This window comes from Tardiphaga sp. (genome assembly GCF_028290495.1).
Taxonomy (GTDB): Bacteria; Pseudomonadota; Alphaproteobacteria; order Rhizobiales; family Xanthobacteraceae; genus Tardiphaga.
The window spans coordinates 1-57,091 of the sequence record NZ_JAQGJT010000027.1 but is presented as its reverse complement, the minus strand read 5'-3'; the positions used below and the strand labels follow the sequence as shown (position 1 = coordinate 57,091).

General features: G+C 61.9%; 54 protein-coding genes (1 of these 54 cut by a window edge). 11 read left to right on the top strand and 43 right to left on the bottom strand.

Annotated elements, in window-relative coordinates; all coding sequences use genetic code 11:
* The 7 genes from JWQ24_RS05400 to JWQ24_RS05370 all read right to left on the bottom strand — a co-directional run.
* On the bottom strand, positions 1-118 hold the start of the coding sequence (locus tag JWQ24_RS05400; protein WP_299805336.1) for a glycosyltransferase. Its footprint begins 956 nt before the window's first position; only the first 118 of its 1,074 coding nucleotides appear in the window; the start codon lies at positions 116-118; the stop codon falls past the left edge of the window.
* Between the two features lie 19 nt (positions 119-137).
* Positions 138-1,493 carry a VpsF family polysaccharide biosynthesis protein gene (locus JWQ24_RS05395; RefSeq protein WP_299805333.1) on the bottom strand — a complete coding sequence of 452 codons (1,356 nt, stop codon included), beginning with the start codon at positions 1,491-1,493 and terminating at the stop codon, positions 138-140.
* Positions 1,493-3,802 (bottom strand): polysaccharide biosynthesis tyrosine autokinase, encoded by a 2,310-nt coding sequence (locus tag JWQ24_RS05390; RefSeq protein ID WP_299805331.1) that lies wholly within the window; start codon positions 3,800-3,802, stop codon positions 1,493-1,495. The genes JWQ24_RS05395 and JWQ24_RS05390 overlap by 1 nt, the downstream gene beginning before the upstream one ends.
* On the bottom strand, positions 3,783-5,084 hold the full coding sequence (locus tag JWQ24_RS05385; protein ID WP_299805329.1) for an outer membrane beta-barrel protein: 1,302 nt from the start codon (positions 5,082-5,084) through the stop codon (positions 3,783-3,785). The genes JWQ24_RS05390 and JWQ24_RS05385 overlap by 20 nt, the downstream gene beginning before the upstream one ends.
* 400 nt (positions 5,085-5,484) lie before the next feature.
* Positions 5,485-6,057 carry a polysaccharide biosynthesis/export family protein gene (locus JWQ24_RS05380; protein ID WP_299805326.1) on the bottom strand — a complete coding sequence of 191 codons (573 nt, stop codon included), beginning with the start codon at positions 6,055-6,057 and terminating at the stop codon, positions 5,485-5,487.
* A 121-nt stretch (positions 6,058-6,178) separates the two neighbouring features.
* Positions 6,179-6,907 carry a metallophosphoesterase family protein gene (locus tag JWQ24_RS05375; protein WP_299805323.1) on the bottom strand — a complete coding sequence of 243 codons (729 nt, stop codon included), beginning with the start codon at positions 6,905-6,907 and terminating at the stop codon, positions 6,179-6,181.
* A gap of 434 nt (positions 6,908-7,341) precedes the next feature.
* Entirely contained in the window at positions 7,342-7,593 is a 252-nt protein-coding gene (locus tag JWQ24_RS05370; RefSeq protein WP_299805320.1) for a hypothetical protein, read from the bottom strand.
* A 55-nt stretch (positions 7,594-7,648) separates the two neighbouring features.
* Here JWQ24_RS05370 and JWQ24_RS05365 point away from each other — a divergent pair, with 55 nt between their 5' ends.
* The 3 genes from JWQ24_RS05365 to JWQ24_RS05355 all read left to right on the top strand — a co-directional run bounded on the left by JWQ24_RS05365 (position 7,649) and on the right by JWQ24_RS05355 (position 10,687).
* The gene (locus JWQ24_RS05365) at positions 7,649-8,401 is read left to right on the top strand and encodes a sugar transferase (protein ID WP_299805317.1); all 753 of its coding nucleotides are present in this window, start codon (positions 7,649-7,651) and stop codon (positions 8,399-8,401) included.
* Between the two features lie 103 nt (positions 8,402-8,504).
* Positions 8,505-9,296: an FkbM family methyltransferase gene (locus tag JWQ24_RS05360; RefSeq protein WP_299805314.1), complete on the top strand. Its 792-nt coding sequence runs from the start codon at positions 8,505-8,507 to the stop codon at positions 9,294-9,296.
* Positions 9,297-9,367: 71 nt separating this feature from the next.
* Positions 9,368-10,687 (top strand): UDP-glucose/GDP-mannose dehydrogenase family protein, encoded by a 1,320-nt coding sequence (locus JWQ24_RS05355; protein ID WP_299805311.1) that lies wholly within the window; start codon positions 9,368-9,370, stop codon positions 10,685-10,687.
* A 377-nt stretch (positions 10,688-11,064) separates the two neighbouring features.
* On the opposite strand, the gene JWQ24_RS05350 is transcribed toward JWQ24_RS05355, so the two are convergent.
* From JWQ24_RS05350 to JWQ24_RS05315, 8 genes are all read right to left on the bottom strand, one after another.
* Entirely contained in the window at positions 11,065-12,021 is a 957-nt protein-coding gene (locus JWQ24_RS05350) for a hypothetical protein (RefSeq protein ID WP_299805308.1), read from the bottom strand.
* Positions 12,022-12,057: 36 nt separating this feature from the next.
* Entirely contained in the window at positions 12,058-15,366 is a 3,309-nt protein-coding gene (locus JWQ24_RS05345) for a carboxyl transferase domain-containing protein (protein WP_299805305.1), read from the bottom strand.
* Between the two features lie 72 nt (positions 15,367-15,438).
* Positions 15,439-17,154 carry an AMP-binding protein gene (locus JWQ24_RS05340; protein WP_299805302.1) on the bottom strand — a complete coding sequence of 572 codons (1,716 nt, stop codon included), beginning with the start codon at positions 17,152-17,154 and terminating at the stop codon, positions 15,439-15,441.
* A 28-nt stretch (positions 17,155-17,182) separates the two neighbouring features.
* Positions 17,183-18,058 (bottom strand): ABC transporter permease, encoded by an 876-nt coding sequence (locus JWQ24_RS05335; protein WP_299805300.1) that lies wholly within the window; start codon positions 18,056-18,058, stop codon positions 17,183-17,185.
* Positions 18,055-19,011, bottom strand: coding sequence for an ABC transporter permease (locus JWQ24_RS05330; protein WP_299805298.1), 957 nt, complete (start codon positions 19,009-19,011; stop codon positions 18,055-18,057). The genes JWQ24_RS05335 and JWQ24_RS05330 overlap by 4 nt, the downstream gene beginning before the upstream one ends.
* A gap of 51 nt (positions 19,012-19,062) precedes the next feature.
* Positions 19,063-20,616 (bottom strand): ABC transporter substrate-binding protein, encoded by a 1,554-nt coding sequence (locus tag JWQ24_RS05325; protein WP_299805296.1) that lies wholly within the window; start codon positions 20,614-20,616, stop codon positions 19,063-19,065.
* Between the two features lie 19 nt (positions 20,617-20,635).
* Positions 20,636-21,676: an oligopeptide/dipeptide ABC transporter ATP-binding protein gene (locus JWQ24_RS05320; RefSeq protein ID WP_299805294.1), complete on the bottom strand. Its 1,041-nt coding sequence runs from the start codon at positions 21,674-21,676 to the stop codon at positions 20,636-20,638.
* On the bottom strand, positions 21,676-22,725 hold the full coding sequence (locus JWQ24_RS05315; protein WP_299805291.1) for an ABC transporter ATP-binding protein: 1,050 nt from the start codon (positions 22,723-22,725) through the stop codon (positions 21,676-21,678). The genes JWQ24_RS05320 and JWQ24_RS05315 overlap by 1 nt, the downstream gene beginning before the upstream one ends.
* A gap of 329 nt (positions 22,726-23,054) precedes the next feature.
* On the opposite strand from JWQ24_RS05315, the gene JWQ24_RS05310 reads away from it, so the two are divergent.
* Both JWQ24_RS05310 and JWQ24_RS05305 read left to right on the top strand, forming a co-directional pair.
* Positions 23,055-23,843, top strand: coding sequence for a GntR family transcriptional regulator (locus JWQ24_RS05310; protein WP_299805288.1), 789 nt, complete (start codon positions 23,055-23,057; stop codon positions 23,841-23,843).
* A gap of 503 nt (positions 23,844-24,346) precedes the next feature.
* Positions 24,347-24,688, top strand: coding sequence for a hypothetical protein (locus tag JWQ24_RS05305; protein WP_299805286.1), 342 nt, complete (start codon positions 24,347-24,349; stop codon positions 24,686-24,688).
* A 443-nt stretch (positions 24,689-25,131) separates the two neighbouring features.
* On the opposite strand, the gene JWQ24_RS05300 is transcribed toward JWQ24_RS05305, so the two are convergent.
* The 7 genes from JWQ24_RS05300 to JWQ24_RS05270 all read right to left on the bottom strand — a co-directional run bounded on the left by JWQ24_RS05300 (position 25,132) and on the right by JWQ24_RS05270 (position 32,583).
* The gene (locus tag JWQ24_RS05300; RefSeq protein ID WP_299805278.1) at positions 25,132-25,821 is read right to left on the bottom strand and encodes a cyclase family protein; all 690 of its coding nucleotides are present in this window, start codon (positions 25,819-25,821) and stop codon (positions 25,132-25,134) included.
* Positions 25,822-25,956: 135 nt separating this feature from the next.
* Complete coding sequence (locus JWQ24_RS05295) at positions 25,957-26,403, bottom strand: amidohydrolase family protein (protein WP_299805276.1); 447 nt, start codon at positions 26,401-26,403, stop codon at positions 25,957-25,959.
* Positions 26,404-26,409: 6 nt separating this feature from the next.
* Positions 26,410-28,614: a molybdopterin cofactor-binding domain-containing protein gene (locus tag JWQ24_RS05290; protein ID WP_299805274.1), complete on the bottom strand. Its 2,205-nt coding sequence runs from the start codon at positions 28,612-28,614 to the stop codon at positions 26,410-26,412.
* Positions 28,611-29,105 carry a (2Fe-2S)-binding protein gene (locus JWQ24_RS05285; protein WP_299805272.1) on the bottom strand — a complete coding sequence of 165 codons (495 nt, stop codon included), beginning with the start codon at positions 29,103-29,105 and terminating at the stop codon, positions 28,611-28,613. Before JWQ24_RS05285 ends, JWQ24_RS05290 begins: the two co-directional genes overlap by 4 nt.
* Complete coding sequence (locus JWQ24_RS05280) at positions 29,102-30,487, bottom strand: cytochrome c (RefSeq protein ID WP_299805270.1); 1,386 nt, start codon at positions 30,485-30,487, stop codon at positions 29,102-29,104. Before JWQ24_RS05280 ends, JWQ24_RS05285 begins: the two co-directional genes overlap by 4 nt.
* A gap of 102 nt (positions 30,488-30,589) precedes the next feature.
* Entirely contained in the window at positions 30,590-31,129 is a 540-nt protein-coding gene (locus JWQ24_RS05275) for a hypothetical protein (RefSeq protein ID WP_299805267.1), read from the bottom strand.
* Between the two features lie 11 nt (positions 31,130-31,140).
* Entirely contained in the window at positions 31,141-32,583 is a 1,443-nt protein-coding gene (locus tag JWQ24_RS05270; RefSeq protein WP_299805261.1) for a hypothetical protein, read from the bottom strand.
* A gap of 158 nt (positions 32,584-32,741) precedes the next feature.
* Between JWQ24_RS05270 and JWQ24_RS05265 the strand changes: the two genes are divergently transcribed.
* Positions 32,742-33,146: a cupin domain-containing protein gene (locus JWQ24_RS05265; protein WP_299805258.1), complete on the top strand. Its 405-nt coding sequence runs from the start codon at positions 32,742-32,744 to the stop codon at positions 33,144-33,146.
* 29 nt (positions 33,147-33,175) lie between these two features.
* On the opposite strand, the gene JWQ24_RS05260 is transcribed toward JWQ24_RS05265, so the two are convergent.
* The 6 genes from JWQ24_RS05260 to JWQ24_RS05235 form a co-directional block, all read right to left on the bottom strand.
* A complete protein-coding gene (locus JWQ24_RS05260; RefSeq protein WP_299805255.1) occupies positions 33,176-34,144 on the bottom strand; it encodes a tripartite tricarboxylate transporter substrate binding protein in 969 nt (322 codons plus the stop codon).
* Between the two features lie 2 nt (positions 34,145-34,146).
* Positions 34,147-35,223, bottom strand: coding sequence for an Ldh family oxidoreductase (locus tag JWQ24_RS05255; protein WP_299805253.1), 1,077 nt, complete (start codon positions 35,221-35,223; stop codon positions 34,147-34,149).
* 29 nt (positions 35,224-35,252) lie between these two features.
* Entirely contained in the window at positions 35,253-36,419 is a 1,167-nt protein-coding gene (locus JWQ24_RS05250) for an enolase C-terminal domain-like protein (RefSeq protein ID WP_299805251.1), read from the bottom strand.
* A 15-nt stretch (positions 36,420-36,434) separates the two neighbouring features.
* Positions 36,435-37,442, bottom strand: a complete 1,008-nt coding sequence (locus tag JWQ24_RS05245; protein ID WP_299805249.1) for a tripartite tricarboxylate transporter substrate binding protein — start codon at positions 37,440-37,442, stop codon at positions 36,435-36,437.
* A 114-nt stretch (positions 37,443-37,556) separates the two neighbouring features.
* The gene (locus JWQ24_RS05240) at positions 37,557-38,540 is read right to left on the bottom strand and encodes a cyclase family protein (protein ID WP_299805247.1); all 984 of its coding nucleotides are present in this window, start codon (positions 38,538-38,540) and stop codon (positions 37,557-37,559) included.
* A complete protein-coding gene (locus tag JWQ24_RS05235; RefSeq protein ID WP_299805245.1) occupies positions 38,537-39,256 on the bottom strand; it encodes a TetR family transcriptional regulator in 720 nt (239 codons plus the stop codon). The genes JWQ24_RS05240 and JWQ24_RS05235 overlap by 4 nt, the downstream gene beginning before the upstream one ends.
* Before the next feature lie 175 nt (positions 39,257-39,431).
* On the opposite strand from JWQ24_RS05235, the gene JWQ24_RS05230 reads away from it, so the two are divergent.
* The 4 genes from JWQ24_RS05230 to JWQ24_RS05215 all read left to right on the top strand — a co-directional run bounded on the left by JWQ24_RS05230 (position 39,432) and on the right by JWQ24_RS05215 (position 42,930).
* Entirely contained in the window at positions 39,432-40,520 is a 1,089-nt protein-coding gene (locus JWQ24_RS05230) for an amidohydrolase family protein (RefSeq protein ID WP_299805243.1), read from the top strand.
* Between the two features lie 75 nt (positions 40,521-40,595).
* Positions 40,596-41,378 (top strand): SDR family oxidoreductase, encoded by a 783-nt coding sequence (locus JWQ24_RS05225; RefSeq protein WP_299805241.1) that lies wholly within the window; start codon positions 40,596-40,598, stop codon positions 41,376-41,378.
* Between the two features lie 68 nt (positions 41,379-41,446).
* Entirely contained in the window at positions 41,447-41,692 is a 246-nt protein-coding gene (locus JWQ24_RS05220) for a hypothetical protein (RefSeq protein WP_299805237.1), read from the top strand.
* Between the two features lie 99 nt (positions 41,693-41,791).
* A protein-coding gene (locus tag JWQ24_RS05215; protein ID WP_299805234.1) for an IS3 family transposase occupies positions 41,792-42,930 on the top strand; the annotation gives its coding sequence in 2 pieces (ribosomal slippage) (positions 41,792-42,056 and positions 42,056-42,930; 1,140 coding nt in all).
* 44 nt (positions 42,931-42,974) lie between these two features.
* Here the strand turns inward: JWQ24_RS05215 and JWQ24_RS05210 are convergent.
* The 8 genes from JWQ24_RS05210 to JWQ24_RS05175 all read right to left on the bottom strand — a co-directional run bounded on the left by JWQ24_RS05210 (position 42,975) and on the right by JWQ24_RS05175 (position 49,692).
* A complete protein-coding gene (locus JWQ24_RS05210; protein WP_299805232.1) occupies positions 42,975-43,451 on the bottom strand; it encodes a CocE/NonD family hydrolase C-terminal non-catalytic domain-containing protein in 477 nt (158 codons plus the stop codon).
* Positions 43,452-43,578: 127 nt separating this feature from the next.
* Positions 43,579-44,322 (bottom strand): hypothetical protein, encoded by a 744-nt coding sequence (locus tag JWQ24_RS05205; protein WP_299805230.1) that lies wholly within the window; start codon positions 44,320-44,322, stop codon positions 43,579-43,581.
* A gap of 76 nt (positions 44,323-44,398) precedes the next feature.
* Positions 44,399-45,154: a hypothetical protein gene (locus JWQ24_RS05200; RefSeq protein WP_299805228.1), complete on the bottom strand. Its 756-nt coding sequence runs from the start codon at positions 45,152-45,154 to the stop codon at positions 44,399-44,401.
* A gap of 25 nt (positions 45,155-45,179) precedes the next feature.
* Positions 45,180-45,932 carry an ABC transporter ATP-binding protein gene (locus tag JWQ24_RS05195; RefSeq protein ID WP_299805226.1) on the bottom strand — a complete coding sequence of 251 codons (753 nt, stop codon included), beginning with the start codon at positions 45,930-45,932 and terminating at the stop codon, positions 45,180-45,182.
* Positions 45,904-46,665: an ABC transporter ATP-binding protein gene (locus JWQ24_RS05190; protein WP_299805225.1), complete on the bottom strand. Its 762-nt coding sequence runs from the start codon at positions 46,663-46,665 to the stop codon at positions 45,904-45,906. The genes JWQ24_RS05195 and JWQ24_RS05190 overlap by 29 nt, the downstream gene beginning before the upstream one ends.
* The gene (locus JWQ24_RS05185) at positions 46,658-47,593 is read right to left on the bottom strand and encodes a branched-chain amino acid ABC transporter permease (protein WP_299805223.1); all 936 of its coding nucleotides are present in this window, start codon (positions 47,591-47,593) and stop codon (positions 46,658-46,660) included. Before JWQ24_RS05185 ends, JWQ24_RS05190 begins: the two co-directional genes overlap by 8 nt.
* A complete protein-coding gene (locus tag JWQ24_RS05180) occupies positions 47,590-48,456 on the bottom strand; it encodes a branched-chain amino acid ABC transporter permease (protein ID WP_299805220.1) in 867 nt (288 codons plus the stop codon). Before JWQ24_RS05180 ends, JWQ24_RS05185 begins: the two co-directional genes overlap by 4 nt.
* A gap of 27 nt (positions 48,457-48,483) precedes the next feature.
* On the bottom strand, positions 48,484-49,692 hold the full coding sequence (locus JWQ24_RS05175) for an amino acid ABC transporter substrate-binding protein (RefSeq protein WP_299805217.1): 1,209 nt from the start codon (positions 49,690-49,692) through the stop codon (positions 48,484-48,486).
* A 157-nt stretch (positions 49,693-49,849) separates the two neighbouring features.
* On the opposite strand from JWQ24_RS05175, the gene JWQ24_RS05170 reads away from it, so the two are divergent.
* Positions 49,850-50,752 carry a LysR family transcriptional regulator gene (locus JWQ24_RS05170; protein WP_299805215.1) on the top strand — a complete coding sequence of 301 codons (903 nt, stop codon included), beginning with the start codon at positions 49,850-49,852 and terminating at the stop codon, positions 50,750-50,752.
* Between the two features lie 389 nt (positions 50,753-51,141).
* Here the strand turns inward: JWQ24_RS05170 and JWQ24_RS05165 are convergent, their stop codons facing one another.
* The 7 genes from JWQ24_RS05165 to JWQ24_RS05135 form a co-directional block, all read right to left on the bottom strand.
* Positions 51,142-52,641: a tripartite tricarboxylate transporter permease gene (locus JWQ24_RS05165; protein WP_299805366.1), complete on the bottom strand. Its 1,500-nt coding sequence runs from the start codon at positions 52,639-52,641 to the stop codon at positions 51,142-51,144.
* On the bottom strand, positions 52,641-53,090 hold the full coding sequence (locus tag JWQ24_RS05160) for a tripartite tricarboxylate transporter TctB family protein (RefSeq protein ID WP_299805212.1): 450 nt from the start codon (positions 53,088-53,090) through the stop codon (positions 52,641-52,643). The genes JWQ24_RS05165 and JWQ24_RS05160 overlap by 1 nt, the downstream gene beginning before the upstream one ends.
* A 43-nt stretch (positions 53,091-53,133) precedes the next feature.
* A complete protein-coding gene (locus JWQ24_RS05155; protein WP_299805209.1) occupies positions 53,134-54,099 on the bottom strand; it encodes a tripartite tricarboxylate transporter substrate binding protein in 966 nt (321 codons plus the stop codon).
* A gap of 45 nt (positions 54,100-54,144) precedes the next feature.
* A complete protein-coding gene (locus tag JWQ24_RS05150; RefSeq protein WP_299805208.1) occupies positions 54,145-55,569 on the bottom strand; it encodes a UbiD family decarboxylase in 1,425 nt (474 codons plus the stop codon).
* A gap of 93 nt (positions 55,570-55,662) precedes the next feature.
* Positions 55,663-56,202 carry a TIGR02444 family protein gene (locus tag JWQ24_RS05145; RefSeq protein WP_299805207.1) on the bottom strand — a complete coding sequence of 180 codons (540 nt, stop codon included), beginning with the start codon at positions 56,200-56,202 and terminating at the stop codon, positions 55,663-55,665.
* Between the two features lie 31 nt (positions 56,203-56,233).
* Positions 56,234-56,842: a UbiX family flavin prenyltransferase gene (locus tag JWQ24_RS05140; RefSeq protein ID WP_299805206.1), complete on the bottom strand. Its 609-nt coding sequence runs from the start codon at positions 56,840-56,842 to the stop codon at positions 56,234-56,236.
* A partial coding sequence (locus JWQ24_RS05135; protein WP_299805204.1) for a cupin occupies positions 56,829-57,091 on the bottom strand: 263 nt, incomplete at its 5' end. The genes JWQ24_RS05135 and JWQ24_RS05140, both read right to left, overlap by 14 nt.

Sequence of the window (57,091 nt, the reverse complement as noted above, 5' to 3'; positions counted from 1 at the left end):
AGGTGACGGGCACGACTTCGAGCGGCGTAAGTGCTGCGCGCGAGAACAGTTCCTGCGTGATGCGCTCGAGCCCGGTGACGTGGCGGCCGAGATGGGTGTGGTCGATATAAATCGTCATGCAAGCTCCTCGTCCCGGCTCAAGCCGGCATGCGGTTGTCGGCGCCGCGCCGCGGCCCGGCGGGGAACAGCAGCGTGATGAAGACGATGAACTGCGCGAGCTGGATGTTCTTCGAGGAGAAACTCACCGAACTGGCTGCGATCAGCAGGATCAAGAGCACGATCGCCCAGGCGGCCATGCTAGATCGCTTCATGATCTCGACGAAGAAGCACACCAGGCCAATCGTCAGCAGCGCGGTATGGATGACGCCGAACTGCACGATGCACGACACCCAGAAATTCTCTATGCCGTAATTCAGGCCGAGCTGTGATTGCAGCGCGTTAACGCGCACGGGGTTGGGGCCCAGGAGCAGTTCCTGCCAGTCGAAATGCAACAGCAGGTTAAAGGTCGCATAGCGCGCCAGCGTGCTGCCCTTGTCGGACGAAAACCGCAGCAGCATCTTGTCGAAGATGCCGAGATTGAGCGCCGCGAAAATGCCGGCGGCGAACACGAACAGCAGGCACAGCGCCATGATCGCAACCGGCAGCGAGGTGCGCTTGCCGCGCAGCAGCTTGAATGCCTCGACCAGCGCCAGGCAGGTCAGGATCGCCAACACGGTCATCAGCGCGGTGCGGCCGCCAAACGCCATCAGCGATCCCAGGCTAAGCGTGATCAGCGGCAGCCTGACCGCAAGCGGCGGACACAAAGCGGGCCGCAGCACGAGCGCCAGCACATAGGCGGCAACGACGCCGGAGGCCGTCAGCGGATGGCCGAGAAAGGCAGACGCGCGCCATTCGCCGAGCACCACGACGCTGCCGAGCGTCAGCGGGATCAGCCGATGGCCGGAGAAATACTCGTAATAGCCGAGCATGACGTTGAGCAGGATCGCGGCGTGCAGCGCCCATACCAGCCACCGCTTTTGCGCCGCGGAGAGCCGCCAGATCACCAGGCACAGCACCACCGGCAGCAGGAAGGTATCGATGATGATGGTGAAAGGCCGCTCCAGCACGAACATCTGCACCAGCAGGCAGATCCAGCAGAACAGATAGACCAGCACCAGGCGGGATTGCGACAGCGTGCGGTTGATCTCGCCAAACGGATCGCCGTTGCGCACCAGCAGCAGGAACGATGCGAGGAACACCGCATAGGTTGCCGGATGCAGCTTTTCGTAGAAGCCGCCGCCATTGGTCAGATAATGGATCTTCCAGTTCGTCAACATCGCCGACGACAATGCGAAGATCGAGATCACCGCCACCAGCATCAGCACGGTGACCGCGACATCGACCAGCGCCGTCAACGGCAGCGCGCTGCGCAGAGCGGGGCGCGGCGCGGCATGGCTGCGCGACAGCGGCACACGCGCGTCGGCTCGTGCGCCGGCGAGGTGGCTGGACGACATCACCGCGCGCGACCCACAGAGGCCGCCGGCACTCCGTACGGCTTCAGATAGGCTGAGCTGCGGTAGTAATCATAGAACTGCAACTGGTTCATATCGACCCGCGTCAGCACCGTGCCGAGTATCCGGTCGTGGACCGGTGTCAGCAGGTTGATCATGTGCGCGACGATCTCGCGCGGCGTCTGGTCCCAGGCCAGCGCCAACACGATGCGGTCGGCCAGTTCGGCCAGCGCGCGGCCATCGACCAGCGGCACCAGCGGCGGCGAATCGATGATGATCAGCTCGTAATGCTGGCGCAGGTGGCCGAGCAGATCGGTGATGCGATCGGAGAACATCAGCTCGGTGATGGCGTTGTCGTCCTTCACCGCCGGCGACGGCAGGATCGACAGGCCGGTGTCGCGATCGTGCAGCAGCGCCTGTTCGAGCGATACTTCGCCCATCGCCACCTGCAGCAATCCGGCGTCGGCATGCGGGCACAGCGCGCGGGTCATGCCGGGATTGCGCAGGTCGCCGTCAATCAACAGCGTCTTGATGCCGAGCGAGGCCAGCGACAGTGCGAGGTTGGCGGCCAGCGTGGTCTTGCCTTCGCCTTCGACCGCGGAGGTGACGACAATGAGCCTGATCGGCTCGGCACGCATCGTGCGCTGGATCGCGAGCCGCACCGCGCGGATGGCTTCGGCGAAGAATGTACCGGGCTTTTCGATCGCATAGCGCATCAAGGGCGGCTGCAGCGACGGTGGCAACAGCCGGGTGGTGCGCGAATCGTAATTGTCGAGGTCGCGGCGGCCGCGTTTGGCGCGACCCGCGAGTTCGCGTACGCCGATCAGCGGCAGCGCGGCCAAGCCGGGTACGCCGGAGATTTTCTCAGCCTGCTCTAGCGTCTTGATACGACCGTCGAGATAATCGACCAAAAAAGCCAGAATGGCGCCGGCGCCGAGCCCGAGCATCACCGCGAGGCCGAGGATCAGCGTTGTCTTCGGCGACGACGGCCGCAGCGGCACGCTGGCCTTGGTGACGACGCGGGAGTCCGGCATCTCCAGGCTTTCCTGCGCCGAGGCTTCCTTGTAGCGGGCCAAATAGGATTCGTAGAGCGTGCGGTTGGCTTCCGCCTCGCGCTGCAATTCGTGCAACCGGATCTGTGCCTGGCCGGATGAGGTCGAGACGCCCTGCAGCTTGTCGAAGCTCTCCTTCAGTGAGGTCTCGCGCGACAGCGCGATGTCATAGTCATGCCGCGTGCTTTGCAGGATGCGTTGGATTTCCTCGTTGATCAGCCGCTGCGTGTCCTGCAGCTGGGCGCGGGCATTGACGACAAGCGGATGGCGCGGGCCATATTTGCTGGAGAGATCGGCGCTGTTCTTGGCGATGTCGGCGTATTGCGTGCGCAACTTGGACACCATTTCCGAGGAGATCACCGCATTGATGCCGCCGGGATCGCTACCGGACTTCGTCATCTGCTGCACCTGGTCGAATTTCGCACGCGCTTCCGCGGTCTGCACGCGGGCGGCGATCAGCTTGTTGTTAAGGTCTGTGATCTGCTGGTCGTTCACCGTGACGCCCTGCGACACTGCGAGGTTGTTGGTGGCGCGATAGTTCTCGACTGCCTGTTCGGAAGCACCGACGCGCGTCCGCAATCCCTCGATCTGACCGTTCAGCCAGTTCGCTGCAATTCTGGTGGCGTCATATTTGGCGCGGACTTGCTCCTCGAAATAGCCGTCCGCGATGGCGTTGGCGATCGCGGTCGCCTTTTGCGGTTTCTCGGAATTGATGCTGATGTCGACGAGGAAGGTGGTGCCCTGCCGTGTCACCTTCATCTTGCGCTGCAGGATCTCGACGGCGCGCGAGCGCGCGGTATCCGCGGGATTCGAGTCCGGGTCCGCTTCGCTGCTGGCGAACAATTGCTTGACGGGATCGAGCAGGCCGGACTTCGGCATGAATTCCGGATCGCTGGCGAGTTTCAACTTGTCCACCACGCGCTGCAGGATCGCGACCGACTGGATCAGCAGCGTCTGGCTTTCGATGGTGGCGTCGTCGGTGCCGAAGTTCGACAGCACGGCCTGATTGGTCTCGACCACATTGGCGCGGCGCGGATCGACCAACACGGTTGAGGTCGCTGTATATAGAGTGCTGACGCTCATGACATAGGCTAAAGCCAGCGCGACCAGCACGACCGGGATGATCGCCATCGCCTTCCAGCGCCGGCGCAGGATTCGCGCCATCTCGCGCAGATCGACCGTCGGCGTCTGCCATTCGGCGACGGGGTTGGCAGTCTCTTCCGGTGCCCGGTACGACGCCTCAGAATTGCGCTGTAACATTAATCCCCACCTGATGTTTGTCGTAGCTGAAGGTCGAGACGTCGCTGTTGCGGTCGCTGTAGCGGTGATAAACGGAGATCGCGGCAAACCGGTTCAGCAGATATTTGACCCGCGCATCGGTGGTGGTGACGACGTCACGGCGATCCTGCCCGAAGAACTTGTCGACCTCATAGGTGCCCATGACAGACAGGATGACGTTGCGGCGCAGTTCGTAATCTGCACCGAGTTGCAGCGCATTGGCCTGCACACCGCTCGAACTGGTGACCGAGGTTTCGGTAACGATCTGCTCGGCATTGAAGTGCACGTCGAGCAGCTTGGTCGGCCGCCACATCAGTCGCGCGCGATAGGCCGGGCCTTCGATCACGCCGATCGAGGGATCGCTGAAATCCTGCTGCGCGTAGCCGGCGCCGACTTCGCCGGTCACCAGATTCGTCATGCCGAAGGTGACGCCGGACAACGCACGATACCCTTGCGAATCCAGCGATTGCGTTGGCGTACCGCGGATGCTGCGCTGGTTGCCCTCGACGCCGGCGAACCAGCCGAGCAACGGCGAGAACGCGTAGTCGAGTCGGCCGTGCAGCGTATAGATCTGGCCGTCGCGGCCATCTTGGTTGATGATCGAGCCATCCTGCGCGCGGGTGGAACCGTAGTCGTACGACGCGACACTGACGCCGACCGATGCCGCAAGCCGGTTGAACTCCTTGCGAACGCTGACGTCGCCCGAATACAGGTCGTACGGCGTCGGCGAAATCGCATTGGTCGGTGAACTCAACGTGCCGACGCCTTCGTTGAGATGCGAGATCTGGAAGTTGGTCAGCACCGCGAGATCGTGCGAGATGTCATACCAGGCGTTACCTTTCAGGCTGGCATTGGTCTGGTCGAGGCTGGAGTTATCGCGATAGATCGTCGATGCCGCATCCAGCTTGATGTCGATGCCGTGGCGTTCCCACAGCGTATGTGCCCGCAACGACGGCGAAATGATGGCTGCGATGTCAGACCGCTTGTCGGTGTTCGACGAAAACACATTGCTATCGTACAGCGTGCCGGAAATCAGCGACGGGTTGAACATCCAGGAGCCGTAGCGAATTCCGACGGGCTCATATCCAGGCTGCTGTCGCTGCTTCACGGGCACGTCCTCGGGCTGAACTTCGTCGCGGCTGTCGATCGGGGTGAGGTCGAGCAGCCCTGACGGTTCGAACACCTTCTGCGCATTCCAGGGGGCGGCGACGATGTCGGTGGTCGATGGAATCACCTGCGCGCTCGCACTCGATGCGAGTGCCACGACGATGGCCGTGGCAGAACCTGTCGCGATTCCAAGCCCGCGTCGGCCTAGCGAATTCGCCCGACGCTTAACCTTGCTGTCGTCATCAACAGCTTTCCCGCGTCTCGACGCACGATTCATCCATCTTCCCTGGTGAGGAAACCATCATCTCGCACGCTGTGGTCGTCACCGAAACATCACAGCGTGGTGGGTTAGGTCGCGGGGCTGGTGCAATATCGATCGTCAACGACGTGATGAAAGATTTTTGTTGAACAGAAGATCGTTCGTGACATTGCACCATCTGGTTCACGCTTCTGCGCTGCAGCAATAAGGCTACCGCAAAGCGACGACACTATGGCGGAGAACGCACATACAATCTTCGTCGCTCACGGAGACGCACGCGCAAGCGATGCCGACGATTCTAGAAGTATCGTTCGGGAATTCGGATGTTGTCGCCAGGAAACACCTTGATCGGCGCATCTAGCGGGTAGACTTCTTCCACGCTTCCTCCGGATCGGCGCAGGAACACCTTATTTTCGTTGGCGCGATAGGTGAAGCCACCGGCGCTGGCGACGGCGTCGAGGATGGTGATGCCGAGTCGGTACGGATACTCGCCGCTCTTCTTGACCTCGCCGAGAATATAATACGGGCGATACAGCGCCATCTCGATATTAACGCGGGGATCGCGCACGATTCCCTTGGCCAGCGCCGCCGATACCGACCGCTCGAGCTGTCCAGTGGTAAGGCCCGCGGCCTTGATGCGTCCCGCGAGCGGAATCGAGGCGAAGCCGCTGCTGTCGATCTCGTATTCGCCGGAGATATCGGCCTCTCCGTACACCTTGAGACGAATGCGATCGTTTGGACCGAGCGTGTACGTGCCGGACGTCCCGGTTGAAACCGTGGAGCGGGCTTGGGCCTGCGCTTCGTTGGACACCGCGATGCCGCCGAAAGCGAGTAGCAAGGCGAGGCACAGCGGGAAATATCGTTGGAACATCATGTTTTCCTGCGCGTGGTGTCGCCGTTGAGGCGGTCGTTCAAACGTGGTGAGAGGGTAATCTGAAAATCAAGGCGAAAGCATGTATCGACGCGCCGCGAATCCGGTGCGGTTGTTATCATTACAGAATCATGATGTCCGCGCCTTCGATCGCGATACAGGTGAGCACGCCGGTTCGCCACGCGCCGGTGTCGATATTGATCCGGTTGCTGCGGATGTCGGGATGCGGAACCGGCGTGTGACCGTGCACGACGAAGCAGCCATGACCCGCAGTAGAATCGAGAAAGTCGTGCCGGATCCAGTGCATGTCATTGGGCTCCTGCTGTGCGATCGGCACGCCGGGCCGAATACCGGCATGAACGAAGAAGAAGTCTCCGCAAACAAAACTGTCACGCAGACATTGCAGGAATAATTCATGCGCGCGCGGCATCTGGTCGCAGAACAGCCGATGCAGTTCAGCCGGCGTCTTCTTTGGCGTCAACGACACATCATAAGAGTCGAGCGTCGGCAGCGCGCCCAACGGCGCCCAGTCGCGCAACGTCGAAGGATCGCGCAGAAAGGCTTCCCACATCACTTCATGGTTGCCGCGCAGGCAGATCGCCTTGTTCTGCACCATCCGCATCGCCAGCAGATCGATCACGCCGCGCGAATCCGCGCCACGGTCGATGTAGTCGCCGAGATAGACCTCGACGACATCAGTAATCGGGCGACGTTGCACATCGTCGTCGATGCGCGCGATCAGATCGGCAAGCAGATCGGCGCGGCCGTGAATGTCGCCGATCGCATAGACGCGCGTCTGCGGCGGCAGCGATGCAAGGCGTGGCTGCGGAAGGGTGGGAAGACGTTGCATAAGCGCGAATGTCGAACACGGATCATCACGGCGGTCAATCGAACGGCGCTCGTGCCGCGATTTAAAAGAAAATCCGCCGCACGATGACGATAATGACGATCCAGGCGAGCAGGTTCCCCACCAATCAGGCGGCCCAACCAACGACGCCGGGAGATTCGCGCGTCTGTGACTGAATACTCCGCGTCGATCGATGAATGCTTCGCCCGCGGCTCGGTGACCGGCGATGCGATGAACGCGTCTTCAGCTATCGGTTGCGTTCCAAGAGGCGAGATCATCGGCGAGCCTGGCGCTAAGAGGCTGATTGAAATCAAACAATAAAACGGATCGCCTAGCTTTCCATGAATCAATGCCACCGAACGGTGTGCATTGGCGGCATGGTTTGCTGACAATACAAAATCTCCCATGACTCTAATCGCTGCGCGAGCCCCTTGCTATTATGCATGACTGCCTCCCGCGACGCGCAGCGCAGTTAACCGGCGTTGTCCCTTAACCGTCTCGTTGCGCTCATCAATCGCCGCGATGACGCTGCTCTGTCGTGACGCGCCGCAAACAATCGAGCCAAATGTTTCGCTGCGTCGCCGCATTTCGCTCATCAAGTTGCGAAAGGTTGCGTCTACGAAATCTTTGCTACGCATGTTTTGGCGAATCGAGAATCTGTTTCGCCGGAACTCGAGGTCGTCCGCCACGTAATCGCTACTCGCCGCCGTTCTGGCATTTCCTCTGCAAAAGAGAGCAAGCGCAATGATCGCGACAGTTACAGCGACCCGGTTCAATCAGGACAATTACACGCCCATTGTCCTGCAGCGGCGTTCGATATCGGTGCGGCCGGTCGAGTTTGTCGGCCAGCCCGGTCGCCGCAGCCAGCGCACGCGCGCTCCGGTGCGCGCCGAACCCTCCACTTCATTGGGTAAACGCGCCTTCGACACGGCGGCCGCGGGCGCAGCGCTATTGTTCTTTGCGCCGATCTGGATCGGCTTTGCCATCGCCATCAAGCTGACGTCGCCGGGACCTGTTCTGTTTGCGCAGACACGTTACGGCTACCGCAACAAGGCGTTCCGGATCTATAAATTCCGCTCAATGCGCAATGATGCCTGCGACAGCGGCGTCCAGCAGGCCGTGCAGGGCGATACGCGCGTCACGTCGATCGGCCGCATCCTGCGCAAGACCAGCCTCGACGAGATCCCGCAGCTCATCAACGTGGTCAAGGGCGACATGTCATTGGTCGGCCCGCGCCCGCACGTTCCGGGCATGCTCGCCGCGAACGTCCCCTACGAGGATCTGGTGCCGTATTACTTCCAGCGCCATTCGGCGCGGCCGGGAATCACCGGCCTGGCGCAGGTCAGCGGCTGCCGCGGCAGCACCATTGAGCCGGGCCGCGCCATCGCGCGGATCGATTACGATCTGGACTATATCGAGAAGTGGTCGCTGGGCATGGACATCAAAATCCTCGTCCAGACCGTACGCCGCGAATTCCTGTCCGGCAGCGGCTACTGAAATCATCGAGATTGGGCCGCTGACGAGCCCGTCTTGCGAGCTCGCTGTCGCACGCGTCGCGCACGCCGTTCCCTGTCGATCCCCTCTCAACACAGGTGCCTCCATGAACGCCACGCAACAGACCAAAAACTTCATCAAACAGACTTTCCCCTCGATCTGGCTGCAATGGCATTTCATGCAGCGGCCGAAGACTGCCGAGCGCGAATTGCTGTTTCTCGACAAGATCGTGCCCGCAGACACGCTGACGGTTGATGTCGGCGCGAATCGCGGCCTCTACACTCGCCAGCTCGCACGGCTCTCGAAGCAGGTGCTGGCGTTCGAGCCCGCGCCGGAAATGGCAACGCTGTTGCGGCGGACTTCGGCCGCCAATGTCACCGTTCATGAAATCGCCCTTTCGGACCACAACGGCGACGCCGAACTGTTCACGCCGACGAGCGAAGACGGCCTCGTTCACGGGTTGGCATCGCTCGAACACCAGCATGAATCCGCCGGCCAGCGCATCGTGTCCTCGCACGTGCCGACCGCGCGGCTCGATACGGTCGTCAACCAGGACGTTGCCTTCGTGAAAATAGACGTCGAAGGTCACGAGATGAGCGTACTGAACGGTGCCGTCGGCCTGATCGAGCGCTGCCAGCCCGTCTTCCTGGTCGAGGCGGAGGACCGCCATCGCCCGGGCGCGACACGCTCGGTGTTCGACTTCTTCGCCAACGAATCCTATCGCGGCTTCTACCTCAAGAACGACCGGGTCACGCCGATCAGCGAGTTTCGCTCCGAGACCATGCAGGATCCCGACGCACTGACGCCCAATGGCGGACGCAAGGAAGATCGCTGCTACGTCAACAATTTCTTTTTCTTTCCGCACGACATCGACGGCGAGACGCTGCTGAACAGCTGACGTTCTGCGTCTGTTAAACTTTTGACGGCGCGCCATTGCAGCCGACCGAAAACATCGAACAAGGATGATCAATGCGTATTGCAATGGTAGGGGCCGGCTATGTCGGGCTTGTTTCAGGGGCGTGCTTTTCCGATTTCGGGCACCATATCATTTGCGTCGATAGTGACGCCGACAAGATCACCAAGCTGAACCAGGGCGAGATCCCGATTCACGAGCCCGGCCTCGCCGCTTTGGTGGCGAGCAACATCAAGCAGGGCCGGCTGAAGTTTGTCAGCGACATGAAGTCGGCGATCGAGACGGCCGAAGTGGTATTCATCGCCGTCGGCACGCCGTCGCGCCGCGGCGACGGCCATGCCGACCTGTCCTATGTCTACGCCGCGACCCGAGAGATCGCGGCTTTCCTGCCGGAAGGCGCAGTCGTAGTGACAAAATCAACGGTGCCGGTCGGTACCGGCGACGAGGTCGAGCGAATCATTCGCGAAGAGAAGCCGGACAGTGTGTTTGCCGTAGTCTCTAATCCCGAATTTCTGCGCGAGGGCGCGGCGATCCGCGATTTCAAGCATCCGGACCGCATCGTCATCGGCACCAATGACCCTCGGGCGCGCGGTGTGATGGCGGAGGTGTACCGCCCGCTGCATCTGAATGCGTCGCCGATCCTTTACACAGATCGCCGCACCGCCGAGCTTACGAAATACGCCGCCAACGCCTTCCTGGCCACCAAGGTCGCCTTCATCAACGAGATCGCAGACCTTGCGGAGAAGGTCGGCGCCAACGTGCAGGAAGTCGCGCGAGGCATCGGCCTCGACAACCGCATCGGCCTCAAGTTTTTGCACGCCGGCCCCGGCTATGGCGGATCGTGCTTTCCGAAGGACACGCTGGCGCTGATCAAGACCGGGCAGGACAACGAGTCGCCGCTACGCATCGTCGAGACCGTGGTAGCGGTCAACGACCAGCGCAAGCGCGCGATGGCGCGCAAGGTGGCGGGCGCGTTCGGCGGCAACATCCGCGGAAAATCCATCGCTATCCTTGGCGTCACCTTCAAGCCGGACACCGACGACATGCGCGATGCCCCCTCGATTCCGCTGATCACCGCTCTGCAGGACATGGGCGCCGATGTCCGCGCCTTTGATCCCGTTGGCATGGAAGAGGCAAAGAAGGTGTTCACCGACGTTACTTTCTGCGACAGCGCCTATGAATGCGCAACGGGCGCCCATGCGCTCGTGATCGTGACCGAGTGGTCGCAGTTTCGTGCGCTCGATCTCAAGGAGCTGTCGTCGATCATGGCGTGTTCGGTCATCGTCGATCTGCGAAATGTCTATTCGCCGGAGGAAGTCCAACGCGAAGGATTTCTATATCGTGGCGTCGGTCGTCCGAGCGACGTCGCCTATTAGCGGCGCCGTCGGCACGGGCTTCGCCGGCCCGACAATATGCGCCGTGTCATGGCCGCAAAGTCATTGCAGCTCAAGGAACAACAATGCCCGCGATACCAAGCGGACTTCGTCGCTTCTGCGTGCGCCGGATTCCTCTAGCCGAGCACTAGTGGCTGTCGCAAGACTTCCAGAGACTGTCAGATGCGATTGAATTTATCCGGGCGCGCAGTGATCTGTTCCCCTTGAAGTGGCGAGCATCACGGCGGCCATCGTCTTGATAACCCCGACGCTGTTGATGCGACGAGCTACCCGGATCGCCAGGCATTACCGGGTGAACTCATCGATTAGGGTCATCAGCCGGAGCTTTCGCCCGTCGTGGGTTCCCGCCTGACGTCCTATCAATGTTTCCGAAGCAGTGCATACTCCTGATTGTAGGCGGCATATGACTCTTTCAAGGTCGCGAGGTTGAGCAGCATGGTCGCGGCCAGCGCGTCCGAGCTATCGAACGCATCGGTGCGGACCCACAGGCTTTCCGTTCGCTTGCTGCCGGACAGCGCGACGACCTTGCGGCTGACGCGATACTCTTCGCCGACAAATAGCGGCCCGTGCACCAGGCGGATTTCCTGATCGGCAAACAGACCAACGGCCGGACCCTTGACCGGCAGGCGGTCTTCCTTGGCTCCGTGCTGGAACAGCACGCTGAGCATCTCGACCGGAATGATCGCACGCCCCCAAGGGGAAGCGCTCCCGCCCTCGGACGAATAATACGGCGACGGCTCGGTGATGACCTTCAACTTGTCGGCCAGTGAGAACGGATAGAGCTTTCCCATCTGCTGATCAAAATCCATCCGGACTTTCTGCGGCGCGGTGGTCATGCCGACAGTGACGTCGCGCAAGATCACGGCATCGGTAAGCGGCTTCAACTCCGTCAGCCGGATATCGAGCGCGGACGGGGGCGGATCCTGCCCGATCGAAACGCTGCCGCGCAGCACCTCGGTGCCGTCTCGCTTCACCATCCTGATCACGCAACGGCGCCCGCCGCCGGCCGGCTTGTCCAGGATAGCCTGGACTTCCTCGCCCTCGAACACGGCATTTCGATAATGCGCCGAGATGCAACCGGTCTCGAACCACTCGCGGCCCCACAGCCGCTCGCAGAGCGGCGCGAACTGGCTGAAATGCGTCGGCCCCTCGATGGTGCCGCCCTTGAAGCCGAGCTTTTGCGCCGTGGCGTCGTCATGGATCGACGCGTGGGAATCGTAGATCTGCGCGTTGAGCATCTGACGCGGCTGCCGCCACGGGCCGACGACCGCGTCCCGGGTTTCGTCGATGGTCGTCTCGAAAGCGGCTGATGTCATGGTGTCGCTCCGTCAATGCAGATGGATCAGGTGGGGTTACCAGGTATCGATGCAGGGACGCTTGCGGCCCTCGCGCTGCGGCGGCTTCGGAACCGATCGCAGGCCGGCCATCACCCAGCGTCGCGTCTCAGCGGGATCGATGACGTTGTCGATCTCGAATACCGATGCGATCGAGGTGGCCTTGCCGTTGGCATACAGCTCGGCGACCTTCTTCTTGTAATAGGCCTCGCGCTCGACCGGATCGGCGATCGCCTCCATTTCCTTGCGGAAGCCGAGCCGGACGTAGCCTTCCAGCCCCATGCCGCCGAACTCGCCTGTCGGCCACGCCGCCGTGAAGAACGAGGCATGAAAGCCGCCGCCGATCATCGATTGCGCGCCGAGGCCGTAGCCCTTGCGCAGCACGATGCCGAACAGCGGCACCGTCAGGCTCGCGCCGGTCACGAACATGCGCGCGACGTGACGCACGATCGCCGTTTTCTCGGCCTCGGGCCCGACCATGAAGCCCGGCGTATCGCATAGCGACATAATCGGAATGTCGAACGCATCGCATAGCTGCAGGAAGCGCGCCGCCTTGTCGCCCGCATTGGCGTCAATAGCGCCGCCAAGATGTTTGGGGTTGTTCGCGATCAGACCGAACGGCTTGCCTTCAATCCGGATGAAGGCGGTGATCATGCCGATACCGAACTCGCGCCTGATTTCGAGCACGGAGCCTTCGTCGGCAATCAGATCGATCACGGCGCGGATATCGTAGACCCGCAGCCGGTTTTCCGGGATCGCGCGCCGCAGCAGCCGCTGGTCGGGCGCGCGCCAGTCGGCGACAGCGCCCTGGAAGTAAGACAGATACTTCTTCGCGACTTCGGTTGCCTCTTCCTCATCCTCGACCAAAATATCGACGACGCCGTTCGGCGATTGGAACGACACGGGGCCGACTTCAGCGGGATGATAGACGCCGAGGCCACCGCCCTCGATCATGGCCGGCCCGCCCATTCCAATTGATGCATTCTTCGTGGCGATGATCACATCGCAGCAGCCCAGCATGGCGGCATTGCCGGCAAAGCAATAGCCGGACACCACGCCGATTACCGGAACGAGCCCCGACAGTTTCGCGAACTGCACGAAGGACGGGCCGTCGAGGCCAGTCAGGCCGAGCCGGTCGGTATCGCCGGGACGTCCGCCGCCACCTTCGGCATAGAACACCAGTGGCATGCGCCACTGCTCGACCAGCGACAGCATGCGATCGATTTTCTTGTGGTTCATGTGGCCCTGGGTTCCGGCCAGAACCGTATAGTCATAGGAAATCACCATGCAGCGCGCGTCGTGCTCACCGAACTTCGCGGCGTTGACCGTGGCGGTGCCGGAGACCAGGCCATCGGCCGGCGTATTCTTGATCAGGTCATCGACAGCGCGGCGGCGGCGCTGGCCGGCGATCGCCAGGCTGCCATATTCCATGAAGGAACCCTCATCGACGAGCTGCGCGATATTTTCGCGCGCGGTACGCTGGTTGGTCTTGCGGCGGCGCTCGACGGATTGCGGGCGGTTCTTGTCGTAGGTGTTGCGTTGGCGGGCCATCATCTCGGCGAGGTCGGGACGGATGTGATCGAGATCGACCTCGGCCTCCTCGGCTTCCAGATCGCCCGCGACATCCTGCGGCTCGATGTAGAGAATCGCATTGCCCTGCATCAGCGTGTCACCATCGGCCGCCACGATCAGGACCACGCGGCCACCCTGCTGTGCGGTGACCAGATGTTCCATCTTCATCGATTCGATGATGGCGAGCTGTTGTCCGGGCCGCACCACGTCGCCTACGGCGACCGGGATCGATACCACCGTGCCCTGCAGCGGCGCGGCCACCGGCACCGCCCCCTCGGGCGCAGCCTTTGCGGCATCGGCAGAGCAAATGGCATGCGCGGGCGCGCTCATCGCGGCAAACAGCGGCGCGGCGACGGCCTGCGCGGCGCCTACCAGATCCGCAACGTTCCGATCGATGAAGCTGGTGCTGATCTGGTTGGCCTTGAAATCGGCGTGGGCCAGGATCGCCTGGATAAACGAAGTATTGGTGGCAACACCCTCGATGCGGAATTCGCGCAGCGCGCGCGTACCCTTGGCGACGACGTCCAGCCATTTCGAGGGCGTATGGACGATGACCTTGGCCAGCAGGGAATCGAACGCCGCGCTGGTCTTATAGCCGGCATAGCCGAATGTATCGACGCGCACGCCGGGACCCGACGGAGGTTCGAACACGGAGAGTGTTCCGCCCGTGGGCTGCGTCGCCCCCGTGGGGTCCATCGTCTCCATGTTGATGCGCAACTGCATGGCGAAACCGCGCGGGCTCGGCACCGACGCTTGGTCGAGGCCGAGCGACGCCAGCGTGGCGCCGCCAGCGACGGCGAGCTGCGAGCGCACAAGATCGACCGATAGCACCTCCTCGGTCACCGTGTGCTCGACCTGGAGCCGTGGATTGGCCTCGATGAAGGCGAATGCACCGTCGCCCTCGCCGGCCTCGTTATCGACCAGAAACTCGAAGGTGCCGAGGCTGTCGTACTTCGCTTCCGCGGCCAACAGTTTGGCGGCTTCGAGGATGCGGTTGCGAAGTTTGTCGGTGAGCGACGGGCTTGGCGCCACTTCCACCAGCTTCTGATGGCGGCGCTGGACGGTGCACTCGCGCTCCCAGAGGTGGCTGATATGGCCATGGCGGTCGCCGATGATCTGCACCTCGATGTGGCGCGCATTGCGGATCAGGCGCTCGACATAGACGCCGTCGCTGCCGAACGCCGCCTTGGCTTCGGATTGACAGCGCGCATAGGCCTCGTCGAGGTCCGCCGCATCGTCGACCGCGCGCATGCCACGGCCGCCGCCTCCGGCCATGGCCTTGATCATCACCGCGCCTTTGCCGCCGAGCGACGCGAAGAACGCCTTCACCTCCTCGAGCGATGATGGCCCCGTCGTACCCGCGATGATCGGCACCCCGCAGCGCGTGGCGAGCTCCTTGGCGGCGACCTTGTCACCGAACAACTGCAGCGCGGCCGGCGACGGACCGACAAAGGTGATGCCCTCCTCCGCGCAGCGGCGTGCCAGATCCGCGTTCTCACTGAGAAATCCATAGCCGGGATGCAGGGCATCGCAGCCCGTCGCCTTGGCCGCGCCAATGACGCCCTCGATGTCGAGATAGGCACGCGCACCGCGTCCGGGAATTTCTCTCGCCTCGTCGGCAATGCGCACATGCAGCGACGGCGCATCATCGGCCGGGTAGATCGCAACAGTCGCGAGACCCCCGTCGGCCGCGGCGCGCGCGATGCGAATGGCGATCTCGCCTCGATTGGCGATCAACAGTTTGCGAAAGGGCATTGAGTTCTCCGTGACAACAGGCGCGGTCCGGGGGCGGCATCCGCCGCTCCCCGGGGGCATTGCGTATTTCGATTACAGGGGCGCGCTGGCGTCGAGTTCCTGCTTCTTCACCTTGCCGGTGGCGGTCATCGGCAGCGCTTCGATGAAGCGGACTTCCGGCACCTTGTAGACGGCCATCCGTTCCGCACACCACGCCTGCAGCTCGGCCGGGGTAATGGTGCCGATCATCTCGGGCTTGAGCTGAATGAATGCGACGGGCACCTGCCCTTTGCTTGCGTCCTCACGTCCGACGACGCCGGAGCCGAGAACTTTCGGATGCTGCCCGAGCAGCGCCTCGATCTCCGGCGGAAACACGCTCATGCCCTTGACCTTCAGCATCTCCTTGCGACGGCCGAGGAAGTGCAAGAAGCCCTGCGCATCGATCGTCCCGATGTCGCCGGTGCGCAGCCAGCCGTCGATCAGCGACTCCGCGGTCGCCTGCGGCTTGTTCCAGTAGCCCTTCAGCAGCGACGGCGTGCGCACGCGGATTTCGCCGTCGCCGCCGAGCGGCACCAATTCGCCCGTCTCGAAGTCCGTGATCTTGAATTCAGCGCCCGGCACCGGCAGGCCGACGAAGATGGGCTGCGAAATCAGATCGAAATCGTCGCCCTGAAAACCCGCGGTGAATGTGTTCGAGGTGTGGGTCTCCGTCATGCCCCACGAGGCCTCCGTGAGGATCGTACCCGTCAGATCCTTCCAGCGCTTGCGATAGGTTGGATTGAGCTTCTTCACGAACGACACGACGCGCACCTGTTTCAGCGATGACAGGTCGAACTCCCCAAAGCGCGGATGATCCATCAGCTCGACGGCGCCATCGACCGGCATCGCGGTGACGTTGACCTTGTAGCGATCGATCGCCGACAGCGTCCCGATCGCATCCCAGCGCGCCAGCAGGACCAGCGTGGCGCCGGTGAACATCGGAAAGATCAGGCCGAAATTCTCGCCTGCAATCCAGAACTCCGGAAAGAACGACAGAAAGACGCTGTCTTCATTCGCCGCGACGGAGATGCCGTGATTGGCGGCGGCCGTATAGACCATGTCGCCCTGGGTATGGACGCAGCCCTTGGGCATGCCGGTGGTGCCGCCAGTATAATTCAGGGCGGCAACGTCATCGAGCGATGCCGGAGGCAGCGGCTTCGGCGCCGGCATCGCGGCCAGCGCAGGCAGTAGATCAGTCGCACCAATGACAGCAACGCGCGGCGTTCGCACCGAGTCCGGGACCGGAATGGTCGGTTCGGCCGGGATGACGTCGGCGAAGCTGGTGACGATCACCTCGCGGAGTTTGGTCTCGCCTCTGACCTGATCGACCACCGGCGCCAGTTGATCCAGCGCCACGATGATTTCGGCATCGGTGTCATTGAGTTCGTAGGAAAGCTCGAACGCGCGCGAGAGCGGGCTGACCGGCACATGGATCGCGCCAAGCTTGAGGATTCCGAAGAACACGATATGAAATTGCGGACAGTTCGGCAGGAACACGGCGACGCGATCGCCCTTGCCGACGCCCTTCTCCATTAGCAGTGCCGCAAACCGATCGCTCTGCGCATCGAGTTCGGCGTAGGTCGTGACATGGCCGTAGAAAATCACTGCGGGGTGATCAGGCCGACGCTTCGCCCAGGCGCGCAGATATTCGGTCAGCGCGATCTCGCCATGCGGATATTGCGGCTTGCGCGAGATGCCTTTGGGCCATGCCTTGTCCCAGAGGTCATGCAGGGTGGCGAGGTATTCAGCTTCCTTGGCATTTGCGGTCATGACCGTCTTCCTTGTTTGGCGAAATCAATCAATTGCGCTTCATGGTGGGGTCGAGCGCGACGCGCAGCGACTCCCCCAGCGTGTTGAACGCCAGCGCGGTGAGCAAGATGGCGATGCCTGGCGGATACATCTGCTCCGGTGCGATCTCCATGTTCTGATAGGCGCGTGCCAGCATCGCGCCCCAACTTGGATCCGGCGGCTGAATTCCAAGACCAAGAAAACTGAGGCTGGCTTCCGCAAGCAGCGCGGCTGCAAGCAATAGCGTCACTTGCACGATCACCGGCTGGATCGCGTTAGGCAGCACGTGACGCCACAGGATACGCTTGGTAGATCCGCCGAAGCAGCGCGCGGCATCAACATAAAGTTCGTTGCGCACCACCAGCGTGCGCGCGCGGACCAGCCGCGCTAGCTGCGGAGCGAACACGATGCCGACGGAAATCATGCCGTTGGTAAGACCGATGCCCAGCGCGCCGGTGACGGCGATGGCCAGCACGATGGCCGGGAACGACAGGAAGCTGTCGATGACGCGGCTGATCACGGCATCGACCCAGCCACCAAGATAGCCGGCCAGCACGCCCACCGGCACGCCGATCAGGACCGCAATGATCACCGCGAGGAAACTCGCATAGAGCGAGGCCATGCCGCCATAGATCAGGCGACTGAGCGTATCGCGGCCGAGATCGTCTGCGCCGAGCCAATGCGCAGCCGACATCTGTGCCATGGCCGCATCGAGATCCTGCGCCGCAGGCGCATAGGGCGAAATCCACGGCGCGAGCAGCGAGAGCGCCAGCAGCGCGACCAGAACCGTCAGGCTCAGCGCGCCGCGGATGTCGGTGAAGAACCAGCGGGCGAAGCTAGACAAACGCCCGGGCCGGCGCGGGAAGGTGATGGCGGTGTCGGTCATGAGGAGATCCTCGGGTCGAGGACGCTGTAGAGAATATCGGTGAGCAGATTGAGCGTGACCACGATCAGCACCATGGCAAACACCACGCCCTGAACCACCGGAAAATCCCGGTGCATGGCGGCGTTGACGATCAGCCCCCCCATGCCGGGAATCGCGAACACGGCTTCAACCACCACGGTTGCCGCCAGCATCCGGTTCGCCAGCAGGCTGACGACGGTGAGCAAATTCACACTGACGTTTTTCAAGCCGTGGCGCCACAGGATCGACGACGGCGGCAGGCCCTTGGCATGGAGTGTCCGCACCTGCTGCGAAGACAGGATTTCGACCAGCGACGAGCGCAGTTGTCGCGCCACTTCGGCGATGCCGCCGGACGCAAGCGCCAGCGCCGGCAGAATGGCGTGACTGAGCGCGGCCCACGGGTCATTCATCAGCGACGCCGCACCGGTAGCCGGAAGCCAGTTCAACTGCAGCGAAAAAAACGCCACCAGCAGCATGCCGAGCCAGAAATTCGGCACCGCGACGCCAAGCGACGCGATCGCCATGACGATTCCATCGATCCAGGAGCCGGGCTTGACCGCCGCAGCGATACCGAGCGGAATCCCGATCACCAGTGCGGTCAGCAGCGCGAGTGCGACGATTAGCAGCGTATGCGGCAGGCAACGCTGGATCGACGTCAGCACGGCCTCGTTGGAAATCAGCGAATGCGACAGATCGCCATGAGCCGCCTTCCAGAGCCAGGATCCGTATTGCAGAAAGAACGGCTGGTTCAATCCGTACAGCTCGCGGATTTCGGCGATGCGCTGATCCGATGCATTATCGCCGGCAAGCGTCACCGCAACGTCGCCCGGCACGAGCTTGAGCAGGCCGAATACGATGAAGGTCGACAAAACGACAACCGGGATCGTCTGCAGCAGGCGCCGGCCGACGATGCGGAAACGTGCGGAATTCAACATGCGAAGATTTATATCCGAGTGAGGCGCCGCGAAAATCGCGGCGCCGTTGAGTTACCCGAGAGAGATGTTCTCGAACTTCGGCTTGCCGAGCAGGTTCGGCGTGAAGCCCTTCACCTTGGCGGACAGCGCATCGAGTTCGAACTGGAACGCGAGCGGCGCCGACAGCGCGTTTTCAACGGTGAAACGCTGAATCCTGGCAAACACCTCGGCGCGCTTGGCAAGATCCTCGCTGACACGGCTCTCCTGAATGAGCTTCGACAGCTCCGGATCGCCGGTACGGCCGGCATTGTAGTAGGCGCCTTTGTCGAAGCTCAGCCCGTAGGTCATGCTGGGATCCGGACGACCGGTCCAGGCCGAAACCAGCAGGTCAAATTTCTTCTCGGTGGCGAAGAATTGCGCGCTGATCTCGGCGATGGTGCCGCGGGTAAACTTGAGGCGAATGCCGGCCTTGCCGAGCTGATCCTGAATCACCTCGCCGCGACGCACGGAATCCTGGTCCATGTAGCCGCCGATCGTCAGTTCGAGGCCGTCCTTGTAGCCGGCCTCGGCGAGCAACTCGCGCGCCTTGTCGGGATTGTGCGGATACATCCCCGCCACGTCCTTGTTGAAGGCCCAGTGCGAACTCGGCAGCGTCATTCGCGCAGGCTCGCCCAGCCCGCTGAGCGTCGCCTTGACGAAGGCATCGCGGTCGAGCGCGAAATTGATCGCCTGCCGGACCTTGAGGTTGTCGAGCGGCGAACGGCCGTAGTTGATATAAAGCTGGATGCAATACAGCGTCGGCGAACTCACCACGGTCAGGCTTTTGGCGCGCTCGATCACCGGCTTGAGCCGCGCCGGCAACTGGAACGCCATGTCGTTCTGGCCGGCGACCACCGAGCGCAGCGCCGTGGCGTTCTCCGGAATGATGTTGAATTCGATGCCGTCGAGATACGGCCGGCCCTTGCGCCAGTAGTCCTCATGGCGCGTCACCACAATGACCTCGTTGTCGTTCCAGCGCACGAACTTCCACGGCCCCGCGCCCACCGGCTTGCGATCTGTGTCGTTGCCGAGCGCCTTGATGTTGGTCGGCGACACCATCATGCCGGCACGATCCGACAGGATCGCCGGCAGCGCCGTGTCCGGGTTCTTCAGCTTCATCGTGACCTGCAGCGGACCCGTCACCTCGACCGCCTCAACACTGGACAGGTCGGGCTTGATATTGGAGCGCTGGTCCGTGCGGTTGCGATCCATGTTGAACTTCACCGCCTCCGCGTCGAGCGGCGTTCCATCGTGGAATTTGATGCCGGTCGTGATGTCGAGCACCATGGTCTTCGGATCGGGAAACGACCACTTCGCCATGCCGGGCTTCGGCTTCAGCGTCGCGTAGTCCCATTCCACCAGCGTGTCGTACATCGTCCACAAGATGCTGTGGTCCGAACCGGCGCCACCGGTTGCCGGATCGAGCGAGGACGGATTGGCGGGCGCGGCGACCTTCAATACACCGCCCTTCTTGGCGTCCTGCGCCAGCGCCGGTAATCCGAGCACGCCGGTCGCAGCGGCGCCGCCCATCAGCGCGAGAATGTCACGGCGACGCAATGTCGTGTTACCCAGGTCGATTGTTCGCATGTTGAATCTCCTCCCCATTTTATGATGCGCGTTGCGCTTTTTGATTGTTGGGCGGCGGCCCGTCGGCTGTTGCAAAGTGGCAGGCCACGCGATGTCCCGGCTTCACCTCACGCCAGGCCGGCACTTCCTCCGCACATCGCGGCTGCACCGATGGACAGCGCGTGCGGAAACGACAACCCGAAGGCGGCGCAACGGGGCTCGGAATCTCACCTTCGAGAATGATGCGACGATCGACGCGCATACTCGACGGCAGCGGGATTGGCTCAGCGGACAGCAAAGCCCGCGTATAGGGATGCAGCGGCCGCTCCACGACATCCTCGGCCGAGCCGAGTTCCATCAGCTTGCCGAGATAGGTGACAGCGATACGGTCCGAGATATGCGAGACCACAGCGATATCGTGGGTGATGAACACATAGGTCAGGCCGAATTCGCGCTGCAGATCGGCGAACAGGTTGAGCACGTCGCCGCGAATGGAAACGTCGAGTGCAGCGACGACCTCGTCGCAAACAATAACCTTTGGCCGCAGCGTCAGCACGCGCGCGATATTGACGCGCTGCTTCTGGCCACCTGACAACTGATGCGGATATCGATCGGCGGCTTCCGGGGCGAGACCGACCCGTTCCAGCACCTCGATGCCGCGACGACGGCGCGAGGCGTGATCACCGTCGCGCATGATTTCGAGTGGCTCGACCACGCTGTCGATGATCGTCATGCGCGGATTGAGCGCTGCGTTCGGATCCTGAAAGATGATCTGGTAGTCGCGGCGGTGTTTGCGGAACGCACCGGTGCCGAGCGTCGCCGGGTCGGTGCCGTCATGCAGGATTTTCCCGTGCGTCGGCAGCAGCAGCGACACCAGCGCGCGCCCGAGCGTGGTCTTGCCGGAGCCGGACTCGCCGATAACACCGAACGTCTCTCCGGCGCGAACCTCGAAATCCATTCCGTCGATGGCCTTGACCGTGTCGCGGCCATCCCGGGTCGGAAACAGGATGCGCAAGTCACGCACCGCAAGTATCCCGGGGGTATCGCTGGCAACCATGTTTTCGTGCGCGGGCGACGACATCAGTTCACCGCTCCCGGGAGTTCGATATCAGGAGCGCGCCAGCAGCGCGCCACGCGGCCATCGGCGAGGTCAAGCAATGGCTGCTCCTGCTCGCAGCCGGCAATAGCGTGCGGACAGCGTGATCGAAACCGACAACCAGCCGGCATGGCGTTAGGCGACGGCACACGGCCGGGAATCGAGGCGAGCACGCCACGGCGCTTGCTCAGCCCCGGCAGCGAACGCAACAGCCCCGACGTATAGGGATGTCGCGGCCGCATCAGCACGTCGTCCACCGGCGCATCCTCGACGACCTCGCCCGCATACATCGTGATCATGCGCGTGCAGGTCTCGGCGACGACACCCAAATCATGGGTGATGAAGATCAACGCCGTTCCCGTCCGTTCGCTCAGCGAGCGCAGCAGATCCGTGATCTGGGCCTGCACGGTAACGTCGAGCGCTGTGGTGGGCTCGTCGGCAACCAGGAGCTTCGGCTTGCAGATCAATGCCATGGCGATCATCACGCGCTGGAGCATGCCCCCCGACATCTGGTGCGGATATTCGTCGCAGCGCCGCTCCGGCGCGGGGATGCCGACTTCGCGCAGCGCTGCAATCGCGCGTTCGCGCCCTTCCGCCCGGCTGACCGGGAAATGCGTGCTGTAGGCTTCGCTGATCTGATCGCCGACGGTGAAAACCGGATCCAGCGCGCTCATCGGTTCCTGAAAGATCATCGCTATGTCGCGGCCACGCACCGCGCGCATTCGGCGCGGCGACAGCTTGGCGAGGTTGATGCCATTAAACAGGATATCGCCCTCGATCCGAGCGGATTCCGGTGGCAGCAAGCGCAGCAGCGAGAGGCCGGTGACGGTCTTGCCGCAGCCGCTCTCGCCGACCAGGCCGACGCGCTCGCCGGGGGCGATTGAAAAGCTCACATTCCGGGTGATCGGCAGCGCACCTCGTGCCGTCGCAAAGGACAGTGAGAGATTGCGCACCTCAAGCAGCGGCGCGGTCGACAGTTGCGCTGCATAGGCAGCCGCCGGCGCCTGAGTGGAAGTTTCGATGAGGCTCGTCATTGCGGTACGTCAGGCCGTTGTCGTGCGGCGCCAAAGGCGCGGCAAGCCCGGCGCAGTCGTACGCCTTGGCCCGCGCGGCCGATAACCGCCACTCCGCTCAACAAGCGGCATGCCGGTGGAACGCACGCCGGGACTGACGTCCTCTCCATCTTCATCTCCCTCGCGATCCCGATCTTGCGCCGGAAACGTCCATCACAGCCCGGCTTTTGCCGGTACCGTGACGGTGCCCGATGAAATGCCAGCTACTGTCAATTGTCAACAATAGACTTCTACGCTAGACAGGGACTACATGACGCGGCAGCAGACACATCGACGACAGGGAGGGAGTCATGGCAGCGACACTTCGCAAGCCATTGACGAGCAACGAGGACGATCAGACACGGAGGTTTGCGCCCCGCACGCTTCCCGATCAGGTGGCTGAAGAACTCGGTGCCGAGATCGTGTCCGGCCGGCGCAAGGCTGGCGAGCGACTGGTCGAACTGGATCTGGCGCGCGACTTCGGCGTCAGCCGAGGACCTATCCGCGAAGCGATCCGCATTCTCGAGCGCCGTCGTCTCGTCGATGTACGCCCGCGCCGCGGCGCCTATATCCGGCCGTTGTCGCTGAAATCGGTTGCCGACCTGTTCAATGTCCGCGCCGCGCTATCAATGCTGGCGGTGCGGACGATGGCGACATCGCCGGTCGAAAGTTACGTCGATACGCTTGCGCGCCGTTGCGATGAGTTGAAGGCGATGGTCGAGGTCAATGATCCCGTCGCCTTCGCCCATACGACGACACGCGCAGTGAAAACGATCTCGCGCGGCTCGGGAAACGAGTTGCTGGTTGAACTCCTCACCGACCTCGCCAATCAAACGGTGTGGGAAACCATCTGGAAAACGCCGCTGGACTATCAGACGCGCGACATCCGTAGCCTCAGTGCCGACCTGATGGCATCGACCTTAAAAGCTATCAGGCAGCGCAAGCCGAACGCCGCCGTGACCCATCTCAGCCAACTCCTGGAAGGCGACCGCGATCGCGCGCTGGCCACACTTTCGCTACTCCGGGGAGAAGCGTTCGACCTCAGCGCGATCTCGCCCATCGACGGACGCGAGCTCAGACTGGAAGAAGCCGGCAGGTGACACCGAGATTCGACATCGAACATTGAGATTTTTACGAAGCGGGCCGAACGTGGATTGAGGCGCGCAAGAATCGAAAGACCGACTAACTTCCGGCGACGTCCTGGATCCGCGCCCGGTAGAGGTCGCATTTGGTATCGACGCCGTGGACGATCAAGGGCTCACCGATGATGTCGCCGACCTTCATTCGCGGATTGAGCGAGCCGTAGAGGTGGAGATTCGTCAGATTTGCGTTTCCGCAATATGTTTCCGCAATATCTTGTCTCGAAATACTAGAAACCCTTCAGCTAACGTTTAATCTTGACAGAGAAACGCTCGCTGCGCCCGCTCATAATTTTGAAGAAGCGAAGAAAGGACAGGGAGGTTTTCTGAATGTGAGAACTGTAGCATTCGATTTGAGTTACAACACTCTCCAAGAGCCAACACCTGCAACGTTGGCGTTGGGACTCCTGATCAAGACTTGCTATGCTTTGAGGGATCGTTTTGCGCGAAAGCAAACCAGACCAATGAGCCCTGTATATTTCGACCTTTTTCTTTTTTGCCTATTCAATGTAGCAAAGGGCAGCGGAGCAAAAACGGCGTTGCCGACGAAAGAAGCGGTAGGCCGTCACGGATCTGGAAAAAACAAACTTTTCAGATTCGTTCGCGAGGCGCAGGTGGTGGCGGAAGAAATTGCCCGAGTTTCCTTAGATAGGACCACCATCACCTCACAGGAACGAGAAGTGACGCTCGCTTCGTTTAAGAACTACCGCTTATTAGAAGATTCACAGCTTCGCTTGAGGCCAGACAATATTCGAGCGCGGAAAGGTTGCGGGATTGGCGGAATTCGCAGCCATAGCCACCACTGACCTGGGGTCGACTCCGGGTCGGTCAAAACGGCGACGCCCCCCAAGCAAAAGCGGTAAGCCATTGTAATTGCTGGCTGGGGCGGGAGTGATGCTCGCACCGTTCTCCCGCCAAATTCCCTGCAAACAGGGAATTTTAAAGGGAAGTTCGCGAATTTAAGGTTTATCTTGCCGCGACGGCGCGAGCGCGCCCTTTGTTTTAAGCATTTTCGAGCATTTCCCTATCCCAGCTAACAGGGAAATTAACTGGAAGAACAGGGACGGCTGAATAAGCATCAGGGATTGCTCGCGACAAATCCGAAAGTCCAGAAATCGATGCTTTATCTTAGACGCGAGCTCGCGCAGCTAGCGCGATCGATTTGCGTTATTAGCGGTCATCGATCGCCTTCGCTGCTGCCAAGTGACTTTGGGCTATGGGCAGGCTCGTGCGTAACAAACTGCGCTTCTCATTTTAGATCGAACACAGCCACGGCACGTATTGGAGAGGCTGTGCCGTTACGCCATTTCATCGGCAGTCCAATGAAGGTGAATTGGCCTTCGCCCAGCAAAGCTTCAAGATTGCACAGGCTCTCGATATGAGTGATGTCGAGATCCAGGCAGGCCTTGTGGACCAGCAAGTTCACGTCGCTCATCGGGCCCGGTCGCATCGAGTCGATGCCGAAATGCACAACTCCCCGTTCGGCGAGCCATTCAGTCGCAGCAACGTTCACGCCGGAGTTATCCGTTGCATATTCTTTGCCAGGAAATGTTCGTTCGTGATATCCGATGCAGAGCAGTACAGTTCCGCCGTTAGGGACGTCAACGCCACTCTTCTCCACTGCGGATTGCAAATCTGATGGTGTAATTTCTGCCCACGGAAGGATGTGGCGCAGGTAGATGCAGATTCCTGGCACGATACATTTCGTCAACGGATATTCATTGATCGGAATTCCGCCTTTCCCAAAATGACTCGGCGCATCGATATGCGTCCCAGCATGATCCGGCATCGAAATGAACATCGATGAAAGTCCGTAAACACCTCCGGAATCGGAAAACGAATCCTCATGGCTCTTCCAGACACCGTGGATGACGGGCGGATGTCCTGGATATGTCGGGATCCGGTGATGGAGCTCGCGGCTAAGATCGACGATCTTCATGTAGTATAACCTCTGAAACGGAACTAAGACGTTTGACTTCCGAATAGCAATTCAGAATTGCGTCCTTCTGACAGAAATACTATTTAACAGGCATCCACACGCGAAGGGCGAGCTCAATGTATTGAGCGCGTGTATCTAGATCCGGTACAAACGCGCCGCCGTATTGTAGAGCACGTCGCGCTGCTCCGCTTCCGATAGCTCCTCGATCGCCTTCCTAAAGGTTCTGTATAGAGATGTATAATCGGTCCAAAGCTTCTCGATTGGGCAGTTGCTTCCGAACAGACAACGATCCGAACCGAATCCGACGGTCTCTTTGATGATTGGGACCACCGTTTCGTAGCGGTAGGAATTTTCGAATGTTCCGAGACCTGACAGCTTGACATTGACATTCCTACAGTCGGCCAGCGCCGACATGCCATCGCACCATTTCCGCCAGCCGTCCGGCGACGTGTCTTCCAGCATGCCAGCGTGTTCCAGCACGAACGTGGTATCGGGAAAGGACCGGGCGAGCCGAGCGCCATTCGCCATCTGGCTGGTAAAGACCTGGAGCTCGAACAGGAACACCCTGGAAACACGTTTCACGCGGTATCACGCATCGATTGCGTCCTTGATGCGTTTTCGCGTGAGCGGCAGGTTTCGCAGCCGTTTGCCGGTGGCGTGGGCGATAGCATTGGCGATCGACGCCGCCGCCGGTCCCTGCCCGGTTTCACCGCTGCCAAGGAAGGGCTGGCCCGGTCGGTTGATGATATGTACCTCGATCTGGTCGGGCACCGCGTTGAAGCGGAGGATCGGATAGGTCTGCCAGTCGATACTAGTGATGCGGGTGTCGTCAAATGTGACGCTCTCGTACAGCGTCCAGCTCATCGATTGCAGGATGGCGCCTTCGATCTGGTTGGCGATCCCGTCTGGATTGACCACCTGCCCGGCATCGACGGCGGCCACCGCACGGATCAGGCGGGGCCGACCGGTGTCGCGATCGACCTCGACCTCCGTCGCGATGGCACAATATGCTGCAAGGTTCTTGTAGCGTGCAAAGGCAAAGCCGTAGCCGTGGTCCTCGGACGGCTTGCGGCCGGGCTGCCAGCCGAACGCCTGCGCGGCCTTCGCTATGACGTCGCGGCCACGCGGATCGTCGAGATGCTTCAACCGAAATTCGACAGGATCAGTCGCCGCGGCCGAAGCAAGTTCGTCCATAAAACTTTCGATCGAGAACACGTTGTGATAGGCGCCGAGTGCGCGCATCGCCGAAACCCGCAGCGGCATCTTCGGGATGAAGTGATGCACCACCTTCGCATTTGGAAACGCGTAGATCGGGATCGCATTGCGATCGCCACCGCCTTCCGGCAACGGCAATGGCTTCGGGGCTGGAACGGCAAAGGGATTTTCCATGTGCTGCGCGGCGAGCAGCGAGCCGGCGCCACCCGGGCGCATCGAATGGGTATTGCTCCAGACTTCGAAGTGCCAGTCGGTGATCTTGCCTTCGGCACCGACCGAGGCTTTTAACCTGGTGAGCATCGCCGGGCCGAACGGCTCCCACGCATGTTCCTGCTCGCGCATCCATTGCAGCCGGACCGGCACGCCCGGCATCGCGCGCGCAATCAGCGCCGCGTCCGCCGCGGCGTCATCGGCGCCGTTATGGCCGTAGCAGCCAGAGCCCTCGACGTGGATCAGACGCACCTTCGCCGGCGGCATCCGCAGCATCTCGGCGATGCCTTGACGGTCGGGATAGACACCCTGGGTATGGGTCCACACCGTCATCGCGCCGTCGACCATCTGTGCGACGGCGCAGGATGGCCCGATCGAGCCGTGCGACTGATAAGGCCGCGAATAGCTTGCCTGCAGCGTGACCGGTGCCAAGCCCGGCGTTCCGTGCTGCAATATCGTGCTGTCCTGAGATCCCAATTTCAGCAGGACATTGGCGAGATCGTCCTGGTCCGGGAGACCGGCCCTCTCCTGCCACGTGGTCGCGGCCGACAGCGCCATCATCGCCTTGACTGCCTGGAATTCCTTGTCCGCCACCACCGCGAGGAAATTGCCGTCGCGGACGACTTTCACGACGCCTGGCAACTTTTCGATAGCGGCGATGTCACAGGTCATCATGCGGGCGCCGTAGCTCGGCGGCCGAACGACGCGCGCATGCTTCATGCCTGGCAGCCGGATATCTTGAACATAGGCTGCACCACCGGCGAGCTTGCCTGGAATATCGACGCGCGGCACCGGCTTGCCGATGATTGTGTAGCTTGCCGGATCCTTCAAGGGCGAGGTCGGCTGCGCCTGCACATGCAGCCCTGCACCGATCAGGTCGCCATAGCCAAGACGCGTGCCGTCAGGCGCGATCACGGCGCCGCTCTCGGTGCGAAGATTTTCGACCGGCACCCCGACGCGGCGTCCCGCTTCGTCCAGCAGCAGCGCGCGCATCTGCGCGGCGGCGTGCTGCACGGCGGTGCCGCTGTCATCCATGGAATGGCTGCCCGAGGTGTAACCTTCATTGGCGGTGCGCCCGGTATCGGCGGTGACCAAAGATAGCGACGCGAAGGGGACGTCGAGCTGCTCGGCGGCGATCTGCAGGACGGCAGTCCTCAATCCCTGCCCCAACTCTGCCTTGCCCGTGAACACGGTGATGTTGCCGCCGGCGTCGATGCTGATCCATGAATCGAGGAACGGCGCGACCCTGAGGCTGCCCGGCAGCTTCGCCGGCTGTTCCTGCGCGACCGAGGGACGCAGCGAGAAGCTGACGACGAGCGCGCCACTACCAGCCAGCATTTGACGGCGGTTGAGATCGATCGGATTCATCGCACGCTCTCCTGTCCGTCCGAGGCATCGGCGCTCTGCATCAGCTTCGCCGCGCGGTGCACGGCGCGCAGGATGCGCATGTGGGTGCCGCAGCGGCACAAATGCGATTCAAGCTCGACGCGGATCTGTTCGTCGGTCGGCCGGGCATTGCGCTGCAGCAGCGCCTGCGCGCGCATCACCATGCCAGCGATGCAGAAGCCGCATTGCGCCGCCTGCTCTTCGATGAACGCGCGCTGGATCGGCGCTGGATCGGCGATGGTGCCGAGCCCTTCCAGCGTCGTTACCTTCTTGCCTTCGAGCAGCAGTACCGGCGTCACGCAGGACAAAACCGCTTTGCCGTCGACGATCACAGTGCAGGCTCCGCATTGACCGAGCCCGCAGCCGAATTTCGCGGCATTGAGCGCAAGGTCTTCGCGCAGCACATAGAGCAGCGGCGTGTCGGGGTCGGCATTGAGACGATGATCGCGACCGTTGACCGTCAATGTGATCATGGCTTTTCTCGCTGCTGGGGGGCGGCCGGCGTATTTTTCGCACCCGCCGTGGTCTGCACGTAGGTCAGTTGGGAGCCGCGGGCGTCGCGCACAAGCCGGTCGAGGCCGTCCCACACAGGCTGGTCGGAAAACCGCGCACGCAGATATTGCAGCAGGGCGACAATCTGTCCGTCATCCATGCTGGACGCGAAACCCGGCATAATCGGGCTGCGTTCGTCCGCCGCCGGCTTCAGGCCGATCAGAATCGTGTTGGTGACGTTGCGGGCATCAGACGCGCTGACGCCCGTCGAGAGAAGAAGATTCACGCCGCCATAGGGCAACGGACGCCCGGCCTCGTGACAGCCGGCGCATGCCGCCTGATAGATGGCAGCACCCGCGGGATGCGCGGCCTGAGCCTGCGGGGCCCGGTCCGGCTGGGCGGATTTTGCAGGATCAATCCGCGCCATCGCTTCATTGCCACGCTGCTGGCGATCCGGCGTCGGTGCGCCGGCGACGCCAGCCATATAAGTCGCGATCGCGCGGACATCCTCTTCGGGGACCGATGAGAGATTGCTGACCACCTGTGCCATTGGGCCGCGCGCCACGCCGTGCTGCGGATGCGACCCGGTGCGCAGATAGGTGAACAGGGCCTCTGCCGTCCAAGGCACCGGCGACTTCGAGGTATCGTTGAGCGGATAGGCCCGCCAGTCATCGACATCGCCGCCGGCGAATTGCGCCGATGCCCGCTCGGCGCCGAGCGCGTTGCGCGGCGTATGACAGGAGCCGCAATGCGCGAGCCCTTCGACCAGATAGGCGCCCCGATTCCACTGCGCGCTCTGCTTCGGATCTGGCTTCAGCGGAGCGTTATGCAAGAACAACAATTTCCAGCCAACGATCACCGGGCGCAGGTTGAGCGGGAAAACAAGTTGATTGGCCGGCGCCGGCGCCTGCACCGGCGTGCGCGTCATCAGGTAGGCATAGAGCGCGCGGTTGTCGTCTTCCGACACTTTGGTGAAGTGGTCATAAGGAAAGGTCGGATAGAGGTGGGCCCCATCGCGGCTAACGCCGGAGCGCATCGCCCGTACGAAAGCCTGCTCCGACCATCGGCCGATCCCGGTTTCCGGGTCCGGCGTGATATTCGCGGAGAAGATTGTGCCGAACGGCGTCGGCACCTGCAGGCCACCGGCGAAGACCTTGCCGCCGCGCGCCATGTGACAGTCGTTGCAATTTCCGAGCGACGCCAGTTCGCGGCCGCGTTTGACGAGGGCGGGATCGAAGGAGTCGCGCGGCGGCGTTGCGATCGCCGAAACCGGCGGCCGCCACGCCACCGCGATCGCGCCGGCGGCGACGATGCCGACGACCACCAGCGCGCTGACGATCCTCTTCCTGATCCGGGACGCCATTTCCACTCCGATCTCTTGCCGCACCTCCCCCCGTCAGCGGAAGTGCCTTTTCATTCCGCGCATCAACGCGCAAGGGCGAGTCAGGATGCCTGCTCCGCGCTTCTATCCGCCCCGCATCGCAGACATGATCCAGCCCTTGGTCTTTTGCGACGCCAGGTGATCCAGCGCCTCGCGCTGCAGTTCCAGCGGACTGGCTCGACCTTGTACCACCGCAACCATCAGATCGCATTTCCGGGAGACGACCATGCCGACCCCCTGTCGCTGCGACCCGTCGCCAAACTGGTAGTGCCGTATCCGGCCGGTCATGTCGGCGATCCGCACCACCTCGCCGGCCTGAAGCGCGCGAAACCGCGGGCTGATCAGATCGAGGTCGGCCACGCGGTCGACCTCATCATCGTCGGCGACACCGCTGTCGCAATTACAGAAACCGATCTTGGGTCGGACATACAGTTCCATCTCGGTGCCACAGGACGCGGCCGGACAGCGGTACGCACGGCCCGGCGGCCATCCATCGCGCGGGAACGGCCAGGCAATATCCTGCCAGCCCTCCCCGCGCGCCGGCCCGGTGACATAGGCCGCAATGCCGGGAGGTGTGATCAACCCCAGCAGCACGACGCCCATCACCGTCAGCCTTCGCGCCATGGCTTCGAGGCCTATTTCAATCCCGCCGCGTCCCGCGCGGCGCCGGTCAGTTCGAGAACGTGGAGGCCGGTGTTGGCGCGATCGACAATGTAGATATAGCCGCGCTCATCGGTCTCGACATTGTTGGTCTGAATGGCAACCCGACAGCGGTCCTTGCCGTCGATGGTCACACAGCGCTTGTCGGTCGCCGCGGTAATCGAAGGGATGAAATAGCCGACCTCCTTCGGATGGTACGGATCACGAATGTCGAGCGCTCGCACGCCGGCATTGAAGAATGAAATGAAGGCCATCTTCTTGTAATAGACCGGCGCCATGCTTTCATTCGAGGAGTGCGATCCGAACCTGCCGCCACGCTCGCAGAACGATCCGCTGGCCTCCGGCACCGTGTAGCTCGAGATCATCATCGGGCGGTTCTCCACGGTGACGTCGGCAAACCAGACCATCTGTCGCGGCTCGGCGCATTCGTTGAGGATAGCCTCGTCGACGATCATCACGATATCGCGGCTCTTGCCGTCCTTGTCCTTTGCGAATTCGTCGATCGGCATCTGCAGCATTGGAAATGTCGTATGTGCGCCATTGAACGCCGACATCGACATTCTTGCAATTTCCGGAAAGCGCAGATTGTCGGGCGTCGGCTCCTTCGGCCCGTTAAGGAGCTTGTCACGATCGACGATCTGCAGGAATCCGCCTTTGTTGGTGCCGTAGCCAAAGTAGACGCGGTTGCCTTGCGGACCTGCCGAAATCGGGCCATGGGCTTCGGTAGGAATCGCGCCGGTGGCGCCGGGCTCCTGACCGGGCAGACCGAAGTCACGGATCTTGACGGGATGCGCGGGATCGCTGAGGTCGTAGACCTGCGTCATGCGCCGTGTCCGCCAATCGGGCGCACCCGAGACCAGAAAGGCAATGCCGGTATCGCATTCCCACCAATTCTTGTGAGTATCTTTCAGGCCATCGATTCGCGTGATCAGGACCGGATTGGCGGGATCGGCGACATTCCAGATCTCATGCGCTTCGCTACCGAAGGTGCGGAGCATGTAGACCGCCGCCTTGTCCCCTTTCGGCAGCGCCTTGCCGTCGCAGACACGCACCATCTGCGCGCCGCCGCCCTCGTATTTGCCTTCCTGTCCCGGGATGTGTCGCAGATATTTTGGCTGCGCGGGGTCGGCGACATCCACAATCGACGTGCCGTTCGGCTCGGCCTTACCGGTCTGCGGATTGACCGGAGCAGGTATCTCGTCGCTGCCGCCGTGATGACCGATATAGGCGATCCAGCGATCGCCCTGGTGGTGGATGGTCGGCTGATACGCGCTACGCGCCTGCAGGTCGTTCATCCCCACGAGTTTCATGTTGGACGCCTCCGGCGGCGCGCCTATTACCTGTTGCTGCGCGTGGAGCGGCGCTAGGCCGAAGATGGCCGTCAAAAAAATGGCGGCGAGTGGCCGGACGATTTTCATTTTTCTTCTCCGTTATATCGTCGGATGTCGTGGACGGTTCGTTGTGGTGGACATCAAAACGTCCCGCAGGGTAGTTTCGAACACTGCAATGAGATCCTCATTGCGGAAGGCGGCTCGATCGTATGACCGGCCATCCGTGAACAGAATAGGAAACGCCGATGACCAGGCCTGAAGGCCGCGTTCTGCGACCTAGCGAAATCAAACCGCACGAGCGCGGCGGCGGCGCCCGCACCACGCCGCTGGTAACGCGCGGCATCGGCTCGACCAGCATGCTCAACGGCATCACCGAATTCGGTCCCGGCGCCGCGATTCCGTTGCACACGCATAACTGCGAGGAGAGCGTGCTGGTGCTCGAGGGCAATGCCATCGCCGAACTCGACGGCGTCCAGCATCGCATGGGCGCCGCCGACACGACATGGGTTCCCGCCGACGTCCCGCATCGCTTCATCAACGCGTCCGACACCCGGCCGCTGCGGATTTTCTGGACCTACGCTTCGGTCGATGCGACGCGCACCATCGTCGCCACCGGAGAGACACGCTCCGTCGATTCCGAGCGGACCTAATCCGCCAAGGCGCATTTGAAATTTCGGGCTCATTTGCCGGCAATCCCCAACTCGCCAATGAGCTTGGCGTATTTGGCCAGTTGATTGCGCGTCAGCACACGCAATTCTTCGGCCGAACTGCCGCGCACGACCAGGCCCTGTTCGTCGAGCCTGCGACGCGTTTCAGGATCGGCCAGAGCCTTGCGCACCTCGGCGTTCAATCGCGCGACAATGTCCTTCGGCGTGCCGGCTGGCGCCAAAATCGCGAACCAGGAATTGAACAGAAAACCCGGCAGTCCGGACTCGGAGATCGTAGGCACGTCGGGATATTGCGCCAGTCGCTTTTCCGTGGTCACACCGATCAGCTTGACCTGACCGCCCGCGACGAGCCCCGTCACGGTGCCCAGCCCTTGGAAGGCCACGGGGATCTGCCCGGCGACCACGTCGGACGCGGCCTGTGTCGCCCCGCGATACGGGACGTGGGTCAGCGAAATGCCCGCATTGGCCGCGAACATCGCCATCGCCAGATGCTGCGGACTGCCGATACCGCCCGAGCCATAGTCGATTTTTCCGGGGGCCGCCTTCGCCGCCGCGATCAGATCGTCCGCCGTCTTGAAGCCGGACTTCTCGTTGGCGATCAGTCCCCACTCCACCGTCGCAACCAGCGAGACCGGCTCGAAATCCTTGACGATGTCCCACCGCAAACCGGATTGTAGCGCCGGCACCATAGTCATGATGCTGTCGTTGAAGCCGCCGATCGTGTAGCCATCCGGCGCCGCGCGCGCGACCTGTTCAGCGCCGATCGTACCGGATGCGCCGGGCTGGTTCAGGATCACGAAGTGCTGACCCATGTTCTCCGACATCTTCTGGGTCACAATGCGCGCCGCGACATCGACGGCGCTCGCGGCCGCCAGCGGAATGATCATCTTGATCGGCCGGTCGGGATACGGCGTTTCGGCAACGGCCGAACCGGCAGCGATACAAACCGCGAGCACGGAGATCAACGAGCAAGAGCGCATACTTAAATCTCCTGGATGAGGCACGCGATGCCGAGTTCGGCGGCTAGTTTGTCCAAGCCCCGCATCAGCGCCGGCGCGATCGGAATGCCGTCGCGGCGGCGACGCTCCCGGGTCTCATGGCTGCGCTCGCCGGGAACGTAGATGCGATCGACGCCGGGCATCCGGCTGCTGTTGCGCAGGTCGCCGATCAGCCTGTCGACGCTCGATTTGAAGACATCGACATCGCCGAACGCCGCCACGTTGATGACGGCGATGGCCTGTCCGGTATTGGTCACGCTGTCGTCATCGCGGTTGAAGTCGATCACGTCACGGCCCATCGCGGCGCCGCCCAACGTTCCCGCCAGCAGGCCGATGATCAGCGCCAAGCCATAGCCTTTGTAGCCCGCCTCCATGCCGCCGAGCGGCAGCAGCATGCCCTCGTCGGCGCGCTTCGGATCGGTAAGCGGTTGGCCGTTGCGATCGATCATCCAGCCTTCCGGCATGGTCTCGCCGCGCAGCGCTTTGGTCTTGACCTTGCCGTAGGCTGCCACGGTCGTCGCCATGTCGAGGACGATCGCGCGCTCCTTTCCCGCTGGAACGGCCGCAGCGACCGGATTGGTCGACAGCAGCATGTCGAGACCGCCCCAGGGCGGCAGGTGGTTGGCGTTGCCGACGGCGAAGTACAGACCGATCATGTCGTGCGCCAACGGCATGCTGGCATACAGCGATGCCGGCCCGGCGTGATTGCTGAACTGCGAGTTGACCCACGCGATGCCGGTGTTGCGCGCCTTCTCGATCGCCATTTCCGCGGCGCGCTTCATCACCAGATGGCCCATGCCGTTGTCGCCGTCGATCAGCGCCGTACCGGGATGGTCGCGCACCACCTTGATGTCCGGTCTGACATTGAACCCGCCGGCCTTGATGCGCCGCGCATATTGCGGCAGACGGGTGACGCCGTGTCCGTCCGAGCCCTGCAGGTCGGCCTCTGCCATCAGCGCTGCGACGGTGAACGCGTCCGCGGGCGGCAGCCCAAGCACGGTCAGCGCCTCGCGGATGAAGGCTGTCAGTCGATCCAGTTGAACGGTTTGTTCAGACGGCATGATAGCTCCCAGGAAAGGTTGCGCATCGGCTACCCATCGGCCAGCTCCCGCATAATGGCGTACAGCGCGGGTTGCGCCTCGAAGCCGATCCCGGCGTGATCCGGCAACGCTATCTCGCCATCGCGCACATCCATACCGTCGGCGAAGCCACCGAAGGCCGCGAACACGCCGGGATAGGATTCGCAACCGCCAAGACCCAATCCCGCCACCAGCGCGAACGACATCATGTTGCCGCCGTGGGGGAAGATCCGCGCGCGCGCGCCGCCGAGCGCTTCGACGCGCTCGATCATTTTGACATAGGCGCCGACGCCATAGGCCTGCGGCGGATCGACCTGCAGGATGTCGCGGTCGCGCCGGAAGCCGCCGAAGCTGAACAGATTTTCAACGTCCTGCTGGCAGAACAGGTTTTCGCCAGTAGCGAGCGCAGGTCGGTAGGTTTTGGCCATTGTGGCGAAAGCGCGGTAGTCGAGCGGCGCGCAAGGTTCTTCGAACCAGCGTAGCCCGTAGGGAGCCAGCGCTTCGGCATATTCATGCATTCGGGAGATCGACAGCGCTGCGTTGGCATCGACGGCGAGGTGGTCCGCGCCGGCCATCAATGCAATGGCCGTATCGATGCGTGCCAGATCGTCCTTGACCGCGACACCGCCGACCTTGATCTTGATATGCTTGTAGCCTGCCTGTAGGTGACGCTTCACCTCATCCGACAGCGCCGCGAGATCGCCCTCGGGGCGGTACCAGCCACCCCCGACGTAACATGGAACAGTCGACCGCGATGTGCCACCGCAGAAGCGCTCGGCGAGCACGTGCCAGAGCGGCCGGTCAAGTACCTTGGCCAGCGCATCCCACACCGCCGTCTCGATGGTGCCGATCGGCACCGATCGTTCGGCGTCGCCGCCGGGCTTCTCGCGCAGCATCATGCGCTTCCGGACTTTTTCAGGATCGATCAGGCCGACCTCGTCGAGCAGATCATCCGGCGCAGCGGAAAGGATGCGCGGCACGAACCGCGCCCGCATCGCGGCGCCGCAGGCGTAGCGGCCGGTGGAATTGAACGCGTAGCCGACCACCGGGCGCCCATGGCGCATCACGTCCGTCACCACGGCAACGACCGACGTGGTCATTTCCGAGAAGTCGAAGGCAGCGTTGCGCATCGTCGACGCGACGGGAACGGCCTTCTCGAAGATGCCGGTGATACGCATGAAGATTCCAATCGATCAGACGGGCTGGATGCCGGCGTTCACGATGACCTTCTTCCACTTCGGTACCTCGTCGGTGATGCGCCTCTGCATACCTTCGGGGCCGTTGGCGATCACCTCGAAGCCATTGTTGCGAAGCTGGTCGGCGATCTTTGGTATTTTGAGGACCTCGATCGACTTCGATCCCAACAGCTTGACGATCTCCGGTGGCGTCTTTGCCGGCGCCAGGAAACCCTGAAACGTGTCGGCAATGAAGTCCTTGAAACCTAGCTCCACCATCGTGGGCACGTCCGGCAGGTCGAACCAGCGGTTCGCGCCGGTCACGGCCAGCGGCTTCAGCGCGCCGCTGACAATATGCGGATGCGATGGCGGCAGCGACGCACAGCAGACCTGGACGGTGCCGGCAAGGATGGCCTGGATCGCCGGACCGGCCCCGCCAAACGGCACGTGCACCATCTGGATATTGCTAGCGATCTTTAGAAGTTCGGCCGACAGATGCGGTGTCGTGCCGGTGCCGGGGCTCGCATAATTCAGGAGATTGGGCTCCGCCTTGGCGCGCGCTACGAGTTCGGCGATGGAATTGATGCCCATCTTGGGGTCAACCAGAAAAACGTTGGGCGATGTCCCGAGCTCGGCGACTGGTACGAAGTCCTTGTACGGATCGTACGGAATTTTCGCGTACAGGCTGGGATTGACGACGTAGGCGCTGGACGTGATCAGCAGCGTGTAGCCGTCCGGATCGGCATTTGCCGCCGCGCCGATGCCGATATTGCCGCCGGCGCCGGGCCGGTTATCGACGATGATATTGCCGCCGATTGCCTCTCCGAGATGCTGGGCGACGATCCGGCCCATGATGTCGGTCGGGCCGCCGGGCGCGAATGGCACGATGATCTTGATCGGACGGGTGGGATAGTTCGCGGCCTTGGCTTCTTTGGCCCAAAGGCCGATGGCGGCGGTGCCGAAAGTGAAAGCTGCCGCGCGCAACATGGCGCGACGCGACAGAATAGCGTTGCTATTCTTCAACATGGCGTTCTCCCTGAAGCGATGCGTTTGCACCGCGTTTATTGTCGTGGCCTTCGTCTGAGCGAATTTTCGGCCTTGCCGCGACAACCGAAGCTGTCGCGGGTCATCGTTTGAATATCAGCGGATGGCGACGGGATTGATCGGCGATCCAACCGCTCCGGTGATCGGCAGCGCCGGACCGACGAATAGGAAGTCATAGAGTTTGTCAGCGTGGCAGGCCTTGGCGAGCTCATCGAGCTTGAAGATTTCGCCCATCGTCAGGCCCATGATGGGGATACAGATCCAGTGCCAAGGCTGGTTGGCATCGTCGCAATTGTTGGGCCGCACTTCGACGCCCCAGGTATCCGTAGCCACCGCTGCGACCTGCTTGTCCTGAAGCCAGTCCAGCGTTTCGAAGGCCAGACCCGGCGCGTCGCCGCCCGGATAGCCGTCCCAGTTTCCCGCCGCCAGCTTCTCTTCCATCTGGCCCGTCCGGATCAGCAGGTGGTCGCCGCGGCCGACCGCGACATTCTGCGCCTTGGCGCAGCCATCGAGAATGTCGTTGGTGATCGCGAAACCTTCCGGCAACCAATCCATGCCCTGGTGCTTGGCGATGTCGAGCAACACGCCACGACCGACCATCTTCTCCTTGGCATGCTCGATGCCGGCTTTCTCCGCGCCGAACGACGAGACGTTGCGGCAGTCGTAGCCGTTCCACATGTAGTTTTCGTAGAAGATGTGGCCAAGCCCGTCCCAATGCGTTCCGGCCTGCAACGGGAACAGCACAATGTCGTCGGCTGATCGGATGCCGCGTTTGTCGAGTACGCCGGAATAGGCATCGGTGCCGGTACGCAGCATGGTGTGCACGGGGTTGAAACGGCCGACCGGCGGAAACTTGGTCTTGCCGCCCTGCGGGCCCTTGTTGTCGTAGTTCAGCGCGAGCGAGATCACCTGCCCTTTGCGCACCAAGCCAGCCGCGCGGATGATGTCTTCCGGCTGGGTGTAGTTCATGGTGCCGACATGGTCGTCCGGCCCCCACTTGCCCCAGTTCTTCAACCGTTCGGCCGCCGCCTCGATGTCCTTCTTCGTGACCTTGGCAGGACCGTGCAACATGTCGCTCATTTGGGACGCCTCCTCGATTTTATTGTTGATTTGATTTCCGGCTTCGAGCGAAAGCCGGCGGCCAGAAACGGCACAATGCGCGCCAGCGCATCCTCGACGCGACCGGGGTCGCAACGCCCATCGGTCAGCGACTGGATGCGGCCGGCGTCAGCCATCGTGTAGAACATCGTCCCCAGCATGAAATGGAAACGCCATTCCAGCTCGGCCTGCGGGATATCGGGCAGCGCCCGCGCGATTGCCGTCAGGAACACGCCGGAGGATTCATCGAACGCCTTGGCGAGGATCCGCCGGCTCACTGCTTCCGGCTCGGTCGCCAGCCGGGCGCGCAGCTTGACGAAGGCGCGCCCGCCGGCACGAACATCCGAACCAATGATCAGCGCCGGTCGCAGAAACGCTTCCAGAATGCGTTCCAGCGAAGGCGCCGCGTCAAGATCGATCTCGGACAACAGCCGGACCCGCTCCTCGGCAATCGGCTTGGCCCGCGCCGCAAAAATCTCGGACAGCAACTGCTCTTTCGATCCGAAATGATAGTGCAGCGCGGCGAGATTGACGCCGGCCGCGGCAACGATGCTGCGAATGCTCACCGCATTCCAGCCGTGCTCGGCGAACAATTGCTCGGACGCATCCATCAGGCGTTGCCGCGCCGACGGCTTGAGCGCGCCGTCATCGGTCAATGCTGCCTGGGCCGGCGACTTGAGCGCGTTGGATTTCAGCAAAGCCGCGGTATCCCTTGACTAATTCAAACGTTCGTTTCAATAAGTCGTTTGTTTTGATCTTGTCAAGCGGCGCTACCGATACGCAGTGGCGATCCGTTCGAAACCACACACCCAAAAAGCGGCCGACAGACGAACCGCTGGTCGATGCCGAGCAAAAGCGACAGGGAGCACCGCCATGACCACACGCCGGAATTTTCTGAAGGGCGCGGCGACCAGCCTCGCGTTCTGCAGTTGCGGAATGCTCGAGGCTGCGCATGCCGAGCAACCGCGCTTCCGCGCCCTGCCCGTGACCATCAAGGGCAAGCGCATCAGGACGATCGACGTGCACGCCCACTGCATCATTCGCGAAGCGCTCGACCTGATGGGCGACGAGGTGCCGCGCATTCTGCCACCGACCAAAGGACAGCAGGAGCATTTCATCGTGCTGGACAGTCGCCTGAAGGCGATGGACGCGATGGGCATCGACATGGAGGTGCTCTCCATCAATCCGTTCTGGTACCGCAAGGACCGCGACACCGCCGCAAGGATCGTGCAGATTCAGAACGACGCGCTGGCGCAATTGTGCGCCTCGAAGCCGGATCGTTTTGCCGCCTTCGCCTCGCTGTCGCTGCAATATCCCGACCTTGCCGTTCAGCAACTGGAAAACGCCGTCAAGAAGCAGGGCCTGCGCGGCGCGGCGATCGGCGGCAATGTCGTCGGGACCGATTTCGCCGACCCGAAATTTCATCCGGTCTGGGCCAAGGCGGAAGAACTTGGCGCCGTACTGTTCATCCATCCGCAGGGCACGGTCGAACTGGCTGCGCGATTCAAGGGCAATGGCTGGCTCTCCAACACAATCGGAAATCCGCTCGACACCACCATCGCCCTGCAGCATTTGATCTTCGAGGGAACGCTCGACAAGTTTCCGAAGCTGAAAGTCCTGGCCGCGCATGGCGGCGGCTATCTCGGCTCCTACGCGCCGCGCTCCGACCACGCCTGCTTCGTCTCGCCGCAGAACTGCAATCCGGATATCCAGCTCAAAAAGAAGCCGACCGAATATCTCAACCAACTTTTCTTCGATTCACTGGTGTTCACGCCGGAGGCGCTGCGCCACCTGGTCGCCCAGGTCGGCGCCAGCCAGGTAATGATAGGTACCGATCACCCCATTCCGTGGGAAGACCACCCGGTTGATCACATCTTTGCCACTGAGAGCCTGACCGACGCGCAAAAGGCAGCGATTCTGGGCGGCAACGCGGCACGGCTGCTCGGTATCAAAACAAGCTGAACAACCGGAGGCGCTACGCTGCAGCGTGCTCGCCTTCGTCCCTGAATGTGCAAACAGCGAAGACAAGGAATTCGAATGTCCAAGGACGGTATGTGCGTGATCATCACGGGATCAGCTTCGGGTCTCGGTGCGGCGACGGCGGCCAGGCTCGCCCGCGACGGGGCACGCATCGTGGTGAACTACGCCTCAAGCCAGACGGAAGCCGAACAGACCGCCGACCTGTGCCGCTCGGCCGGCGCCGAAGTGATCGTGGTTCAGGGCGACGTTTCGCGCGATGACGACTGTCGCCGAATCGTTACCGCCGCCGAAAAATGGGGCCGGCTCGACGCCCTGATCAACAATGCCGGGACCACCAAGCACGTCGCGCAGGGCGATCTCGACGGCTTGTCCGCCGAGGACTTCATCCGCATCTACGCCGTGAATACGATCGGTCCATACCAGATGGTGCGCGCCGCACGAACGCTGCTCGAGGCCGGTGCAAAGGCATCGGGCCGCCCGTCTGCCGTGGTAAACACATCGTCAGCATCAGCGTTTCATGGCGGCGGCTCTTCGGTCGCCTATGCGGCCAGTAAGGGTGCGCTGAATACGATGACGAAATCGCTAGCGCGCGCGCTGTCGCCGCTGATCCGGGTCAACACCGTATGCCCGGGCTACATCGACACACCGTGGTTCACGAAGGGCCGCGGCGCCGAAGCTGCGGCCAAGGTACGTGACGCCACCATCGCGAAAGTCGCGCTCAAGGTAGCCTCAACCGCCGAAGATATAGCCGGGGTGGTCTACTTCCTAGCCACGCCGCAATCCAACAATATGACCGGCGAAATTGTGCGGATGGACGCCGGCGCGCATCTTGTCATGTGAGAGTCGATATTCCGGTGGTCCACTCGCTTCGGAATATTTAGCGGCTAGACGCCTGCCGACATGGCGGCATGACCGAGCTCGAGGAAGCCGGGTTGACCGATGGTCAAGGCCGCGCGCACTCGGCTCACAGCACGCAGCAGTCGTATGAGGGCTGTGCCAAGCGTAACATGACGCGGGCCCCGTCGGCGACGCGCAAGCGTCACGCAAAGAGGCTGGCGAACGAAAAAGCAACAAGTGTTCACAATGAGCAGGAAAATAGTGTTCAGAATAACGCTGAGAACAAAGCCTACATTCAAGAAATAGCTGAGAAATAACAATTGGCTGGTGTGGCAGTGGTGTTCGCACCATTGACCTGCCAGGGCTTTTTTGGACCAAGCTTTGTGAGAAACTGAGCTTGGAAAGGAGCTTTTGTGATGCCGAAGAAGAGGTTCAAGGCGGAGCAGATCGTGGTGCTACTGCGCCAGATCGAAGTGTTGATGTCGCAGGGCAAAGCGGCGCCGGTTGCCTGTCGCGAGGCGGGCATTTCACAGCAGGGTTACTATCGCTGGCGTAAAGAGTACGGCGGCCTCGAACTCGATCAGGCGAAGCGGATGAAGGACCTGGAGCGGGAGAACGTCCGCCTCAAACGCCTAGTCGCGAATCTGTCGCTTGAGAAACAGGTGCTCAAGGACGTTGCCTCGGGAAACTTGTAAGCCCCGAACGGCGCCGGCAGGCAGTAGAGGGCATTCGAGGGAAGTATGGTCTCCCGGTTCGCCTGGCCTGCCGGATCGTCGGTCAACCGCGCGGGACCCAGCGCTACACCACGATCACCCGGGCTGATGAGGACGTGCTGACGAGAGCGATCATCTCTCTGGCATCCCAATACGGACGGTATGGCTATCGCCGGATCACACCGCTGCTGGTCACTGCCGGCTGGCAGGTTGGCTGCGACCGGGTTCAGCGGATCTGGCGCCGTGAGGGGCTGAAAGTACCCAGGAGACAGAGGCAACGGGGCCGCTTGTGGCTGAACGACGGATCGTGCATCCGCCTGAGGCCGCAGCATCGCAACCATGTCTGGAGCTATGACTTCGTCGAGGCGCAAACCCACGACGGGCGAAAGCTCCGGCTGATGAGCTTAATCGACGAGTTCACCCGGGAATGCCTGGCGATCCGTGTAGCTCGTCGCATCAACAGCTTCGGGGTTATTGAGACGATGGCCGACGTGATGCTCACCAGGGGCGTGCCCGAGCACATCAGATCCGACAACGGTCCGGAAATGACGGCCAAGATAGTGCGCAGCTGGTTTGCAAAGCTCGGGGCGAAAACACTTTACATCGAGCCAGGCAGTCCGTGGGAGAACGGCTACTGCGAGTCCTTCAATGGGAAGCTGCGTGATGAGTGCCTGAACGGTGAAATCTTCTACAGCCTGAAGGAAACCACGGTCGTCATCGAGCAATGGCGCAATCACTACAACACGGTCCGACCGCACTCCTCACTGAACTACCGACCACCTGCACCACAGACATCAGCACCTGACACCCACCATCTAGATCGGAGCGTGGCAATGCAGTAGTCTCTATCCCTCTGGTCCAAAATATCCGTCAGGTCGCCCTCGCGCTACTTACGGGGGATTATCGATAGTAGCAGATGCGACTCCAGTCCGCCGCCGAAATGCAGCGTGGTCTCTCCGCCGAAAACGTCCGGCGGGCGATCGAGCGGTTCATCGTGAACGAACGGCCCGCAGCCTTTCATGGGGTTATTCATGTTAGACAGCGTCGTCGGCCCGTTGTACTCGTAATCGTTGCCGCGAACGGTCAGCCTGTAGCTGTAGCCGGCCGGGATGACGATCGACGTCGGCCATATCTCGATATCGAGTTCAAAGACCTCGCCCGGCACCAGCGGCTGCGCTTCTACATGGGTGTGATAAGGACGATAGGGCCTGAACCGGGCTGGATCGAGCCAGCGGTGTGACGCGCGAAGCCAGCCCTGCGCGACCGGCGTGTGGGGATCGAGCGCGCCCTGAAACACCACCTCTTCGCCGCTCGGATCGAATACTCGAAACATCAGGAACAGGTACGCATCCGCTGAATGCAACTTTTCCTCCGAAGCCTTGCACATGACCCGCGATGTACCTAGGGCTTTTGTCGGTTCGTTAGCTATCGGAAAGTCATCGCGTTTCCGCAACAGCGCGAAGCCGCTCGACTTCCATCATAATTGCGGTCTAGATCAAGATTTCACGTGCCACACGACGGCAGTCCATTTCGAAATCGAGATCGACGACCGGCGGACGAGCAAAATGCCAGGTCAGCCCCGAGCGTGCCGCGCCACGTGGCACGATTTCGTCTGCGAGTGCGGGATAGAAATCGCAAACCGAATAGATTTGTGTCGCGGTCGTGTCTTTCCACACGTGACCAAAGGCAGCAAGCCGCCGCTCCATCGATCCGACGGTCGCCTTGGCCTTGTCGCGAATTGCTTCAGGACCGACCTCACGGTAGCGGACGATCCGTTCCGGATAGCTGCCCGCGCCATCACGCGCTTCTGCGCCGCCCGCAATGACGAAGGTCGACATTGACTGTTGCTTCGGTCGTGTAAAGGAAAAAGCATAAAAAGAAGGCTCCGCCGGCGGAGCGACCTCCGGGCATACGTTGCTTCGGGCGACCGGATTTTTCTCGCCGTCAAATATGCCCCATTCTGAGAGCGTCTTTACATAGTGCTCATTGAATTTGCGAAATCCCGTTTCATCTACCACAGCTGGAGAACGCAGTTCACAAGCACAAAAAGCAGTCAGTGGCCTACCAGCGGCGCGTATGTAATCCGCAATGCGCGCAAAACCTTCCGCTAACGGCAGCAAGGTGTCGAAACGAACCCGCTCGATCTCAAAACCGGCTTGCGCGGCAACACCGCTCGAATATTGAAAAACCGCCGGGATATACCGGTAATCTCCTGCTGGAAAATCTTGCGTCATCTGCCCACACTCCGGTCGGTGCTTGCTTAATCGAACAACATCTCTGCGTATCGCATCATCGAGCTGCCGAACCTCCTCAAATTTCGATGACGCGCTCGACGTGCACGCGACGACAATCCATCTCGTATTCCAGGTTGAGCACGGGCGGGCGATTGAAATGCCAAGTCACGCCATTGCGGAACACGCCACGCTTGCCGAGTTCGCTCTCCAACAGCGAATAGACGTCCTGAACGGTGTAGAGTTGCGCCGCGGTGGTCTGGTCCCAGGTGCCGGAAAACGCGCTCATGCGGCGCTCCATCTCGTCGAGCACCCATTTGGCTTTTTCCAGCATGCCGGACGGGGTGACATCGCCAAGACGAACGGTGTTGTCGCGGTAGTCACCCTTGCCTTCCGCCGACTCGCCGCTGCCGGCGACGACGAATGACGCCGGCGCGTCGGCCGCGACTGTGGTGAAGGTGAAGGCGTGGAAACCGGGCTCGGATGGCGGGTCGATCTTCGGGCACACATTGCTGCGCGCGATCGGATTGACGCCGTCCTTCATGATGCCCCATTCGATCAGGGTCTTGATGTAGATATCGTTGAAGTCCTTGAAACCCTGTTCGGTGAACGGCGCCGGCGAGCGCAGCTCGCAGGCCGCGAACGACGTCAGCGGACGGCCAGCCTTCCGAATGATCTCCGCGATCATCTCGAAGCCCTGCTTCAGCGGGACGACCTTCGAGAAACGCACGCGCTCCATCGCGTAGCCGGGCAGCGCGCCTACTCCGCAGGAATACTGGCTGACGCCGGGCATGAAACGGTAGCCGCTGTTGGCTGCTTCGACGGTCTCAATCATGTTGGCCTCCTCGGATGAGTAACGGTTAGTCTTCGAGGACGCCGAGATAGGCGTCACGGATGATCGGATCGGCCAGCAGTTCAGCGCCCTGCCCGGTGCGCACGATGCGGCCCATATCCATGATGTAGGCGGAATGGCAGAGGTCGAGCGCCGTGGTGACGTCCTGCTCGACCAGCAGGATCGACATGCCCTCGGCGTTCAGCGTGCGCAATGCCGCGACCAGTTGCTCGACCAGCAGCGGCGACAGGCCGAGCGAGAGTTCGTCGATCATCAACAGCCGCGGCGCGCTCATCAGCCCGCGGCCGATGGCGCACATCTGCTGCTCGCCGCCGGACAGCGTTGCGGCGGCCTGGTTGCGGCGCTCGCGCAGCTTGGGGAACGTGGTGTAGACGCGGTCAAGGTCGCGGGCGATCTCCGCGCGGGTGACCGAACGCGAATAGGCGCCCATCAGCAGATTGTCCTCGATGCTCATGGCACCGAATAGCCGGCGGCCTTCCGGGACGTGAACGATGCCATGCGCCAGGATCCGCGCTGCGGTTGCGGTGGACAGATCCTCGCCATCGGAAAGGTATTTGCCGGACTGGATCGGGATCAGGCCGGACAGCGCGCGCATCAAAGTCGTCTTGCCGGCGCCGTTGGAGCCGATCAGCGCGGTGATCTCGCCGGCGCGCACTCCCATGTCGATGCCCCACAGCACATGAATCTCGCCGTAACCGGCGCGGACCTGATTCAATTCGAGGATCAGGGGACTATCCACGGGCAGCGTTCCGTTTTGCATATTGCTGGCCGAGATAGGCGTCGATCACGGCGGGATTCTTGACGACGTCGCGCGGCTGGCCGTCAGCGATCAGTTGACCGTTATGCAGCACGACTATGCGGGTGCAGACGTTGAGCACCACCTTCATCAGATGCTCGATCATCACGATGGTGATGCCCGATGCCGCAAGCTGATGGATCAGCTTCGTCGCCCGCTCGACCTCGGCGCTGTTGAGACCGGCATTGACCTCGTCGAGAAACAGCAGCTTCGGCTTCATCGCCAGAGCCTTGGCGAGTTCGAGCCGCTTGCGCATCGCCAAAGTCAGCGTCGCCGCTGACTGGTCGGCCTGCACTTCCAGGCCGACAAAGGCGAGATGCGCACGGGCTGCCTCGCGGGCCGATTTCAGGCTCTCGCCGGGCCGCGAGAACAAGGCCGCGGCGGCGACATTGTCGAGCGCGGTGAATTCGGCGAACGGCTGCACGATCTGGAAGGTGCGCGACAGGCCGAGCCGCGCCGCCTGGTAGGTCTTGATCCGCGTGATGTCACGGCCATCGAAGGTGACGATTCCCGAACTGGCCGGCGTGACGCCGCAGATGGTGTTGACCAGCGTGGTCTTGCCGGCGCCGTTGGGGCCGATCAGGCCGAGCACCTCGCCCTTGCTGACGGAGATCGAGACGTCGCTCAGCGCCTTCAGCCCGCTGAAGTTTCGCGAGACGTTGCTCAAGTGCAGGATTTCGTGGGGCAGCTCAGACATTTTTGGTTCTCCACCAAAACATGCCCCGCCGCAGCGAGATCAGGCCATGTGGCAGGAACAGCAGCAGCATGATGATCAGCACGCCGAGCACGCCGGAATGGATCTGGATGTAGTTGCGCCAGACTACTTCCTCCAGCCCGAGATAGAGGAACGCGCCGCACACCACGCCGAGAGGCGAACCCAGCCCGCCCATCAGCGCCATTACGATCGGCTTTACGGAATACAGGATGTCGAACACGTCGGACGGATCGATGTAATGCACCCAGGCAGCATAGATACCGCCAGCGGCGCCGACAAAGCAGGCCGAAAGGCCGAACGCGATGCTCTTGTAGAGCGTGGCATTAAGGCCGACCATATTGGACGCCGTCTCGTTCTGCCGGATGCAGCTCAGGCCGAAACCGAGCTTGGAGGCGGAGACGATGATCACCACCAAAGCGGTGAGCACCAGCAGGCCCCACATCACGTAGAAGAAGAACGTCGCGTCGGCGAGTATGCCGGAGCCGGAGGTCAGCGGAATGTTCAGCCCCATGCCGCCGCCGGTCAGGTCGGTGGCGTTGTTGACCAGTTCGCGGAACACTTCGACCAAAGAGAGGCTGGCAATGGCGAAGTAATGCCCTCGAAGCCGCAGCAGCACGGCGCCGAGCGCCGCGGCCAGCAGGAACGACGCCACCAGCGTGCCGGCCAGCGCGGCCGTCAGCGGTACGCCCTTGTTGAGCAGGATGCCGGTCGCATAGGCGCCAAGGCCGAAGAACGCAGCGGTGGCGAACGATGGATAGCCCGCGAAGCCGCCGACGATATTCCACGACAGCGCGAACACCGCATACATGCAGGCGATGGTGCCGAGCCGCAAAGCATAGGCGCCACCGAACAGCGGCAGTGACGCGACGCAGGCGATCAGAAGCAGCAGCGCGATATTGACCCGCGTCATTCGAAACCCTTTCGGCCAAGCAGGCCCTGCGGGCGAACGACGAGGAAGACGATCAGCAAAACGAAGGACAGCGTGGTCGCATGCGCCGGGCCGAGATAGACCGAGCCGATGCCCTCCACCAGCGCCAGCAGCAATCCGCCGGCCAGCGCGCCGGACACCGAGCCAAGCCCGCCGAGTACGCAGACTACAAACGCCTTGCCGAGATAGGCCGACGACGTCAGTGGCGAGATCGGGAAGATCAGCGCCATCAAGACACCGGCGCAACCAGCCAGCGCCGCGCCGAGCCCGAAGGCGATGGCGTAGATCGATTTGACGTCGACGCCCATCAGCACCGCGGCGTCACGGTCGAGCCGGACAGCGACGATGGCGCGGCCGACCTTGGAACGGCGCAGCAGCAGATACAGCAGCCCGGTCAACGCCAGCGCCGACGCCGTGGCGATCAGGCGATCGACCGGCACGACGACATCAAACAAGGAGATCGAGCCGGTCGGCGGGTTGAGCGTCAATTTGCGATAGTCCGCCTTGAAATAATAGATCATCGCATTGTTGAGGATCAGGTCGAGGCCGAAGGTCAGGGTCAACGTCACCAGCACCGGCGCAGAGATTACACGGTTGAGCAGCAGGCGCTGCAGCAGATAGCCGAAGGCGAAGAATAAAGGGGCTGCGAACAGCAGCGCGTACCACGGCGTGACGCCTGCCCATTGATAGGCGCCCCACGCCAGATAGGCGCCGAGCACGATGAACGAGCCGTGGATCAGGTTGATGACGTTGAGCACGCCCCAAACGAGGGAGAAACCGATCGCGATACAGGCATAGAGGCAGCCCAGCACCAAAGCATTGATCAGGACCTGGACTGCTAGCATGTCGATTCCTCAGGGCGAATTCGGCGCTTAGTTAACGCCGAGCTTCAGTTCGCCCTGCTTGATGGCGGCGGGAAAGAGCACGACCGGCTTGGCATCTTGGATCTGGAAGACCGGCGGCTCGAGCGAGTTGATCTGGCCGTTGGCGCCAAACTTGACCGGGCCGTAAAAGGTCAGCACGTCCATCTTGGCGAGCTCTTCGCGGACCTTTTCGCGGTCCAGCGAGCCGGCCTTTTCGATCGCCATCTGGAACAGCGCGCCGCAGACGGCGGCCGAAGCATGGGCGTAATCCGGTTCGAGATTGTACTTGGCCTTGAACAGCTTCACAAAGTTGGAGGTGGTGCCGAAAATGTCCTTGCCGTCATACTTCTCGGCCGGGTGCCACCACGAAGCGCTGGTAATATTCTCGCCGCTCTTGCCGGCCGCATCGATGAATTCCTGGTAGGCGGGGCCGGCAATCATAGTGGTGACCACCGATTTGATCTGCTGGTCCACCATCTGCTTGCGGATCAAGAGCAGGTCGTTGGTGTAGCCGGTGATGAAGATCCACTGCGGCGCCAGCGACTTGATTTGCGACAGCGTCGCGGAGTGATCGAGCGTGTTGATGGCGTATTTCTCGAAATAGACGACTTCAAGCCCATTGGCCTTGGCGGATTTCTCCATCTCCTGCGCGATCGCCAGCGGGAACAAATCGTTGCGCGCCAGGATCGCTACCTTCTTTACGTCGGCAGCCTTTGCCTTGATGATCTGCGTCAACGGCGTAGTCAACGTGTCGTTCGGGGTAAAGGTGCCGAACAGGTACTTGTAGTTCTGGTCATAGACCTGCGATGAAGACGCGGAGGCCGCCAGCGTCGGCATCTTGTATTTTTCGGAGATCGTGCTGGCGGCTTTCGCCGCGCCCGAGCCGAACGGGCCGAACATGAAGTTGATATTGTCCTGGGTGATCATCTGCTCGGTGGCCTGCACCGAACGGGGCGTGTTGGACTGGTAGTCCGAGTAAACGATCTCGACCTTGTATTTCTTGCCGCCGACATTGATTCCGCCGGCCTTGTTGGCCTCCTCGGCCCACAGATTGTAGCCCTGCTGCTGCTTGACGGCTTCCGGCGCCAGCGGCCCGGTGATCGGCAACGGCGCGCCGAAGCGGATGACGTCTTGGCCGGACGCCAGAGATGAAACGCCGAAGCTGGCAATCGCCAGCAGAAGCGAGCAAGAGATGCGAGCGAGCCGGGGACGATACATCCATAATCTCCATCAGGGACGGGTGGGCGTTTCTGGCAGAAGCATGGCAAATCCAGCTTTCGAATAAAAGCATTGAATTTCGATGCAACAGACCTGAAAATCAGTACGCTAACCAGGCGCTGCCGGATCGTTGGGCAGCCAAACAAAGGCATCGCCCATGATCGAATCCACCGCCGTGCGCTATTTCCGGATGGTGACCGAATGTGGCTCGGTCAAGCAGGCGGCCGCGTCGCTGCGAATCGCGCCTTCAGCCATCAGCCGGCAGGTGCAAGGGCTCGAGGAAGAACTATCGGTGAAGCTGTTCGAGCGCGGCGCCCGCGGCATGAACCTGACCGATGCCGGCCACGTGCTGTATCGCTACGCCGTCGAGAACCGCACCCAGCTCGACGGTCTGCGCAGCCGGGTTGAGAAATTCGACTCGCTGCGCCGCGGCCAGGTCAAGATCGCCACCGTCGAGGGCATGCTCGCGAGCTTTCTGCCGGATTTCTTCATCGAACTGTCCCGCGACTATCCGGGAATTTCGATTTCCGTCACCGCGGTCGGGTCTCGGGATGTCGCGGAGATGGTCAGCCAGAACGAGGTAGATCTGGGCCTGATCTTCGGCCGCGCGCCGCGGCGCGACCTTATCGAACTGGCGCGGATGCGACAGCCGGTGCATCTGATCGTCGCGCCGGATCATCCGATGGCAGACAAGACGTCGTGCATGGTGAAGGATTTGGCGGGGCTGCGCGTGGTGGTGCCCGATCCGTCGTTCGGCATCCGGCAGGAGCTCGACAAAGCCTGTGCCCAGGCCCGTGTTCATCTCGAGGTGCGCAACGAGACGAATTCTCTGGCCTTTGCGCAGACCATCGTGGCGCGCACCGAACTCGCGACATTCCTGCCGCGCGACACAGCGATGCCCTCGATCAACGCCGGCACGCTGGTCGCCGTGCCACTGCGCGACAGGCGACTTGAAGCTACGCAGGTGACGCTGGTGCAACTCGCCGCCCGCAACGCCTCACCGTCCACGCGTCTGGTAGCGGAACGCCTGATTCAGACAATGAAAGAAGCAGAAGACTGATCGAGCCTGCATCATCTCTCTGCAATATGTTTATGCAGTGTTGCAAGCTTCGCGCTATCATAGGTCGCTCAGATCAGGCGTCACGACTGCAATGCTTATAAAGCGCGGTCGCCATCGTCGTGAATAACCTAGGGTCAGAAGCGGCCCTCCAGAGTTATTCTTGACCAATTCTCTTTTGCAGTCGCTTCTTCTTGTTTCTTAGGAAAGAGATCATCTGAGATTGATCGGTCTCCGTCAGCAAAGCGCACAAGGGAGCGCAAATGAAGCCAGAGCGCCCTGCTCAAAATGCCTGCCCAGTCTGGAATCACGGCACGACAGACACGGCGAAGTTCATAGACGGCGAGCTCGGACGAGCGGGCTCGAGAGTTCTGTTCGATCGGGGCCAGTGATCAATCCTGGAATACTTCGGTGCGGCGCTTGCGGATGGAAGGCATCACGATCGAAATCAGCAACGTTGCCGAGATCACCAGCAGCACCATGCTGATTGGACGCTGCAGGAAGATCAAGGGATCGCCATGCGAGGTGATCAGGCTGCGTCGGAAATTCTCTTCCACCATCGGCCCCAACACGAAGCCCATCAACAACGGTGCGGGCTCCGCATCGAGCTTGCGCAGCACGTAGCCGAGCAGTGTGAACCCGACCGTCATGTAAACGTCAAAACTAGAATTGTTCACCGAATAGACGCCGATCGCGCAGATCACAGCGATAACCAGGTAAAGGATGCGATACGGCACGTTGAGCAGCCGCACCCAGATCCCGATCATTGGCAGGTTGATGATCACCAGCATCGCATTGCCGAGGAACATGCTGGCGATCAGCCCCCAGAATAGATCCGGCTGCCGCGAGATGATCATCGGGCCAGGCGCAATGCCGTGCAGCGTCAGTGCGCCAACCATCAAAGCCATCGTCGCGCTAGTCGGAATGCCCATCGTCAACAAGGGCACAAACGAGGTTTGTGCCGCGGCATTGTTGGCGGATTCCGGCCCGGCGACACCTTCGATCGCGCCGTTGCCGAACCGCGAGGGATCCTTGGCTAGTCTCTTTTCCAGTGCGTAGGCGGAGAACGACGCAATGGTGGCACCGCCGCCGGGCAGAATGCCGAAGATGGTGCCTATCAGCGTGCCTCTCGTCACGGCTCCCCACGCACCTCGCAGCACCTTCAAGGACGGCCAGATACTGTCGATCTTGGAATGGTTGACGATCCGGGTCGACACTTGTTCAAGATTCGAGATCACCTCGGCGGCGCCGAACAGCCCCATTACCAACGCGACAAAGTTGATGCCGTCGGACAATTCAATCAGTCCGAAAGTCATGCGTGCCTCGCCGGTGTTGAGGTCCATGCCGACCATGCCGAGCAGCAAGCCAAGGAAAATCATCGACACCGCGCGGAATGCCGATCCGTTCGCCAACACCACCGCCGACACCAGTCCTAGCACCATCAGCGAGAAGTAATCTGGCGAGGCAAATTTTTGCGTCATCAATGCCAGCGGCGGTCCGAGTAATGCGATCACCAGCGTTCCGAAGCAGCCGGCAATGAATGAGCCGATCGCGGCGATCGCCAGCGCCTCGCCCGCGCGGCCCTGCTGCGCCATCTTGTAGCCGTCGATCGCGGTGACCACGGACGTCGACTCGCCGGGAATGTTGACGAGAATCGCCGTCGTCGAGCCGCCATATTGCGCGCCGTAGTAGATGCCGGACAGCATGATGATCGCGGCGAGCGGATCAAGCGCGTAGGTCGCCGGCAGCAGCAATGAGATGGTCGCTACCGGCCCCAGCCCCGGCAGCACTCCGATCAGTGTGCCGCAGACGGCGCCGATCAGACAAAAGAACAGGTTCATTGGTGTTGCGGCAACGGCAAAGCCGTGACCGAGCAGCGAGAAAACATCCATCATGGCAGCAGTCCTACCGGAATCTTGAGAAGCCAGACGAACACCACGGTACAGGCCGCCGCCAGCACGATGCCGGTGATGATGCTCTGGCGCGCGACGGCTTCACACGAGGCAAAATGCGCGATCGCCACCTGCGCCAAGATGGCCAAGATTAATCCGGCGCGCTCAACTAACATGCCGAACGCCGCAAACGACAGCAGGATGAAAAACATTGGCCGCAGATGAAATATGCCGACCGGTAGGCCATCCACCAGCATGCCCTTCACCACCAGACACCCCCCCATGCCGAGTAGCACCAGAGCGAGGCCGAGCGGAAAATAGCCCGGCCCCATCTGCAGCACGGTGCCGATCGCCAGCGTGCGGATATACAGCAGCGCTACGCCGGCGACCGCGACAAGCAGAAGTCCAGAATAGAAGTCGATATTGCCGCGCCAGCTGAGCGATTTCATCATGATATCCCGTGGTCGAAGTCACTCGCCCTGACGCGTCAGCTCAGGTCTTTTTTTCTGCGATTTCCTTGAGCAGCACCCGCCAGGTCTCGACCTCACTGGCGATCTGGGTCTTGAACTCCGCGGGCGTGGTAAATACGGTGGATGCGCCGGCGACTGCCATGCTCTTTTTCACTTCGGGATCGGCCGCCATCTTCTTCAGTGTGTCAGAAATCTTGGCAACGATGGCATCCGGCGTGCTAGCCGGGGCCATGATTGCATTCCAGGATTCTACGGCGTAGCCCGGCACGACGGTGCCCGCGACGGTCGGCAGCTTCGGCGCGAATTCGCTCGGGCCGGCCGAGGTCACAGCCAGAGCGCGGACGGTGTTACCTTCCATCTGCGGCAGTGCATCGGTCATGTTGGTGAAAGCGAGATTGACCTCACCGGACACCACCGCCGCCGTCGCCGGTGCGCCGCCTTTAAACGGAACGTGGGTCATCTTGGTGCCAGTGCGCACCTCGAACAGCGCCACCGAGAAATACATCAGGCCGCCGGCGCCACTCGATCCATAGCTCAGCTTGCCGGGATTGGCCTTGGCATAAGCAACCAGCTCCGCCATCGAATTGATTGGCAGCGACGGGTTGACGATCACAGTCTGCGGAATGGTGCTGACGATGCTGATTGGCTTAAAACTGGTGAGCGGATCGTAGGATGTGGTCTGCGCCACCGGTGCTATCGAGATGGCGCCGACGCTGCAGACGCACAGCGTGTAGCCGTCGCCGGGAGATTTTGAGACGAGGTCGGAACCGACAATACCGCCGCCGCCGGGGCGGTTATCGACGATCACCGTTTGGCCGAGCGCCTTCTCGAGGTAACGCGCGGTGATGCGACCTACCGAATCCGTGTAACCGCCGGGCGCATAGGGCACCACCAGCTTGATCGCCTTAGCCGGCCATTCCTGCGCCGACGCGGTTGTCCCTACCAGAGCGGACGCAACCATTAGTGCCGCTGCGATCAGTCGCTTCATCTGTATGTCCTCGCAAGAATGAAAATGGAATGTGGCTGCGCCGCACTACGCAATGTTCGTTCCCACCAGCCCAAGGGCGAGCGTTGCCACGTGGTCACCAGGCGTGAATTGGCTGAGCTCGATCGCGGTCGGCGCAAATTCGACGCGACGGAACTTGTCCTGATCCTCGAACGGCACGGTCGCGTCGATACCGAGCTTAGTGCGTATGCCGTCCTTGCTGACCCGGACATATTCGTGGCCGCGCGCCCCCGGGATCAAGATCAGATCCGAGGACGCCTCCATCCGCGTCGCCAGGGCATATTCGACATCCATCGGATCACGGATATCGATGTCGTGGTCGACGACGATGATGAGATCGAGATCTTTCAGCGCGCCGAACGCTGCCAACATCGCGTTGCGCTGCAGGCCGTTGTGCTGCTTGCCCTGTTTCTTCACCTGGATCACCGCATGAAACCGATGCAGGCCGCCGGAGGTCATCTCCGCATCGATGACGATCGGGATCGCCGATTGCAGCACCTTCAGCAGGCTGGCTTCCAGCACGTACTTACGCAGAATGATCGTCTCGCGGCCGAAGCCGTTGATGACATGATAGATCGGGCGCAGCCGATGGGTGACGGCCGTGATCTTCAGGATAGGCGCGTCGGCGGCCGGCGCGGCGAAGCCAATGAACTCGCCGAACGGACCTTCCGGCGCCACGTCGTCAACCAGGATCTCGCCTTCGAGAACGAACTCACTCTCCGCCGGCACCAGCAAATCCTGCGACACGGCCTTGGTGACCTTCAGCGGTGCCCCGGCGAGGCCGCCGGCGACGGCCAGTTCGTCAGCGCTTTCCGGCATCTGCGAGCCCATCGTGGCCGCCGTGAAATGCAACGCAAGGTCGGTGCCGATACAGACGGCCACGGGCAGCGACTTCTTGCCGGTGGCCTTGGCGCGATCGAAGGCGGCGCGCAGGTGACGCCCGAAATCGAGCTTGATCGCCACCCTATCGGGCCCGAGCAGCTGCAGGCGATGATAGGAGGCGTTATAAACCCCCGTGACGGGATCCTTGACCACGACAATACCGGCCGTGATGTAGCGGCCGGCGTCGCCCGGCGCATGAAACAGCGCGGGAAACAGTTTCGTGATATCGAAGCCGGTCTTCAGCACGACTTCCTGCACGGGGGCGTTGGTCACGACTTCCGGCGGAAGCGGACCGCCCATCGCGCGCTGTACCAGGCCGCGAATACCGTTGAAGTCGAGACCGAATGCCGCTTCGCAGTTCTCCTTCGAGCTCAGCAAATTTCCCACGATCGGGATCTCGGTGCCCTTGACCTTGGGAAACAGCAGGGCTTGCTTGCCATCATGCTTCTTCAGGATCGCCGCGATCTCGAGATGCGAGTCTGCCATTTTCTCATAGGTGAGGATCCGATCGCTTTTGGCCATGCGCGCCAGCGCCGATCGGAAGCGGGTATCGAGGATCTGCTGTGACATTACGCCTGCTTCCTGACTATACTATATACGTTAGCTATTGATCAAAGTTAGTCAAGCCTGCATGGCGGGCATGCCCTGAGCAATTGAGTGGCATCACGCAGAGATTCGCCGAACCACCGCGGCAATCTCGTCGATTGTCGCACCGACCTCGACGATCGCCTGCCCATCGCGACGCTCCATGGCGAACCGGACAACGTCGCGAAGTACCGAATGAAGGTCGTCGATCGCGACCGCAGATGACACCGCGGCTTTGCACTGCAGCCAATCCGCCAGCAGGTCGTTCTCCAACCGCTCGGCGGCCAGTTCGCTCACCTTGATCTGCGACCGTAATTTCTCGGCGCCCGGACTCGGGGCCGGCGCGGGCCCCGACTTCAGGGCGACCCGCAAGGCCCGCAGCGGCTGCACCACGCGCTCGCGCCACGGCCGGCAGACCGCATCCATTTGCTGGACGTCCAGCGGCGAAACGACGACGCCGCAACGCGCCGCCGCAAAGGCGGCGACCAGCAGCATCATGACGTCGACGCCGGCCTCCGCCTGCAGTCTGAGACAGGCCGCCCCGACGCCGGGCTCGGCGTAGACCTGCAAGGCGAACGCCCAGCTTTCCGCTGCGAGATCGCGCTTTGCCCCGCTCATCGGCGAGAGGTCCTGTTTCCCGGCGACGCAGTCACGGCAGATCCTTCGCCTTGGCGAGCGCGAGGCCTTCCCAGCGATGGACGGCGTCGGTCGGGATGTCGAACAGGTCGAGCACGCGCCCCAGCGTATGGTCGACCATCTGTTCGAGACTTTGCGGTCGGGCGTAGAAGGCCGGCACCGGCGGATAGACAATCGCGCCGATCTCGGTGGCGGCCGCCATCGCGCGTAAGTGGCCGAGATGGAGCGGCGCTTCGCGCACCATCAGCACCAGGCGCCGGCGCTCCTTCAGGACAACGTCGGCGGCGCGCGTCGTCAGCGACGAGGTCACGCCGGTCGCGATCTCAGACAGACTGCGCATCGAACACGGCGCGATCACCATGCCGAGCGTGCGAAACGATCCGCTGGAAATCGTGGCGCCGATATTGTCGGCCTGGTGCACGACATCCGCCAGATCGGTAACGTCGGACACTTTGAGGTCCAGTTCCTGCGTCAGCGCGATCTTCGCCGACCGGCTCATCACCAGATGGGTCTCGATCGCCGTCGGCTGCAGCATCTGCAGCAGCCGGACGCCGTAGACCGAGCCCGACGCTCCGGTGATGCCGACGATCAGGCGCTGCGGCGTGGGGTCACGCGGGATCAAAATAATGGACCTCCATCAGCAGGCAGCCGTTCACCGACTTGAACGGGCCGTGGAACGCGCCGGGCGGACGGCAGGCATAGGTGAACGGCGCGAACGATTCGCCGCCATTGCCCTGCTCGTCATTGCCGACGATCAGGTCGCCGGAGAACAGGAACACTTCTTCCCAGTAGAGATGCACGAACGGCGTGGTGGTGTAGACGCCCGGCTCGAAGCGCAGGATGCGGGTGCGGCTGCCGCGGTTGTTCACCT

Excerpts from the sequence above, each read along its gene's own strand:
- JWQ24_RS05240 (WP_299805247.1), bottom strand. The coding sequence starts at position 38,540 with ATGAGCGACATGTTGCACGGTCCTGCCAAGGTCACGAAGAAGGACATC.
- JWQ24_RS05245 (WP_299805249.1), bottom strand. The coding sequence starts at position 37,442 with ATGTTGAAGAATAGCAACGCTATTCTGTCGCGTCGCGCCATGTTGCGC.
- JWQ24_RS05360 (WP_299805314.1), top strand. The coding sequence starts at position 8,505 with ATGAACGCCACGCAACAGACCAAAAACTTCATCAAACAGACTTTCCCC.
- JWQ24_RS05285 (WP_299805272.1), bottom strand. The coding sequence starts at position 29,105 with ATGATCACATTGACGGTCAACGGTCGCGATCATCGTCTCAATGCCGAC.
- JWQ24_RS05375 (WP_299805323.1), bottom strand. The coding sequence starts at position 6,907 with ATGCAACGTCTTCCCACCCTTCCGCAGCCACGCCTTGCATCGCTGCCG.
- JWQ24_RS05255 (WP_299805253.1), bottom strand. The coding sequence starts at position 35,223 with ATGCCGTCTGAACAAACCGTTCAACTGGATCGACTGACAGCCTTCATC.
- JWQ24_RS05195 (WP_299805226.1), bottom strand. The coding sequence starts at position 45,932 with ATGCAAAACGGAACGCTGCCCGTGGATAGTCCCCTGATCCTCGAATTG.
- JWQ24_RS05205 (WP_299805230.1), bottom strand. The coding sequence starts at position 44,322 with ATGACGCAAGATTTTCCAGCAGGAGATTACCGGTATATCCCGGCGGTT.
- JWQ24_RS05185 (WP_299805223.1), bottom strand. The coding sequence starts at position 47,593 with ATGACGCGGGTCAATATCGCGCTGCTGCTTCTGATCGCCTGCGTCGCG.
- JWQ24_RS05320 (WP_299805294.1), bottom strand. The coding sequence starts at position 21,676 with ATGTCGTCGCCCGCGCACGAAAACATGGTTGCCAGCGATACCCCCGGG.
- JWQ24_RS05350 (WP_299805308.1), bottom strand. The coding sequence starts at position 12,021 with ATGACATCAGCCGCTTTCGAGACGACCATCGACGAAACCCGGGACGCG.
- JWQ24_RS05145 (WP_299805207.1), bottom strand. The coding sequence starts at position 56,202 with ATGAGCGGGGCAAAGCGCGATCTCGCAGCGGAAAGCTGGGCGTTCGCC.
- JWQ24_RS05275 (WP_299805267.1), bottom strand. The coding sequence starts at position 31,129 with ATGGCGCGAAGGCTGACGGTGATGGGCGTCGTGCTGCTGGGGTTGATC.
- JWQ24_RS05310 (WP_299805288.1), top strand. The coding sequence starts at position 23,055 with ATGGCAGCGACACTTCGCAAGCCATTGACGAGCAACGAGGACGATCAG.
- JWQ24_RS05380 (WP_299805326.1), bottom strand. The coding sequence starts at position 6,057 with ATGTTCCAACGATATTTCCCGCTGTGCCTCGCCTTGCTACTCGCTTTC.
- JWQ24_RS05355 (WP_299805311.1), top strand. The coding sequence starts at position 9,368 with ATGCGTATTGCAATGGTAGGGGCCGGCTATGTCGGGCTTGTTTCAGGG.
- JWQ24_RS05265 (WP_299805258.1), top strand. The coding sequence starts at position 32,742 with ATGACCAGGCCTGAAGGCCGCGTTCTGCGACCTAGCGAAATCAAACCG.
- JWQ24_RS05175 (WP_299805217.1), bottom strand. The coding sequence starts at position 49,692 with ATGTATCGTCCCCGGCTCGCTCGCATCTCTTGCTCGCTTCTGCTGGCG.
- JWQ24_RS05300 (WP_299805278.1), bottom strand. The coding sequence starts at position 25,821 with ATGAAGATCGTCGATCTTAGCCGCGAGCTCCATCACCGGATCCCGACA.
- JWQ24_RS05250 (WP_299805251.1), bottom strand. The coding sequence starts at position 36,419 with ATGCGTATCACCGGCATCTTCGAGAAGGCCGTTCCCGTCGCGTCGACG.
- JWQ24_RS05315 (WP_299805291.1), bottom strand. The coding sequence starts at position 22,725 with ATGACGAGCCTCATCGAAACTTCCACTCAGGCGCCGGCGGCTGCCTAT.
- JWQ24_RS05155 (WP_299805209.1), bottom strand. The coding sequence starts at position 54,099 with ATGAAGCGACTGATCGCAGCGGCACTAATGGTTGCGTCCGCTCTGGTA.
- JWQ24_RS05365 (WP_299805317.1), top strand. The coding sequence starts at position 7,649 with ATGATCGCGACAGTTACAGCGACCCGGTTCAATCAGGACAATTACACG.
- JWQ24_RS05290 (WP_299805274.1), bottom strand. The coding sequence starts at position 28,614 with ATGAATCCGATCGATCTCAACCGCCGTCAAATGCTGGCTGGTAGTGGC.
- JWQ24_RS05165 (WP_299805366.1), bottom strand. The coding sequence starts at position 52,641 with ATGGATGTTTTCTCGCTGCTCGGTCACGGCTTTGCCGTTGCCGCAACA.
- JWQ24_RS05395 (WP_299805333.1), bottom strand. The coding sequence starts at position 1,493 with ATGTCGTCCAGCCACCTCGCCGGCGCACGAGCCGACGCGCGTGTGCCG.
- JWQ24_RS05390 (WP_299805331.1), bottom strand. The coding sequence starts at position 3,802 with ATGTTACAGCGCAATTCTGAGGCGTCGTACCGGGCACCGGAAGAGACT.
- JWQ24_RS05270 (WP_299805261.1), bottom strand. The coding sequence starts at position 32,583 with ATGAAAATCGTCCGGCCACTCGCCGCCATTTTTTTGACGGCCATCTTC.
- JWQ24_RS05170 (WP_299805215.1), top strand. The coding sequence starts at position 49,850 with ATGATCGAATCCACCGCCGTGCGCTATTTCCGGATGGTGACCGAATGT.
- JWQ24_RS05330 (WP_299805298.1), bottom strand. The coding sequence starts at position 19,011 with ATGTTGAATTCCGCACGTTTCCGCATCGTCGGCCGGCGCCTGCTGCAG.
- JWQ24_RS05325 (WP_299805296.1), bottom strand. The coding sequence starts at position 20,616 with ATGCGAACAATCGACCTGGGTAACACGACATTGCGTCGCCGTGACATT.
- JWQ24_RS05150 (WP_299805208.1), bottom strand. The coding sequence starts at position 55,569 with ATGTCACAGCAGATCCTCGATACCCGCTTCCGATCGGCGCTGGCGCGC.
- JWQ24_RS05190 (WP_299805225.1), bottom strand. The coding sequence starts at position 46,665 with ATGTCTGAGCTGCCCCACGAAATCCTGCACTTGAGCAACGTCTCGCGA.
- JWQ24_RS05225 (WP_299805241.1), top strand. The coding sequence starts at position 40,596 with ATGTCCAAGGACGGTATGTGCGTGATCATCACGGGATCAGCTTCGGGT.
- JWQ24_RS05160 (WP_299805212.1), bottom strand. The coding sequence starts at position 53,090 with ATGAAATCGCTCAGCTGGCGCGGCAATATCGACTTCTATTCTGGACTT.
- JWQ24_RS05340 (WP_299805302.1), bottom strand. The coding sequence starts at position 17,154 with ATGACCGCAAATGCCAAGGAAGCTGAATACCTCGCCACCCTGCATGAC.
- JWQ24_RS05345 (WP_299805305.1), bottom strand. The coding sequence starts at position 15,366 with ATGCCCTTTCGCAAACTGTTGATCGCCAATCGAGGCGAGATCGCCATT.
- JWQ24_RS05220 (WP_299805237.1), top strand. The coding sequence starts at position 41,447 with ATGACCGAGCTCGAGGAAGCCGGGTTGACCGATGGTCAAGGCCGCGCG.
- JWQ24_RS05180 (WP_299805220.1), bottom strand. The coding sequence starts at position 48,456 with ATGCTAGCAGTCCAGGTCCTGATCAATGCTTTGGTGCTGGGCTGCCTC.
- JWQ24_RS05305 (WP_299805286.1), top strand. The coding sequence starts at position 24,347 with ATGAGCCCTGTATATTTCGACCTTTTTCTTTTTTGCCTATTCAATGTA.
- JWQ24_RS05200 (WP_299805228.1), bottom strand. The coding sequence starts at position 45,154 with ATGATTGAGACCGTCGAAGCAGCCAACAGCGGCTACCGTTTCATGCCC.
- JWQ24_RS05230 (WP_299805243.1), top strand. The coding sequence starts at position 39,432 with ATGACCACACGCCGGAATTTTCTGAAGGGCGCGGCGACCAGCCTCGCG.
- JWQ24_RS05260 (WP_299805255.1), bottom strand. The coding sequence starts at position 34,144 with ATGCGCTCTTGCTCGTTGATCTCCGTGCTCGCGGTTTGTATCGCTGCC.
- JWQ24_RS05335 (WP_299805300.1), bottom strand. The coding sequence starts at position 18,058 with ATGACCGACACCGCCATCACCTTCCCGCGCCGGCCCGGGCGTTTGTCT.
- JWQ24_RS05280 (WP_299805270.1), bottom strand. The coding sequence starts at position 30,487 with ATGGCGTCCCGGATCAGGAAGAGGATCGTCAGCGCGCTGGTGGTCGTC.